Consider the following 55,318-nt stretch of genomic DNA (forward strand, 5'->3'; position numbering starts at 1 on the left):
GTTCCCATACCGAACACGGAAGTTAAGCTCTTCAGCGCCGATGGTAGTTGGGGGTTTCCCCCTGTGAGAGTAGGACGCCGCCAAGCTTCTATAAGGATCAGTTCCATGCGGAACTGGTCTTTTTTGTTTTTTAAGAAAAGGAACAAACACTCGATCTGACATGGATACATATACTAAACTACCATCTAAAACATTCTTAATTTTGTATACAATTGAAAGCGCTAGGGCATACTGAAGCTATAAGTGGAGGTGTCACAATGAGCAAAAAAGAGCGGGAAGCGATTTGTTTGATTTGTGAAGAGAAAAAAACAAAGGGAATTTATTTATATCATCAGTTTTTGTGCCGAGAATGTGAGCGAAAGTTAATTTCTACATCGACCTCGGATCCTAGCTATGCCGATTATGTTAGAAAGCTTAAAAATCTTCATACGCCGCCTTTGTATTCATAGACCATTAGATGGTCTTTTTTTATGGGCCATGAAGGATTGGGCCTGTTTTTTGGAACTTAGTTTGGACATCATCCGTAATTAATAATAAGATAAACAGAGAGCCTGATTATTCATAGGAGTCGATGAACATGAAATCAATTTTTTATACATTTATATGGGCCATCCTCTCTACTTTTTTTTCGCTTGTGATTTTAACCGTCAGTATTGGGGTTTTCCATCATCATGCTGGATTATCGATACTGTATGCGATGATGGGGTGGGGCGTGATGTTTGCAGGGAGCAGATGGGTTGCTTTCCAGTTGTTTTTAAAGAAACACGGACTGTCTCGTAGTGATTATGTATATATCAAACAACATTTAAAAGAAGCAGGACAAAAGCTCGTACGTTTAAAGAAGGCTTTATTTGCTGTGAAGAACGTACAGACGATCAAACATAATTATGAAATTCTTCGACTTGCACGACGAATCTATACGATTACAAAAAAAGAGCCGACCCGATTTTATGATGCACAGCGTTTTTATTTCGAAAGCTTGGATTCTGTCGTTGAACTAACTGAAAAATATGCACTATTATATAATCAGCCTGATCGCAGTCATGAGCTGGAAATGACACTGAGCCAAACTCGAGTGACGCTGACAGAGTTGCAAAAGCAATTGACGAATGATTTGCAGCAAGTATTAGGAAGAGACATAGAAGCCCTTCATATTGAGCTTGAAGTGGCAGATAAAATGATAAAGAAATAATGAAAGGAGTCAAACGTAATGAAATCAGAAGATCACATCCCAACACCATCTGCTTCCACTACAGATCTTCAGTTTCAGGTGTTTGATACCTTATCTGATGAGGAGAAACAAGAAGCCTTGCAGCGCGCTGTGCAGATCCCTGACAATCCGCAAAAGCTGCTTTTCTATGGTACACGTGTTCAGGAACGATTGATGGAGCAATCACAACAAATGATGAAATACGTTGAGAAAAAAGATATCGATCAAATAGGAGACGTGCTTGAGGCTTTTTTGCAGCAGCTGCATATAGTAGAACCTGAGGATTTACTGCCAAAGAAGCAGGGCTTTTTTTTGAAGTTGTTTCAGCGGGAGAAGCGTTCTACTCAGGAAATCATATCGCGTTTTCAACATGCAAAATCACAGATCGAGAGATTATCAGCAAGGCTTCGTTACGCAAAAGGCGGATTAATCTCGGACCATATGTTATTAGAGCGTTTATTTGAAGAAAATCAAACTTATTTCCAAGAGATGACGCTGCAGGTTGCAGCAGTTGAAGCGAAGATGACAACTTTAGAGAAGCAGATCATATCAGAAACGGAGCAGACTGGTAATCGGACTATAGAGGAGCAATTGATGAGTCAGGAAGTCAATGCAGAAGATTATATGGAGAGGCTGAAGGAACGGAAACATGATTTGCTGCTAAGCCGGCAAATTGCGTTGCAATGTAATGCCCAAATTCGAATGATCCAGCATACAAATCATACATTGGCTAATCACATTCAATCCACTGTTTCTGCATCTATTCCTCTATGGATCAACCAAATGTCGATTGCGTTAACGCATATTCAGCAGCGTGCCAATTCAGCTCTTGAGAATCGAATTCAAAAAACATATGAAAAGGTATCAAAGCAGCAGGGGGAGCTTCTTGAAGAGGCAGCTTTTGCACCTATAGATACGTTGAAAAAGGTTCAACGCCAATTAGCCGAAACCTTACAGGAAACGTTACAGGTGAAAGAGCATGGAAGCCAAGAGCGAGTTCGATTGAAAAACAGCATGTATGAGGCAGAACAGCAGCTGACGAATCATCAACCAATAAAGGAATGAGAATCCATCTTTCGGTTCCTTTGTATGAACGTTATAATAGACATAAGATATCGTTAAAGTGAAAAGGGTCGATTTGTTTGAAAACACCTTTATATACAGCATTAGCACAACATGCGGAAAAGAAGCCTTATTCTTTTCACGTTCCAGGACATCACAATGGAGATGTCTTTTTTGATGAGGCACGGTCTTATTATGAGTCCATTCTTCAGCTGGATGTAACGGAGCTTGAAGGATTAGATGATCTCCATCATCCAACTGGTGTGATTCAAGAGGCTGAACATTTATTGGCAAAGCTATATGGATCAGATCAAAGCTTTTTCCTTGTGAATGGGACAACTGTCGGAAATTTAGCGATGGTGATGGCAGCCTGTCGTGCGGGAGATGAGATTTTCGTCCAGCGAAATTGTCATAAGTCTGTTTACCATGCGATTGAGCTTGCAGAAGCAACGCCTATTATGGTAGAAGCTGAGGTAGACCCCCACCTGCATGTTCCAACACATGTGACGGATGAAACAGTAAAGAAAGCCATAGCAAAACATCCTAATTGCCGGGTGATCGTTTTGACTTATCCGAACTACTATGGGCATGCAGCTGATTTATCAAAACTGATTCACATGTGCCACGAAGCGGGTATGATCGTTTTGGTCGATGAGGCACATGGTGCACATTTTGTATTAGGAGGCGCTTTTCCTCCATCTGCTCTTTCCTATGGAGCTGACGTGGTGGTACAATCAGCACATAAAACCCTTCCGGCCATGACGATGGGATCCTACCTTCATCTTCAGGGGGGGCGAATGGATGCCAAACGCTTGAAAACATTCCTCACGATGCTTCAAAGCAGTTCTCCATCCTATCCAATTATGGCCTCATTAGATGTGGCAAGAGCTTATGTCGAGGAGATCAAGGAAAAAGGGATCTTGGATGGAATCATGAAAGGGCTGGCAGAGCTGAAAAATGAGTTCAATCGTATACCTCAGCTTGAAGTGGTCGAGTCTGAATTGCTTTCTAACGATCCATTAAAATGTGTTATTCGATCAACAAAAGGGCTGACTGGTTATGAACTAAAACGAGTGCTTGAATCAGTGGAAGTTCACCCAGAGCTTGCGGACGAACATCAGGTTTTACTTGTCTTTGGTTTAGAACAGAAGAAGGATATACCTTTTAAACGAATAGAGCAGGCCCTTAATCAAAGTGATTCATTGCTCAAAGGAAAAGATCATATCCAACATGAGGCGCTGGCTATTGAGAACGATGAGCATAGACAGGATATAGAAGCCGTTTCATTTGAACATGCAGTAGGCCGGGTTAGTGCAGAATCGGTTATTCCATATCCACCGGGTATTCCTTTGATCGTTAAGGGAGAGCGTATTGAAATTGAGCAAATTGCGGCTTTAAGCCGTTTGCTTGGACATCAGGTTCATGTTCAAGCCAGTCAGGTGATACATCAGAGAAAATTATATGTTGATATAGAAGAGGAGACACTATGAGCGGTATGTTTATTACGTTTGAAGGGCCGGAGGGTGCCGGAAAAACGACAGTGATTCAGAAAGTGTATGAAGAAATGGAACGCCAAGGTTATGCAGTGATGGCCACTCGTGAGCCTGGCGGCATTGACATTGCAGAGCAGATTCGTGAAGTCATTTTAAATGAAAAAAACACAAAAATGGACGCAAAAACAGAAGCTTTGCTGTATGCAGCTGCAAGAAGACAGCATTTGGCTGAAAAGGTAGAACCGGCATTACAGCGCGGGCAGACAGTTTTATGTGATCGTTTTGTCGATAGCTCCCTTGCTTATCAAGGCTATGCGAGAGGGCTTGGGATTGAAGAAGTAAAGTCAATTAACGACTTTGCTATTAATGGCACGATGCCGCAAATGACCATTTATTTTTCTATTACACCTGAGGAAGGGCTAAAGCGAATTGATGCCAACCAGGGAAGAGAAAAGAATCGATTAGACATGGAGACGCTGAATTTCCACCAGCTGGTCAGAGAAGGCTATGAACTGCTTATTGCACAATCACCAGAACGATTCCGTGTAGTGGATGCGTCTCAGCCGATGCAGGCTGTCTATGAAGAAGTCCTTCAATTGATTCAGGACACATTAAAGCAAAATCAAATATGACCTAATTCCCAATCGTTGTTATAATATAGAGGAAGACATCGGCATGTCATCTGTGCCTAAAATAAAGGAGGCCAATCAAATGAAATTAATTGTTGCCGTTGTACAGGACCAAGATAGCAGCAAGTTGTTGAAAATATTGACTGAACATCATTTCGGCGTGACAAAATTAGCTTCAACTGGTGGGTTTTTAAAGTCTGGGAATACGACTTTTATTATTGGTTGTGATGATGTCCGGGTGGATAAGGCATTACAGCTTATAAAAGAAAATTGCCGTAAACGTGATCAAATGATCGCGCCCGTATCCCCAATGGGTGGAAATGCAGATTCATACGTACCATACCCTGTTGAGGTTGAAGTTGGCGGAGCTACTGTCTTTATTCTGCCAGTTGAACAATTTCATCAATTTTAAGGATGGGTTGCTGTGAAAATTAATCAAGATATGCGGCTGCGTTTAGAAAAGCGTGAACTTCAAGCGATGAAAGGAAGCCAGACATCTGCCTCCTTTAAAGCTTCGATGGAGACGCAAAGCGGCAAACTGCGCTTAGAACAGCTGACGGTCATGCTGAGTGATATCGAAGTGTTCGGTAAAAAGCTCGCAAAGTCACGAAACCTAAAGGACTTGGCTAAGTTTAAAGGACTGGTGAAGCGCTTTGTGAAAGAGACAGTCGATAATGGTTTAAATATAGAAACATCAAGGAGCTTTGACATTTATGGCAACACACGTACACTCGCTTTAGTCAAAGCGCTGGATGAAAAGCTGATTGAATTAACAGAGGATATGATGAATCAAGAGAAACCATCTATTGATTTGCTTGAACGTATTGGAGAAATAAAAGGTTTATTGATTAACCTTTACACATAGAGAGTGATAACATGGCAATTAGCTGGGATGACATGAATGATTTGCAGCCGCGCGTCATGCGGCTGATTTTTAATAGTATTGATAAAGACCGACTTGCGCATGCCTACTTATTTGAAGGAAAAAAAGGGACAGGAAAACTGGATGCAGCGATGCTTTTGGCTAAGAGCTTCTTTTGTTTGGAATCAGGAGTGAAACCATGTGAATCCTGTCAAAACTGCAAAAGGATTGCATCAGGAAACCATCCCGATTTACATCTTGTACAGCCTGATGGCCAATCAATTAAGAAGGCGCAAGTGCAGGCACTGCAGGAGGAATTTACAAAAGCAGGTGTAGAATCTCACCGGAAAATGTATATTATTCTTCATGCGGACAAAATGACGGTCAATGCCGCGAACAGTTTATTGAAGTTCCTAGAGGAGCCTAATCGGGAAACGATGGCGGTTTTAATCACTGAGCAATCGCATAAAATGCTGGATACGATTATTTCAAGATGCCAGATGCTCAGCTTTCAGCCGCTGCAGCCACAATCCTTGGAGCAGCAGCTTTTACAAGAAGGCGTATCTCAGCATCTCGCAAGGCTTTTGTCGAATTTAACCAATAATTTAGCAGAAGCACTCGAATTAAGTCGAAATGATCAGTTTGCAGAGTCTAGAGCGAAAGTGATAAAATTGTATGAAGTCTTACACCAGCGAAAAGAACATGCATTTTTTTATATACAGGATCAATGGATGCCTTTTTTCAAAGAGAAAGACCTTCAAGAAACAGGTCTGGATATGCTTTTATTTATATATCGTGATGTATTGTCGATTCAAATAGGAAATGAAGATAAAGTCATTTATCAAGACTTATTCCAGACAATGAAGCAGCATGCGCTGCATTCCACACAGCAGATGGTGACCAGCCAGATCCTTGCTGTACTAGAAGCGAAAAAGAGACTTCAATCCAACGTGAATGCCCAAGGGCTGATGGAGCAATTGGTGTTGATGTTGCAGGAGGGATAAGCTTGTACAACGTAATTGGTGTTCGCTTTAAAAAAGCGGGCAAAATCTATTATTTCGATCCTAATGGATTTCATATAGAAAATGATAGTTGTGTCATTGTAGAAACGGTCAGAGGGGTTGAGTACGGGCAAGTGGTCATCGCCAACAAAAAAGTAGATGAACACGATGTGGTTCTCCCTCTGCGTAAAGTCATTCGTGTAGCAGACGAACGAGACCGGCTCATCGTTGAGGAAAACAAAGAAGCAGCGATGACAGCCTTTGATACATGTCTTCAGAAGGTAAGTGAACACGGGCTAGAAATGAAACTCGTTGATGTTGAATTTACATTTGACCGAAACAAGGTCATCTTCTACTTCACAGCAGATGGCAGAGTCGATTTCCGTGAGCTGGTGAAGGATCTTGCATCAATCTTCAAAACGAGAATTGAACTTCGCCAGATTGGCGTAAGAGACGAGGCAAAAATGCTTGGCGGCATTGGTCCTTGCGGGCGTATGCTTTGCTGTTCGACATTCTTAGGAGACTTTGAACCAGTGTCTATTAAGATGGCAAAGGATCAAAATCTATCGTTAAATCCTACAAAAATTTCAGGACTTTGCGGCCGTTTGATGTGCTGCTTGAAATATGAGAATGATGAGTATGAAACAGCGAAAGAACAATTACCGGATATCGGCGAAACGATTCAGACGTCTAATGGCTCTGCAAAGGTAGTAGGGCTCAACATTTTAGAACGAATTTTGCAAGTTGAATTAACCGGGCAAGAAAAAGTGATAGAATATACATGGGAAGAATTATTACAAGAAGGCGTTGTATCTGCACAAACAACTGAGTAACGAGGTGTGCCACCTTGGATAAAAAGGAACTATTTGATACGGTGATTAATTTAGAAGAACAAATCGGTTCTCTTTATCGCCAGTTAGGTGATTTGAAAAATCATATCGGTGAAGTGATTGAAGAAAATCATCAGCTGCAGATGGAGAATCAGCACTTGCGTGAACGTCTGGATCAGTCCGATCGAGACAAATCGTCTGAGGCAGAGAATGATTCTGCCCAGAAGCCAAGTCATTCTGATATAGGAGAAGGTCATGATAACCTGGCCCGGTTATATCAGGAGGGCTTCCATATTTGTAATGTACATTATGGAAGCATTCGTAAAGAGGGAGACTGTTTGTTCTGTCTGTCATTTTTAAATAAAAAATGAGAAAAGGCTTCCGCTGAATCGGGAGCCTTTTTCACAGGAAAAGAAAGGATACATCATGGTTTCGTTAAGAGAAGATGAACGTTTAGATTACTTGCTCGCCGAAGATATGAAGATTATACAAAGTAAAACTGTGTTTGCCTTTTCGTTGGACGCAGTGTTATTAGCTAAATTTGCGTATGTACCGATCCAAAAAGGGGAGATCATAGATCTTTGTACCGGAAATGGCATCGTGCCATTGCTGCTTTCGACTCGATCTAAGGCCTCGATTACGGGTGTTGAAATTCAAGACCGGCTGTTTGATATGGCAAAAAGAAGTGTGGAGTATAATCAACTAGAGCATCAGATTGAATTGATTCATGGTGATTTGAATGATATGCCAAAACGGTATGGAAACCACAAAGTAGACGTGATTACTTGTAATCCGCCATATTTTAAAACTCCTTCTAAAGATGAAATCAATGAAAATGAGTATTTGGCGATCGCACGACATGAAATTCATTGTACATTAGAAGATGTCATTCGTGTTTCTTCCACTTTGCTGAAACAAGGAGGCAAACTGGCAATGGTTCACCGCCCTGGGCGCCTGCTTGAGATTGTTGAAATAATGAAGAAATATCGAATTGAGCCGAAACGAATTCAATTTGTTTATCCGAAACAAGGAAAAGAAGCGAACACCATTTTAGTGGAAGGGATGAAAGATGGAAAGCCGGATTTGAAAATCCTACCGCCACTTTTTGTTTATGGAGAAGACCAAGAGTATACTGAAGAAATCAGGACGATACTGTATGGAGAAGCATGATCATTATTTCTATGTATTAAAATGTGCAGATGGCAGCCTGTATGCGGGTTATACAAATGATTTACAAAAAAGACTGATGACCCACAATAGTGGAAAGGGAGCAAAGTATACAAGAGCGAGACGGCCAGTTGAGCTTTTTTATCATGAATGTTTTGCAACCAAAAGAGAAGCCATGCAGCAAGAATATCGTTTCAAAACGTGGACGAGGAAAAAGAAAGACATTTATATAGAAGAAATGCGAATGGAAAAGGAGGCGGCACATGAAAAAGACACAGAAAAGCTTTGATGGTCAATCTGGCATGGGCATTCTTTATCTCGTCCCAACCCCGATTGGAAATCTAGAAGATATGACGTTCCGAGCGATACAAACATTAAAAGATGTAGACTATATTGCCGCAGAAGATACAAGGCAAACGAAAAAGCTGTGTCATGTATACGAGATTGATACACCCTTAACGAGTTATCATGAGCATAACAAGGACAGCAGCGGCCACAAGTTAATCGAATGGCTAAAAGAAGGGAAAAATATCGCACTCGTGAGTGATGCCGGTTTACCGACGATTTCAGATCCAGGGGCTGAAGTGGTTCGAGATTTTACTAGCATCGGAGGCTATGTCATTCCGTTACCTGGCGCCAATGCTGCACTAACGGCACTCATTGCATCAGGAATCGCGCCTCAGCCATTTTTCTTTTACGGATTTCTCGACCGTCAAAAAAAAGAAAAGAAAAAGCAGCTTGAAACCTTGAAGAAACGCCAAGAAACGATCATTTTCTATGAAGCGCCCCATCGATTAAAAGAAACGCTGACTTTGATGAAGGAAGTGTGGGGGAATCGGAACATCGCAATTACGAGAGAACTGACGAAAAAATTCGAAGAGTTTATCCGTGGAGATTTAGAGTCTGTGCTGACATGGACTGCGGAGAATCAAATCCGAGGTGAGTTCTGTCTTGTGGTACAAGGGAATGATCAAGCTGAAGAAGAGCTGAATGAAGAAGCATGGTGGACGTCCTTATCTGAAAAAGAACATGTGATCCATTACATAGAGGAAGGATTAACGTCGAAGGAAGCCATTAAACGTACAGCTGTTGAACGTGGTGTGCCAAAGCGCACGATATACGATGCCTATCATATTGAACAATAAAGAAAGGTTCTTGCAAACGGTGCAAGAACCTTTTTTATATGAACCTTATTTTTGTAATTGAAGTTGGTTTTGGATTTCGTTAATGATTTGCTCTGCACCTTCACGGCTAAGAACTAATTTACCATTAGCAAGCTTAAGGTTATCGTCTGATACTTCACCTGTTACTTGGCAAGTCATATTTGGTTTATATTTTTTTAGGATAATTTTTTCATCATCAACATAAATTTCCAAAGCGTCTTTTTCAGCGATTCCTAGCGTACGGCGAAGTTCGATTGGAATCACCACGCGTCCTAATTCGTCAACTTTACGTACAATACCTGTAGATTTCATCTTCATTCTCCTCCCAAAAAGAACTTATTCTTAAAATAATATTATCTTCGTCATTATTCGACAAATTCCTTACATTCCTAGCATAACAAGGTTTCCATAAATCGTCAATCATTTTGTTTACTATTGTTTGTAAAATATGACTCTTAAAGTCAAAAGACCTTGAAACTACTGATGTATAAGGATTTTGCAGGCTTTTTCTATGAAAATTTAAGAAATGACGAGTTCAGATTAACAAGACTTTTGCCCTAATTTAGCCAATTGTAAATCTGGAAATAGATTTCATACGACAATATTCGACAAAATGTCGACGGGTTTGTCGTTTTTTTCGAAAAACTCATCTTTTTCGATCATTTCATCTCGTTCTATGTATATATGCTTGATCTTAAAGGCTAAGATGGTATCATAGAGAAAGCACAAGTGCAAAATTGAATGAATTGATCTGACACATTTTCATGTAATGATGATAACCGCTCTCGTCCATTGGGCGGGAGTTTTTGACATTTACACACACGCAGGAGGTTCCGACATGCCAGAAAAGAAAAAAACGTTTTATCTGACAACACCTATTTACTATCCGAGCGGAAAATTACATATTGGACATGCTTATACGACAGTAGCAGGAGATGCTATGGCTCGTTATAAACGTCTTCAAGGCTATGATGTGATGTATTTAACGGGTACAGATGAGCACGGACAAAAAATTCAGCAAAAAGCTGAAGAACAACATATCACACCGATCGAGTATTTAGATCCAGTCGTAGAAGACATTCAATCATTATGGAAGAAACTCGACATTTCGAATGATGACTTCATTCGTACTACGGAAAAAAGACATACGAAAATCATTGAGCAAGTCTTCCAAAAACTGCTTGATCAAGGCGATATTTATTTAGATCAATATGAGGGCTGGTACAGTATTCCTGATGAGACATTCTATACAGAAACACAGCTCGTTGATGTTGAGCGTAATGAGAAAGGGGAAGTCATTGGCGGGAAAAGCCCTGACAGCGGTCACCCTGTTGAATTAATTAAAGAGGAATCCTATTTCTTCCGCATGAGTAAGTATGCGGACCGTTTGCTCGATTATTACGAAAAAAATCCATCGTTTATTCAGCCTGAATCAAGAAAGAATGAAATGATTAATAACTTCATTAAACCAGGTTTAGAGGATTTAGCAGTATCAAGAACAACCTTTGATTGGGGAATTAAAGTTCCTAACAATCCAAAACACGTCATTTATGTATGGATTGATGCGTTATTCAACTATTTAACTGCGATTGGCTATGGAACAGATCAAGATGAAAAATATAAAAAATATTGGCCAGCCAACGTACATCTCGTAGGAAAAGAAATTGTACGCTTTCATACGATTTATTGGCCGATTATGCTGATGGCATTAGATCTGCCTCTGCCGAAACAAATTTTCGCACACGGCTGGCTGCTCATGAAAGATGGCAAAATGTCTAAATCAAAAGGGAATGTGGTAGATCCGGTCACATTAATTGATCGCTATGGCCTCGATGCCCTTCGTTATTATCTGCTTCGCGAAGTACCATTTGGTGCGGATGGTGTGTTTACACCAGAAGGATTCGTGGAACGTGTAAACTATGACCTTGCCAATGATTTAGGTAATTTGCTTAATCGTACAGTTGCGATGGTGCAAAAATATTTTGACGGCACTTTAAGCAGCTATAAGGGTCCTGTTAATGAGTTTGATGAGGAACTGAAAGCAGTAGCTGAGCAAACAGTCAAAGCCTATGAAGAGGCGATGGAAAACCTTGAATTCTCTGTGGCTCTTTCAAATGTTTGGACATTAATCAGCAGAACCAATAAATATATTGATCAAACAGCTCCATGGGTGCTGGCAAAGGATGAAACAAAACGAAAAGAACTGCATTCTGTTATGTATCATTTAGCAGAATCACTTCGAATCACAGCAGTACTCTTAACGCCATTCCTAACGAAAACACCTGAGAAAATCTTCTTCCAGCTTGGAATTGAAGAAGAGAAGCTCAAAAGTTGGGATAGTATCCTATCATTTGGTGCGATTCAACAAGCGACGGTACAAAAAGGAGAGCCTTTGTTCCCGCGTTTAGAGGTTGAAGAAGAAGTAGCCTACATTAAAGAAAAAATGCAGGGAAGTGCACCTAAGGCAGAAGAAGAGAAAGTGGAAATCGAAGAAACGGAATTACCTGAGCTGGGAGCAGAAATTGCATTTGATGATTTCTCAAAAGTCGATCTTCGAGTTGCACAGGTATTGGAAGCAGCTCCAGTTAAAAAAGCGGATCGTCTCTTAAAGCTTCAGCTTGATTTTGGATTTGAAAAAAGACAAATAGTTTCTGGGATTGCCAAGCACTATCAACCAGAGGAATTAGTAGGGAAGAAACTCGTTTGCGTAGCGAATCTTACACCAGTTAAACTCAGAGGGGAAATTTCCCAGGGAATGATTTTAACAGGAGAAACTGGCGGGAAATTGCAGGTTCTTGAAGTAGATCAATCTCTAGCAAATGGAACAAAAATTTTATAAATCAACAAAGGTGTTCCACGTGTAACATTTCGTCGAACACCTTTTGTTTTTTAGGAGAATTGTCGAAAGGAGCAATCAACCATGTTATTTGATACACATGCCCACTTAAATGCCGAACAATACAATGAAGATTTAGAGCAGGTGATCGAAAGAGCGAAAAGCGAAAAAGTTGAGAAAATCGTGGTGGTAGGGTTTGACCGCCCAACAATTACGAGAGCGATGGAGTTAATTGAAGAGTATGATTTCATATATGCAGCTATCGGCTGGCATCCAGTCGATGCTATTGATATGACAGATGAGGATTTGGCTTGGATCAAAGATTTATCTCAACACGAAAAAGTGGTAGCGATTGGAGAAATGGGTCTGGATTACTATTGGGACAAGTCGCCAAAAGATGTGCAAAAGGAAGTCTTTAGACGCCAAATTGCTCTTGCGAAGGAAGTGAATCTTCCAATCGTTATTCATAATCGTGACGCAACGGAAGATGTCGTGACGATTTTAAAGGAAGAGGGAGCAGCTGAGGTTGGAGGTATTATGCACTGCTTTACTGGCAGTCTGGAAACTGCAAAAGCGTGTATGGAGATGAACTTTTATATTTCATTCGGTGGACCCGTGACATTTAAAAATGCCAAAAAGCCAAAGGAAGTTGTAAAGGAGATACCAAGTGACCGGCTTTTGATTGAAACAGACTGCCCATACTTAACGCCCGTGCCATTTAGAGGGAAACGTAACGAGCCAAGTTATGTGAAATATATCGCAGAACAGATTGCGGAGCTGAGAGAAATCAGCTTTGAAGAGCTTGCTGAATTGACAACAAAAAATGCAAAAAAAGTTTTCCGTATAAACTGACAGTATATGATGTCAATCCTTGTTTAAGCTTGTCCAATTGTGAAACATAACGAAAAAGTTCTACACGTTTGCGCCTCCTCATAGGATAAGTTGTCGATAAGTCTTTCTTCCCTTCCTTCCATAAATCTCCCATAATAGGTTTACAATCGAGCATTTTTGTACAGTGGGTGGAAGGGTTGACAGGTTTTGAGATACTCTATATAATCTCTCCGAGGAGAAGGAGGCGTTTTTCATCGTACAAAAAATGAAAAATCTGTTTTCTGTTAAGCTAGGAAAAGGCAAGGTTTTATTACTAGTTGTTTGCTTGCTTTTAGCTGGGACTGGAACGGCTTACGGTGCGCATGAGCTCACTAAGCAGTCTATTACCATTTCAATCAATGGTAAAGAGAAGACAATTCGTACACATGAAGAGACAGTAGCTCAGCTGCTTTCAGACCTTGGAATAAGGACCAAGGCGGAGGATCATATCTCTCCAAGTCTAAATACAAAAATTCAAGACAACATGAACATTGTGTATGATGCGGCTATACCGGTTCATCTGACCCTAGACGGGAAAGAGAAAACGATATGGACTACAGATCAGACGGTTGGAGCATTATTGAAGAATGAGAAGATAGATATTGGGAAGCACGATCAAGTAACTCCAGGAAAGAATGACAAGTTAAAAAAGGATATGAATCTTGTGGTTCAGCAGGCCTTCCAGGTCAGCTTAAATGATGGAGGAAAAGATAAAAAAGTGTGGACCACTTCGACTACGGTCGCTGACTTTTTAAAGCAACAAGAGCTGAAGCTCAAGAAGCACGATAAGATCAAGCCTGCGTTACATAGTAACCTTTCTAAAAAGAGCGCAGATATTAAGATCACTCGGGTGGAAAAAGTCACCGATGTAGTGGAAGAGAAAATTGCTTTTGATACCAAACATAAAAAGGATCATTCTCTTGAAAAAGGAAAAGAGAAGGTGCTTAAAAAAGGTGAAGAAGGTAAATTGAAGAAGCACTATGCCATTGTGAAAGAAAACGGCAAAGTGGTGTCTAAAGAATTGATTAAAGAAGTGACCGAAAAAGATAGTAAGGACCGTTTAGTGGCGATTGGTACACAAGTGACCAAAAAGGAGCCTACAGCGTCCCCTGCGGTTTCACGAAGCAATGAATCGTCAGGAAAAGAATTTTATGTGGCGTCAACAGCCTATACAGCGAGCTGTGCTGGATGTACGGGCAGAACGTCTACAGGCTTTGATTTAAAAGCAAATCCGGGTGCAAAGGTCATAGCAGTTGATCCGAGTGTCATTCCGCTGGGCTCAAAAGTGTATGTGGAAGGCTATGGATATGCCGTTGCATCAGACACTGGATCTGCTATAAAAGGGAATAAAATTGATGTGTTCGTCCCAAGTAAGTCGGCAGCTTATCAATGGGGAAATAAACGAGTGAAGATTAGAGTACTCAAATAAACACATCAAATCATTTATATGAACAGAGGGCTTTGCGCACCCTCTGTTTTTTTGGTTATAATAGAAGCACTGTTTTCTAATTAATTAGACGCAAAAGCAGCATGAAAGGTTTCGTTTTTTTAACCAAAAAATGTAGATTGTTTTTGCAAGCGGAGGAATACATGAAAATCAAAGAAATCATTGTGGTGGAGGGTCGTGATGACACTGCCAGAGTGAAAATGGCGGTGGATGCAGATACGATCGAAACAAACGGATCTGCCATTGGCGATACAGTCATTCAACAAGTGCGTCTTGCTCAGGAGACGAGAGGAGTCATTATTTTAACAGATCCCGATTTTCCTGGTGAGAAGATCCGTAAAACCATCGCAGAGGCGGTTCCTGGCTGTAAGCACGCTTTTTTGCCAAAACATCTTGCGAAGGCGAAGCGGGATAAAGGAATTGGTGTCGAGCATGCTTCCTTGGACAGTATTCGGGAATGTCTTGCCCATGTCCATGAAGAAATGGAAGAATCGGAAAGTGACATTACATTAGACGATTTATTTGACGCAGGCCTTATCGGAGGCGAAGCATCGAAACGCCGCCGTGAACGACTAGGTATGCTTTTAAATATAGGATATACCAATGCGAAGCAGCTCCAAAAGCGCCTTCACATGTTCCAAATAACCAAACATGATTTTATTGCGGCCTTAAAGACCGTCATGCAGGAGGAAGCCGATGAATAAAGATATTGCGACACCCGTCAGAACGAAGGAAATACTGAAGAAGTACGGTTTCTCTTTTAAAAAGAGCTTAGGGCAGAACTTCTTAATTGATACAAATATTTTAGATCGCATTGTCGATCACGCAGAGGTTACAGATGAGACCGGCGTCATTGAAATTGGGCCTGGTATCGGCGCATTGACAGAGCAGCTCGCTAAACGTGCAAAGAAAGTCACCGCTTTTGAAATCGATCAGCGTTTATTGCCTATCTTAAACGATACGCTTTCTCCATATGATAATGTCACGATCATTCATCAAGATGTGTTAAAGGCGGATGTGAGAAAGGTCATCGAAGAAAATTTTGCTGACTGTAAGGAAGTGATGGTTGTTGCCAACCTTCCATATTACGTGACAACCCCGATCATTATGAAATTGCTAGAAGAAAACCTTCCATTGAAAGGGATTGTGGTCATGCTGCAAAAAGAAGTAGCAGATCGTATGGCAGCTGTCCCTTCATCAAAGGAATACAATTCACTTTCTATTGCAGTTCAATTTTATACGGAAGCAAAAACGGTGATGGTTGTGCCTAAAACGGTTTTTGTTCCACAGCCAAATGTCGATTCGGCTGTGATTAAGCTGACTGTTCGTGAAACGCCTGCTGTCTCAGTAGAAAATGATGCGTTTTTCTTTCAATTGATCCGAGCGAGCTTTGGCCAGCGCCGGAAAACATTGATGAATAATTTGATGAACAATCTACCTGATGGAAAAAAACATAAAGTGATCATCGAGGAAGCACTTCAAACAGCAGATATTGATGGAAAGCGGCGCGGAGAATCATTGTCCATTGAGGAATTTGCCCGTTTGTCGAATGTTTTACAAAAAGCCCTTTCGTAAGGGCTTTTTTCTTTTGTTTTTCACCACTTCAACTGTTCGGGCATAGGCTAGAAAGAACAGCACATATGAAAGACGAACATGTTTAGTGCAAGACGATACCAACAGGATATGAGCCTGATTGTGGAGTGAAAAGCATGCAATTTCAAATAGGAGATATGGTGACGAGGGCATCCTATCAAATGGATATTATGTTTCGAATCATTCGAATTGATGAGACAGATCAGCACGAAGCCACTGCCATATTGCATGGGAATGAAGTGAGGCTGATTGCTGATGCTAAGATGTCGGATCTCGTCTTGATTCAAAAAGAGGAGCAGCTGACAAGGGAAAAGGACGACGAACGGAAAATTAACGAATCGCTCGACTTACTAAGACAGGATTATCAGCTGCTGCGTGAAAAACAAGAGTATTATACATCTGGACAATATCAGCATCAGGAGCAGTATTTTCACATGCCTGGAAAGGTCCTTCATCTAGATGGAGATGCTTCATACTTAAAGAAATGCTTAGACGTATATGAACGAATAGGTGTGCCTGTGTACGGAGTGCATTGTCATGAGAAGAAAATGCCAAGCGTGATCGATTCGTTACTTGATCAATATCGGCCTGATATTTTAGTCATTACAGGGCATGATGCGTATTCCAAGCAAAAGGGCGGCGTAAATGATATCGGTGCCTATCGCCATTCTCGTCATTTTGTTGAAACGGTTCAAAAAGCAAGAAAAAAAATTCCTCATTTAGATCAACTTGTGATCTTTGCAGGCGCCTGTCAATCTCATTTCGAGTCATTGATCCAAGCAGGTGCCAATTTTGCAAGCTCACCTTCACGTGTGAACATTCATGCGCTCGATCCCGTGTATATCGTTGCGAAGATCAGCTTCACTCCATTTGTAGATCGAATCAATGTGTGGGATGTGCTTCGTAATACATTAACAAGAGAAAAAGGCCTTGGAGGCATCGAGACGAAGGGTGTTTTACGGGTAGGTATGCCATATAAAAAAGACCATGAATCGACATAACCCGACTGATTTCAGTCTGGTTTTTTTTATGTTCAAAAAGAAATTTCAATAGGATACATAATTCACCGGAATTTGAGAAAAATAGGGAGGAGAAAAGGTAGAAGTTTGTCAAAATTATTTTGTTGACAATGGCTCGTGTTGGTTGATATAATTTAATTTTTATTTGACAAAAACGGGCCGTTGTTGTATAATTATCTCAGTGAGGTGGATGCAATGGCGAAGACTTTGTCCGACATCAAAAGATCGCTTGATGGTAACTTAGGTAAACGTTTGACGTTAAAGGCTAACGGAGGCCGCCGTAAAACAATTGAGCGTTCGGGCATTTTAGCTGAAACGTACCCTTCTGTATTTGTGATTCAATTAGATCAAGATGAGAATTCGTTTGAAAGAGTTTCTTACAGTTATGCAGATATACTGACTGAGACGGTCGAATTAACGTTCGATGATGCCGCTAGCTCAGTCGCCTATTAATGGGCAGTGAACTTCTTGTTTACTGCTTTTTGTTTTGCCTTTTTTTCTGAATGGGAGTCTGTCCATTTTTTGAAAGGGGTAAAAGAAAGGATTCGATACAAAATAAGAAAGCCACAAAAGCAGTGGCACTGATTCGAATTCTCGACTAAAGGGGCTGTTTCGTTTGGGTAGACGCCGAGGCATTATGTCAGATGAGTTCAAATACGAGCTGGCGAAGGATCTTGGATTTTATGATACCGTCAAAAATGGAGGCTGGGGAGAAATTCGTGCGCGTGACGCAGGTAATATGGTCAAACGTGCCATCGAATTAGCTCAGCAGCACATGGCTCAGGATGAGAATCAACGATAGAAAAATGGTCAGGGATACCTCGGGTGTCTCTGGCTTTTTTTGCTGAAAAAGTCAGTGTGCTGGGCGTAAAAGCCAATATTCATCAGATCCATCAAATGTGATACAATATTGATACTTATGTTTAGATGGAGAAGTAGGTGAAATGTTTGCGTATTTTAGAAAAAGCACCGGCAAAAATTAATCTCTCACTTGATGTTCATGGAAAAAGACCGGATGGATATCACGAAGTGGAGATGGTGATGACAACAATAGACCTTGCAGATCGACTTGAACTGACGGAGCTGGAAAAAGATGAAATCCGTGTATCATCTCATAATCGATTTGTGCCAGATGATCAGCGTAACTTGGCTTATCAAGCGGCTAAATTACTCAAAACAAGGTTCGGTATTCAAAAAGGGGTATCGATTGTCATCACAAAAGCAATTCCTGTTGCAGCAGGTTTAGCTGGAGGCAGCAGTGATGCTGCAGCAGCGCTTCGCGGTTTAAACCGTTTGTGGAAGTTAAATCTCACGTTAGATGAATTGGCTGAGCTTGGAGCGGAGATCGGCTCAGATGTTTCTTTTTGTGTACACGGAGGCACAGCACTAGCGACAGGACGTGGAGAGAAACTGAAGCATATCGCGACACCGCCGCATTGTTGGGTGATTTTAGCGAAGCCGGTGATTGGGGTATCTACAGCTGAAGTTTATAGACAATATGACGCAAGCAAAGTAGAACACCCAAATGTACAGCGTATGATTGAAGCCATTGAAGCGAAAGACTATAAAGAGATGTGCGGCTCACTCGGTAACGTTCTGGAGTCTGTGACATTAAAGATGTATCCGGAAGTAGATATGATCAAAAGACAGATGAAGCGTTTCGGTGCTGATGCTGTATTAATGAGTGGAAGCGGCCCAACTGTATTTGGCTTGATTCAATATGAATCGAAGGTACAAAGAATATATAACGGACTGAGAGGATTTTGTGATCAAGTATACGCTGTCCGCATGATCGGCGAACAAAATGCCCTTGATTAAATCCGTATATTAAGTTATATTATTCATAAATTATTCGGGTTCTGGGGGTAAGTTCATGAAGTTTCGTCGAAGCGGCAGATTGGTGGACTTAACAAATTATTTGTTAGCCCACCCGCACGTACTAGTACCTTTAACTTTTTTTGCAGAACGTTATCAATCTGCAAAGTCCTCCATTAGTGAAGACTTAACGATTATCAAACAGACCTTCGAACAGCAGGGAATAGGCACATTGCTTACAGTACCTGGCGCTGCTGGCGGAGTGAAATATATTCCAAAAATTCACCTAAAAGAAGCAGATGACGTAGTAAACGATATCGGAGAGGCATTATCAACTCCTGAACGTGTACTTCCTGGCGGTTATTTATATTTAACCGATGTTTTAGGCAATCCATCGATTCTTGCGAAAATCGGTAAGCTGTTTGCGACCATCTTTGCGGACCGTGCGATTGATGTCGTCATGACCGTTGCGACAAAGGGTATTCCAATTGCCTATTCTGTTGCGGGTTATTTAAATGTGCCTGTTGTGATCGTTAGAAAAGATAATAAGGTAACCGAAGGATCAACAGTCAGTATTAATTATGCGTCAGGTTCGTCTAACCGAATTCAAACCATGTCCCTTGCAAAGCGCAGCTTAGATAAAGGCTCCAATGTGTTGATCATTGATGACTTTATGAAAGCGGGCGGAACCATTAACGGCATGATGAATTTGCTTGAGGAATTTAATGCAAATGTTGCAGGGATCGGTGTTCTTTTAGAAGATGAAGGCGTAGATGAACGTCTTGTCGATGAATATGTTTCATTGTTAAAGCTTTCGACCATTGATATGAAGCAAAAAATCATTGAGATCAATGAAGGCAATTTCCACGAGTTTTTTCATCCGAAAGCGTAAGCTTTGATCAAACATGTATTTGAATGGGAGAGATTGATATGACAAAAGTTGTTCAAACCAAACATGCACCAGCAGCCATTGGACCTTACTCTCAAGGAATTATTGTCAATAACATGTTTTACAGCTCAGGGCAGATTCCATTAACCCCAGCTGGAGATTTTGTCAATGGAGATATTAAAGAACAAACACATCAAGTGTTCCGTAATCTTGAGGCTGTACTTGAAGCAGCAGGTGCTTCCTTTGAAACAGTCGTGAAAGCAACTGTTTTCATCAAAGATATGGAACAATTCGCTGAAGTGAATGAAGTGTACGGTGAGTATTTCCATACACATAAGCCAGCTCGTTCATGTGTGGAAGTGGCAAGACTTCCAAAGGATGCGCTTGTAGAAATAGAAGTAGTTGCATTAGTAAAATAAACAGGCACTCTCAATGAAAGCCGTTTGGTTTCATCATATGCAGGAAAAGACATCATCATGATGTCTTTTTTTATGCTGAGAATGTAAGCGTCGTCACCGATATGACAAATAATGTATAAATATCCCGATATTTCAAAAAAAGTTTAAAAAAAGAGCAGGAGAATCACTACGATCGTTGAATACCTAAGTAATGCTTTTATATTGGGAAAAGGTGGTGAACTACTGTGGAAGTTACTGACGTAAGATTACGCCGCGTGAATACCGATGGTCGCATGAGGGCGATTGCATCCATCACGCTGGACCACGAATTTGTTGTTCATGATATTCGTGTGATTGATGGAAACAATGGGTTGTTTGTTGCAATGCCTAGCAAACGCACGCCTGATGGAGAGTTTCGCGATATTGCACATCCAATTAATTCAAGCACTCGGGGTAAAATCCAAGATGCTGTATTAAATGAATATCATCGCTTAGGCGAAGAGGAAGAAACAATTGAATATGAAGAAGCTGGAGCTTCTTAAACATACGTGAACCTAAAAAGACAGCTTTAAGAGAAAATGAATGTTTTCTTTTAAATGCTGTCTTTTTTGCGTTCTTTCTCTTGTTTCTTAAGTGTTTCATCTGTTAGAAAATTATTGTACTTCCTTATGTATCCTTGAAATCAGTCCTTATTTAGGATATATTTTTCTATGGATAATAGGGATATTGGAGGCCAATCAATGGATAAGCGGTTCGCAGTGATTTTAGCAGCGGGAAAAGGAACGAGAATGAAGTCGAAGCTATATAAAGTACTTCATCCAGTTTGCGGAAAGCCAATGGTCGAGCATGTGGCAGATGAAGCGTTAAAGCTTTCTTTAGCCAAGCTAGTGACGATTGTCGGTCATGGAGCAGAGGACGTCAAAGAGCAGCTTGGAGACAGAAGTGAGTATGCACTTCAAGAAGAACAGCTGGGAACAGCCCATGCCGTCAAACAAGCAAAGTCGTTCCTCGCGCAGGAAAAGGGAACAACCATTGTCATTTGTGGTGATACGCCATTATTGACAGCGGAAACAATGGAAGCCATGTTAAGCGAGCATCAAAAACATCAAGCGAAAGTCACTATTTTAACAGCACATGCGGATGATCCGACAGGCTATGGCCGTATTATTCGTGACGAAACAGGTGCTGTCGTGAAAATTGTGGAGCATAAAGATGCGAACGATGCAGAGCGTCAAGTGAATGAAATTAATACAGGGACTTATTGCTTTTCAAATGAAGATCTCTTCCGTGTGATCGAGCAAGTGTCGAATGAAAATGCACAGGGTGAATACTACTTGCCAGACGTCATTGAAATTTTAAAAAATGAAGGGCAAACAGTTGTAGCTTATCAAACACCGCATTTTGAAGAAACACTTGGAGTTAATGATCGTATCGCTCTATCACAAGCAGAGCAATTCATGAAGCGACGTATTAATCATCAGCATATGAAGAATGGTGTGACCTTGATTGATCCTGAGAACACGTATATTTCGCCAGATGCTGTCATCGGTGAAGATACAATCATTTATCCTGGGACGGTCATCAAAGGGAATGTAAAAATCGGTGCAGACGCCACTATTGGGCCAAACACTGAAATTGTTGACAGCATCATCGGAGATCGAACAGTCATTAAGCAATCTGTCGTCTGCGATAGTGAGGTTGGAGTTGATGTGACAATTGGACCGTTCGCTCATATTCGCCCGTTGTCGAAAATTGGCGATGAAGTGAAAATCGGGAATTTTGTCGAAATCAAGAAAACAGTTTTCGGTGACCGCAGCAAAGCATCTCATCTAAGCTACATTGGAGATGCAGAGGTCGGAACTGATGTAAACCTTGGCTGTGGTTCCATTACAGTCAACTATGATGGGAAAAACAAATTCTTAACGAAGATTGAAGACGGCGCCTTTATTGGCTGTAATTCAAATCTTGTTGCACCAGTCACTGTCGGAAAAGGGGCATATGTTGCAGCCGGTTCAACGGTTACAGAAGATGTACCGCAGGATGCATTGTCTATTGCTAGAGCAAGACAAGTCAATAAAGAAGATTATGTGAAAAATATTCATAAAAAATAATCCAAATACCCGGAGGTTTACCATGTCTAATCGTTATGCTGATGCGAATTTAAAGATATTCTCTTTGAATTCAAACCCTGAACTTGCCAAAGAAATTGCCGATCGTATCGGAGTTGATGTAGGAAAGAGCTCTGTTAAACGCTTTAGTGACGGTGAAGTCCAAATCAATATTGAAGAAAGTATCCGCGGCTGTGATTGTTATGTCATTCAATCCACAAGTGCGCCAGTCAATGAGCATATTATGGAGCTGCTCATTATGGTGGATGCACTAAAACGCGCTTCTGCGAAAACTGTCAATATTGTGATCCCTTATTACGGATACGCACGTCAAGATCGTAAGGCAAAGCCACGTGAGCCAATCACTGCGAAGCTTTTTGCAAACTTGCTTGAAACAGCAGGTGCTACACGTGTGATTGCACTTGATCTTCATGCGCCGCAAATCCAAGGTTTCTTTGATATTCCAATCGATAACTTAATGGCTGTGCCAATCTTAACAAACTATTTCGAACAGAAGAATCTGAATGATATTGTTGTCGTGTCTCCTGACCACGGTGGTGTGACACGTGCGCGTAAAATGGCAGATCGCCTGAAAGCGCCAATCGCAATTATTGACAAACGCCGTCCAAAGCCAAACGTTGCTGAAGTCATGAACATTATTGGTAACATTGAAGGCAAAACAGCCATTCTAATCGATGATATCATTGATACAGCTGGTACTATTACACTTGCTGCAAATGCACTAGTCGAAAATGGAGCAGCTGAAGTATATGCTTGCTGTACGCACCCAGTATTGTCTGGACCAGCAGTAGAACGTATCACAAACTCTAAAATTAAAGAATTAGTTGTGACAAACAGTATTCAATTAACTGATGACAAGAAAGTTGGAAAATTCATTCCGCTTTCAGTTGGGCCTTTGCTTGCAGAAGCCATCATCCGTGTACATGAAGAAGAATCTGTGAGCTACCTTTTTAGCTAATTCTTTTACTGAAAAAGGCCCTAGGCATCAGCTTAGGGTCTTTTTGCTTTCATCAATCACAGTGAAACATGTTTAAAATGATTCGGTTATGGGTAATTATGAGAGTAGTGACAAAAAAGAAATAGGATGGTGCTGAATATGGCAACTTTAAAAGCAAATAAAAGAACTGATTTCAAACGTTCCACACTGCAAAAAATCCGTCATTCAGGACACGTTCCTGGTGTCATATACGGAAAAAATACAGACAGCCTGGCTGTTTCATTAGACAGCATCGATTTATTAAAAACCTTACGTGATGAAGGGAAGAATACAATTATCACCTTAGACGTGGGTGGCGAAACGAAATCTGTGATGGTGACAGAATTACAAACAGATCCGTTGAAAAACGAGCTTGTCCATGCTGATTTCCAAGTCGTTGACTTACAGCGTGAAATTGAAGCAGATGTACCAATACAGCTGATTGGCGAGTCTAAAGGGGTAAAAGATGGCGGTGTGCTTCAGCAGCCACTATTTGAACTATCTGTTACAGCGAAACCAAAAGATATCCCGCAGAATATTGAAGCTGATATTACAAACTTAGAAGTCAATGATGTCTTAACAGTTGCTGATCTGCCTGTTCAGTCATCTTATCAAATCAATAACGATCCAGAAGAAGTCGTTGCATCCATTCTGCCGCCTCAGCAATCAGAGGTTCCGGAGCCAGATAGCGAAGAGGAGCCGCAAGAGCCTGAGGCCATTAAAGAAAAGGATGACGATGGAGAATAACTGGTCATTTTAGAGACGTAACCCTCCCGCGGTTGCGTCTTTTGTGCTAGAATGAAAAGAATTCATACGTTTTTACATGAGGCAATCTGATTGGCTCATTTTTTAGGCGTGTGCTGTGTGACAAAGGAGGTTATTGGTTTCATGATTGCATTCGTTGGATTAGGCAATCCAGGAAAAGAATATGAAAAAACAAGACATAATGTCGGGTTTATGACAATAGATGAACTATCGAAAAAATGGGACATTCCTTTAAATCAATCAAAATTTCATGGACAATTTGGAACTGGGTTTGTTTCAGGGCAAAAGGTTCTACTTGTAAAGCCGCTTACATATATGAACTTATCAGGAGAATGTGTGCGTCCGCTGATGGACTATTACGATATTCCCCTTGAACATTTGAAAGTGATTTATGATGATCTTGATTTGCCAACCGGCCGGATTCGCTTACGTACAAAAGGAAGTGCAGGCGGGCATAATGGAATCAAATCATTGATTCAGCATTTAGGTTCTCCTGAATTTGACCGATTCCGTATCGGCATTGGACGTCCTCAAAACGGCATGAAGGTCGTTGATTACGTACTAGGACGTTTCTCAGAAGAGGAACAGCCTGACATCGCATCAGCCATTCAAGCGTCTGTTGAGGCCTGTGAAGCCGCTTTAAAAAAGCCATTTTTAGAAGTGATGAATGATTTTAACAAGAAGGTATAAGAATGATAAGCAAAGCACATACTGATCATAAAATCTCAGCATGGGAGGATCACGTATGGCTTTGCATTATTACTGCCGCCACTGTGGTGTAAAGGTCGGCAGTCTAGATGAATCTGCTGTCCAAAGTGAAGCACTTGGATTTCATCACTTAACAAATGAGGAAAGAAACGATATGATTTCTTATAGGGAAAATGGTGATTTACATGTACAAACCATTTGTGAGGATTGCCAAGAGGCGCTCGAAAGAAATCCTGATTACCATCAGTATCATACTTTTATTCAATAAAAAAGCTTTGGTGTAGATATTAGACCAAAGCGTTTTTCTGTTTTAAACAAACAGGGAGGAGGAGCCAAATGAAAAACATACAATCATTTATCAAACAAAGTGATGATTTTCAATCCATTTTTAATGGGCTAAAAGAAGGGTTAAAAGAACAGCTGCTTGCCGGACTATCAGGCTCCGTCAGATCTTTATTTACAGCCGCAATATCAGACGAACTTAAGCGGCCAATGTTTATTGTGACGCACAATTTATATCAGGCGCAGAAGGTAACAGATGATCTAGCAAGTGTGATGCCGGATCGCTCGGTTCTTCTTTATCCTGTCAATGAACTCATCGCTTCAGAAATTGCAGTGGCCAGCCCTGAGCTGAGAGCACAGCGTTTAGATGTCCTGAATCGACTTGCAAATGGAGAAAACCCTATTATCGTCACTCCCGCTGCTGCGGTGCGCAGGATGCTTCCGCCAGTTGAGCTCTGGAAGGAGAGTCAGGTCCATTTAAAGATCGGTGAAGAAATTGATTTGGAGGCGTTTTCAAAACAACTCGTACAAATTGGTTATGACCGGACGTCAATGGTTGCTGCGCCCGGAGATTTTAGTGTGCGCGGAGGAATCATCGACATCTATGCGTTAACGGAAGATCATCCAATCCGTATTGAACTGTTTGATACGGAAGTAGATTCAATTCGAACGTTTCATTCAGATACACAGCGGTCATTAGAAACCCTTCAAGAAATCAAAATAGGTCCTGCAAAAGAGCTGATTGTGAGAGGGCCTGAACGAGTGAGAGCCATTGAACAGCTTGATCAAGGGCTGGCGAAGAGTTTAAAGAAATTCAACTCAGATCAGCAAAAAGAGCTGCTGCATCAAAATATTTCTGCTGACCGCGAGAGGCTGCTAGAAGGCATCGTGACACAGGAAATGACGAAATACCTGTCCTATTTCTATGAAAAGCCTGCTAGTTTGCTAGATTATACTTCGCAGGATACGATTATTATTTTAGATGAAATCAGCAGAATTCAGGAGATGGAAGAACAGCTTGAACAGGAAGAAGCCGATTGGACAATTAGTCTGCTTGAAGAAGGCAATATTCTTCATGATTTATCTCTTTCTTTCCCGTTCCAAGAACTGATCAATCAGCAATCGAGGTCCATTCTGTACTACTCCTTGTTCTTGAGACATGTCCAGCAGACAAATCCGCAAAATATCGTCAATGTATCTAGTAAGCAAATGCAGAATTTCCATGGGCAGATGAATGTGCTGGCGAGTGAAATTGAACGCTATAAAAAACAGCAATACACGGTTGTCTTCTTAGGTGCGGATGAAGAGCGGACAGAAAAGCTGTCGTCTGTTCTCCATGATTATGACATTGAAGCCGCTCTTGCTAAACCGAACGCTGAGCTTGTAAGCGGACAGGTGTATATTTTACAAGGTGAGCTGCAAACGGGCTTTGAACTGCCGTTATCGAAAATTGCTGTGATCACAGAGGGTGAACTCTTCAAGAAACGTGTGAAAAAGCAGGCACGTAAGCAAAAGTTGACCAATGCAGAGCGAATCAAGAGCTATTCAGAGCTTCAAGTCGGCGATTATGTGGTGCACATTAACCACGGGATCGGTAAATATTTAGGAATTGAAACGCTTGAAATCGGCGGCATTCATAAAGATTATTTAAATATTCATTATCAAGGAAGCGACAAGCTTTATGTACCGGTTGAACAAATTGATCAGGTGCAGAAATATGTAGGATCAGAAGGTAAAGAACCAAAGCTGTACAAACTAGGCGGCAGCGACTGGAAACGAGTGAAGAAAAAAGTTGAAACATCTGTACAGGACATCGCAGATGATCTGATTAAGCTGTATGCAGAACGTGAGGCAAGCAAAGGATATGCCTTCTCGCCTGACCATGAGATGCAGCGCCAGTTTGAATCTGCGTTCCCTTACCAGGAAACAGATGATCAAATCCGTTCAATTCACGAAATTAAACAGGATATGGAGCGGGAGCGTCCAATGGACCGTCTGCTTTGTGGAGATGTGGGTTACGGAAAAACGGAAGTGGCCATTCGAGCGGCCTTCAAAGCCATTGCTGACGGGAAACAGGTAGCTTTGCTAGTTCCGACAACCATCTTAGCGCAGCAGCATTTTGACACAATCATGGACCGATTCCAAGACTACCCTGTCAAAATCGCGCAGCTGAGCCGTTTCCGTACAAGAAAAGAAACAACCGAAACGTTAAAAGGGCTGAAAAACGGAACGATTGATATGGTCATCGGCACACACCGTCTCCTTTCAAAAGACATCGTCTACAAGGATTTAGGACTGTTGATCATTGATGAGGAACAGCGTTTTGGTGTGACACATAAAGAGAAAATTAAACAGATGAAAGCCAATATCGACGTACTGACATTAACGGCTACGCCAATTCCGCGTACGCTTCATATGTCCATGCTTGGTGTGCGGGATTTATCGGTTATTGAAACACCGCCTGAAAACCGATTCCCTGTTCAAACCTATGTGGTCGAGTACAATGGCGCTTTAGTCAGAGAAGCGATTGAGCGAGAATTAGCACGCGGCGGTCAAGTGTACTTCCTTTACAACCGTGTTGAGGATATTGAACGAAAAGCAGATGAAATTTCCATGCTGGTCCCAGACGCAAAAGTCAGCTATGCACACGGGAAAATGAGTGAGAACGAGCTGGAATCAGTGATGATCAATTTCCTTGAAGGTGAATCAGATGTATTGGTCAGTACCACCATCATTGAAACGGGAGTCGATATTCCAAATGTGAACACACTCATCGTCCACGATGCCGATAAAATGGGGCTTTCTCAGCTGTACCAGCTAAGAGGACGAGTCGGGCGTTCGAACCGTGTTGCTTATGCTTATTTCACGTATCGAAAAGATAAAGTTCTTTCTGAAGTTGCGGAGAAAAGACTTCAAGCCATTAAAGAATTCACAGAGCTCGGATCTGGGTTTAAAATTGCGATGCGTGATTTAACGATTCGAGGAGCAGGGAATTTACTTGGTGCTCAGCAGCATGGTTTCATTGATTCAGTTGGATTCGACCTCTATTCTCAAATGCTGAAAGAAGCCATTGAGGAAAGAAGAGGCGATACAACAGCTCAAGATAAATTCGAGCCAGAAATTGATCTGCAAATTGATGCTTACATCCCAGACACTTATATTTCGGATGGCAAGCAAAAGATTGAAATGTATAAACAGTTCAGAGCAATTGGCTCGATTGAAGAGCGAAAAGAGCTTCAGGATGAAATGATCGACCGATTTGGTGAATATCCGCAAGAAGTGGCTGACTTGTTTACGATTGCGACAATGAAGGTGTACGCTGTTCAGGAACGTGTCGAGCTGATCAAGATGGAGAAAGGCATTGTCAGACTCACCCTTGATGAGAAAGCAAGCAGTGAAATCGACGGTCAAAAACTATTTGAGCTCGGCAGTAAATTTGGACGTGAAATCGGGTTAGGAATGGAAGGCAGCAAGCTGATTATTTCTGTCCAAACGAAAGGCAAGAAGACCGAGGAATGGCTTGAGGTTGTTCTTAACATGCTTCGAGGCCTTCAAGATGTGAAAAAAGAAACGATTCCATCTTCATAAAATTTTGTTTGTCTCTCGTGTATATTACGTTTGATGTGACGGATACTAAACTCAGGGTCAAGTGGTGAATGTTGCATAAAGTGGACGCTTTTGTTCCATTCACCCAACACATCATCAAACGAAAGAGAGGCAGCAGTGAATGAAAGCAACTGGAATTGTACGCCGCATCGATGATCTAGGTAGAGTGGTTATTCCGAAGGAGATTCGCAGAACATTGCGCATCCGGGAAGGAGATCCGCTTGAGATTTTCGTCGACCGCGATGGAGAAGTCATTTTGAAGAAGTATTCGCCGATTAGTGAGCTAGGAGACTTTGCGAAGGAATATGCTGATGCATTATTCGACAGTTTGGGTCATTCCATCCTGATTTGTGATCGAGATACGTATATTGCTGTATCCGGCAGTTCGAAAAAAGAGTACTTAAACAAATCCATCAGTGATTTACTTGAACGAACAATGGATCAGCGTAATTCTGTGTTAGAAGAAAGCAAAAAAGAAATTCAACTTGTTGATGGTATTGATGATGATGTATCTTCTTATACCATTGCACCTATTGTTGCAAACGGAGATCCGATTGGCGCCGTCGTCTTATTTTCTAAAGAGCGTTCAATGGGGGAAGTGGAGCATAAAGCAGCAGAAACAGCAGCTGGCTTCTTAGCCCGTCAAATGGAACATTAGGTCTAATAACTCTATATCATTTTGATAAAACGAAAGAATGCCGATGAGATCATTTGATTTTGTCGGTTTTTTATATGGGATGAAACAAAACGAGAAATGCGCCGTCTACTCCTTAGAAAAGAACGTCTTTTTCACGTATGATATAATGAGTGCGTTTAACTGTAGATCTATTTTTAAAGGAGTCATCCATGAAAAATGCTGTGAATCAGCCGCACTGGCTTTTCCAGGGTGCGGTGATTTTGACCATCGCAGGCTTGTTATCAAAGGTACTAAGTGCCGTTTACCGTGTCCCGTTTCAAAACATCGTAGGGGACACAGGGTTTTATATTTATCAGCAGGTATATCCATTCCTTGGCATTGCCATCATGCTTGGCACAACAGGTTTTCCTGTCATGGTGTCCAAGCTTTTGAGTGAGCATGGGGAAGAGAATCGGCGGATCATTTCAAGGGTATCCTTGGTATATATCACATTACTGAGCCTAGTCTTATTTCTTTGTCTTTACATAGGAGCAGGCACAATTGCGAGCCTTATGGCAGACAGTCAATTAATTCTGCTCATCCAGATGAGTGCTTTTGTGTTTCTATTTTTGCCGCTCACTGTGATGCTGAGGGGAGTTTTTCAGAGTGACGGTCTGATGCTTCCAACGGCTGTTTCTCAATTGGTTGAGCAGCTCATCAGGGTAGGCGTCTTGCTTGTTTTATCCTTTTATTTCGTGAGACACGGCTATTCGCTTTATGAAACAGGGGCGGGTGCGGTGTTCTCTTCTATTGCGGGAAGTGCGGCCTCGCTCATTTTGCTTCTTTTCCTTTGGCTGACCTATCGAAAGCAGTCTGCTGCAAGTATGTCAGGCAAACAGGCGACACTTCGAAAAAAGGATGTTTTGAAGAGTTTGGTGCTGTATACATTGACGATTTGTGTCAGCGGTTTGCTCATTTTATGGATGCAAATGATTGATGCCTTTCATCTGTATGCGTTGCTGCGCAGCGAGGGTCTCAGTGAAGCGGCTGCAAAGGCGGCAAAAGGTGTGTATGACCGAGGTCAGCCGTTTTTGCAGCTAGGAACGGTGTTTGCCATCAGCATCGGAACCTCTCTTGTGCCATTTTTATCGGCAGCCATGAGGAATGGAGAGCATGAAACGATACGGCAAAAAGTTCGGTCATCGGTTAAGACCACGTCGGTATTAGGGATTGGATCAGCGGTTGGACTGATTTGTATTTTATCACCGGTAAATACAATGCTTTTTCGAAATGATTTAGGCACTGATGCCTTGCAAATATTCTGTATATCGATTGCCTTTACGTCGATTGCCATTACGCAGGCAGCTTTACTGCAAGGGCTCGGGCATACCGTGTATCCCGCTGTTGTGGTGGTCCTTAGCGTGCTGGTGAAATGGATGCTAACGATTGCACTTGTTCCGTTATTTGGCATCCACGGTGCCGCATGGTCAACTGTATGTGGTTTTCTCACAGCAGCCGTGCTCAATGCTGTTTATTTGAAGCATAAAGGATGGATTTCATGGAGAGAGCTGTTCCCAGTGAAAATTCTTTTATCAGCCGCCTTCATGGCTGTGGTCTTAATAGAATATCAGGCTCTGTTTTCATGGGTTATCCCTTTTGAAAAACGTCCGTTTTCCGTTTTAGAGAGCCTGACATCAGTTTTTATTGGTGGTTTCGCCTTTTTATATAGTATTCTTAAGCTAGAAGTATTTACGGACGAGGAATGGAGACTCATTCCATTAGGAGAAAAGATTTTATATTTTAAACAGATGAGAGGGAAACAAAATGGCAGGTAAGATTACCGTCGTCGGTCTCGGGGCAGGCGACATGGATCAGCTGACGCTCGGTGTATATAAGCAGCTGAAGCAGGCGAAAGAAGTATTTATGAGAACGCAGGATCATCCGCTTACCGCAGAGTTGATGCAGGAGGTCCCATCTCTCACCTTTTTTGATGAAATTTATGAAAAGCACGATCAGTTTGATCAGGTGTATCAGGAAATTACCGAAATATTATTTGCAGAGGCAGCGGAAAAAGACATTGTGTACGCAGTACCCGGTCATCCATTTGTAGCAGAAAAGACCGTACAGCTGCTCGTCGCCGAGCAGAAAGAGCGCGGGATTGAGGTGTCTGTCGCTGGTGGACAAAGCTTTTTAGATGCGACATTCAACTCCTTGCAGATTGACCCCATCGAGGGATTACAATTCGTTGATGCAGGAGATATGAGAGCGGACGATCTGAAATTAACCCAGCATGTCCTGATTTGTCAGGTATATGATCAGATGACAGCTTCGAATGTGAAACTCACGCTGATGGAAAAGCTCCCTGACGATTATGAAGTTTATATTGTGACTGCAGCTGGAAGCAGTCAGGAACAGATTACTGCCGTTCCTTTATTTGAACTTGATCGAGATGTGTCGATAAATAACTTAACGAGTGTTTATGTTCCTCCGATTCAAGATGAACAACTGCTTTATCAACAATTTGACACCTTCCGTGACGTTATACGTACATTAAGAGGTCCGGGCGGCTGTCCATGGGATCAAAAACAAACCAATGAGTCACTCAAACCATATTTAATTGAAGAATGCTATGAACTGCTTGAAGCGATAGATGAAGATGACCCAGATCATATAGTGGAAGAGCTCGGCGATGTGCTGCTGCAGGTGTTACTTCACGCTCAAATTGGCGAAGATGACGGTTATTTCTCAATTGACGACGTCATCCAGCATGTCACAGAAAAAATGATTCGACGGCACCCTCATGTGTTTGGAGACACGAATGTTTCTGAAGCAGCAGATGTGGTCGCGAACTGGGAAAAAATCAAGCAGCAGGAAAAGCCAGAGCGCGCCTCTTCTATTTTGCAATCGATTCCGGCGACACTTCCAGCACTAACAAAAGCATATAAACTCCAAAAGAAAGCCGCCAAGGTGGGCTTTGATTGGACAGATGTTCAAGATATTTGGAACAAATACGAAGAAGAAAAGCAGGAATTTCTCGTTGAAGTGGCAGAGAAGACGGACGAAGGTGCAACGAAGCAGATGAAAGATGAATTTGGAGATCTTTTGTTTGTTCTCGTCAACATTGGTAGGTTCTATCACCTAGAGCCTGAAACGGCACTCGCTTCTGCCAACACAAAATTCATGCGGCGCTTTCAGCATATCGAACAAAAAGCAAAGGACATGGGCTGTTCATTAGATGACTTAACGCTAGAGGAAATGGACGATCTATGGAACGATGCGAAACGCATAGAAAGAGGTGAACATATATGAGATTAGATAAATTTTTAAAAGTGTCCCGTTTAATTAAAAGAAGAACATTGGCAAAAGAAGTAGCTGATCAAGGCAGGATTTCTATTAACGGAACACAGGCGAAAGCAAGCTCTGACGTGAAAGAAGGAGATGAGCTGCAAATCCGCTTTGGTCAAAAACTAGTGACTGTTCAAGTCAACGAGTTAAAGGACACGACGAAAAAAGAAGAAGCGGCTGGCATGTATACTGTGCTAAAAGAAGAAAAAACAGCAGAATAGGGCTTGTTCTAAATGCCCCTTTTATCACATACAATGCAGTAACATGCAAGTATGAGATATGGGGGATGTATAAATGAATCAATATTATAATCAACCTCAAGGCACGAAGCTGTCATCAGAAGCGGAGCACAATGTCACAATGCGAAACAGAAAGCATTTAGATATTACCGGTGTCAAACAAGTGGAAAGCTTTGATAGTGAAGAATTTTTGCTTGAGACGGTCATGGGGATTCTCGCCATCCGCGGAGAAAATCTGCAAATGAAAAACCTAGACGTCGAAAAGGGCGTTGTGTCGATCAAAGGGCGTGTCTTTGATTTAATCTATGTTGATGAGCAGCACGGGGAGAAAGCTAAAGGATTTTTTAGCAAGCTGTTTAAATGACGCTGACAGTCCAGTTTTATACGATGCTTTCCATGGCGGCGATGGGCATCTGGCTGGGCGCATCGCTTGATACGTACAAGCTGTTTGTGAACCGGGAAAAAACAGCAAAATGGCTTTTGGCGATACATGATCTCCTTTTTTGGATGGTACAGGGTCTCTTATTCTTTTACGTCCTGCTGCTGACAAATGAGGGAGAATTCAGGCTTTATATTTTTCTAGCCGTTGCTCTTGGTTTCTCGATGTATCAGGCATTGATGAAACAGCTGTATCTTAAGATTCTCAAGTTTATCATGATGTGTGTATATCAGACCGTTCTCTTCCTGAAAAGGCTGGTCATGTCGATTGTCTTCCAGCCGATCCGCTGGATGATCACATTGGTCATAAGTGCTATACTGTTCTTGCTCCACTCGCTCTTACGTCTAGTTCGTTTTACGTTTCGGCTCGTGTGGAAGGTGCTGTCGATTGTTTGTTATCCGCTCATCTGGTTACTCAATGTGACCATTATTCATCGGATTCCCGAAAAATGGCGAACATCAATGAGATTGTTTTTCTCAAAAGGAGCAGGAATTTTACAAGGGGCCAAGAAATTATCTGGTACCATCAAAACGAAATGGAAACAATTCTGGACAAAGTAAGAGAGGAGGCCTTCAATCTTGAACAAGAGAAAAAGAAATATCGCACAAATTCAAAATGATTACCAAAAACAAATGGAACAGCAAGCACAGCGCTTAAAACGCAAACGTCGCGGACTCCTTAGAAGGCTTACCGTGTTTGGTGTGATCGTGCTCATGTTTGCTGTCTTGGTGACAAGTGCCCTCTGGTCGCAGTCGTCTTCACTAAAGGAAAAAGAAGAGAAGAAGGTTGCGCTCGAAAAAGAGTTGAAGCAATTACAAACAAAGCAGGAAGATATTTCTGATGAAATTAAGAAGCTGAAAAGCAAGGAATACGTACTCGAACTGGCACGACGGGACTATTATATGTCCAAAAAAGGCGAAAAAATCTTTGATGTGGGCAATAAGAGCGATTAGCCTTGTTGACACTTAAAATTCAGTTTATGTATAATTGAACAAATGAGATTTTTTTATAAGTCTAAGGAGGAGCACTTTTTTTATGTCGATTGAAGTTGGCAGCAAGTTACAAGGGAAAGTTACGGGCATTACAAATTTTGGAGCTTTTGTGGAGTTGCCAGGCGGTTCAACTGGTCTCGTTCATATCAGTGAGGTAGCCGATAACTATGTAAAAGATATTAATGAGCATTTAAAAGTCGGTGAACAAGTTGAAGTGAAAGTGATTAACGTTGAAAAAGACGGTAAAATCGGCTTGTCCATTAAAAAAGCAAAAGATCGTCCTCAACAACAATCAAGACCAAGCAGAAATGATTTCCGTCCGAAGGAATCGTTTGAACAAAAAATGAACAAATTCTTAAAAGATAGCGAAGATCGCTTAACATCTTTAAAACGTAACACGGAATCAAAACGTGGGGGGCGCGGAGCAAGAAGAGGTTAACTTGTTGCTGCTTTCTATATATTTTCACAACAAAGCATCTGCTGTTCAGCGGGTGCTTTTTTTCATGATCTAGACGACATTTTTCATTTAATTTAAAACTTTCTATTGACGGACAAGCGAATCCTTTGTATTATAGTTCTTGTGCTTCTTAGCGCATTTTCATTATGGCGGTGTAGCTCAGCTGGCTAGAGCGTACGGTTCATACCCGTGAGGTCGGGGGTTCGATCCCCTCCGCCGCTATCCTTTTAACTAGAACATAAAGCAAGGCCCGTTGGTCAAGCGGTTAAGACACCGCCCTTTCACGGCGGTAACACGGGTTCGAATCCCGTACGGGTCATCTTCAAAACAGCTTTCTATAGGAAAGCTGTTTTTTTGTGCCTTCGTAAAATTCTGATGAAAGACATCGACTTTCATGAAAGTATGCCTCTTTGACGAATAAAGCGTCGAACGTTTTATGGAAACGACAACTTCTTTTGACAAAATTTCTTTTTCACCTTCGCTATAATGACAAGCAACGAATATCAGGTGGGGGATGAAAAGATGGAAAAACTAGAAAGAAGAACTGATTTAACAGGAGCGGGGTTTGAAAGAATCAGTGCAGGGTTAAAAAAGATGAAAAACCTGTTTCTTCATCACACGCATTCTCTTTTTTTCTATAAAGGGTTTATTTATGTTGTTCTAGGCTTTTTATTAGGACGAGCCTTTATATTATCTGAAATTATGCCGTTTGCTCTGCCTTTCTTTGGCTCCATGCTGCTTATTAAAAGAGATAAGGCGATGCTTGCTTGTCTAGCTTTACTCGCTGGGGCGATGACGATATCACCTCAAAATGCATTGTTTGTGTTTGCGTCACTGCTTATGTTTCTCCTTATGTCAAAGGTCGTTTCTTTCATCATCAAAGATCCAGTGAAAACATTACCGGTTGTTATTGTTCTCTCGATGCTGATGACCCGAGGAGCGTTTGTTTACCTAGAGCAAGGTGCTGTGCAAAGCTATGATTACGTCATGGCGGGTGTCGAAGCAGGACTTGCCTTCATTTTGACACTGATTTTTCTTCAAAGCCTGCCGATTTTTACAGTCAGGAAAATTAAACATTCTTTAAAGGTCGAAGAAATTATTTGTTTTATGATTTTAATTGCCTCAGTTTTAACTGGCCTTGCTGGGATCTCATTTCAAGGAATGCAGGCAGAGCATATTTTGTCACGTTATGTAGTGCTGACATTTGCCTTTATTGGCGGAGCCAGTATTGGTTGTACGGTCGGTGTCGTGACAGGATTAATTCTCGGTCTCGCAAACATCGGAAACCTTTATCAGATGAGTCTTCTTGCCTTTTCAGGCTTACTAGGTGGATTGCTGAAAGAAGGGAAGAAAGCAGGGGCAGCCATCGGCTTAATTGTGGGTTCCTTACTCATTTCACTGTACGGAGAAGGATCAGCAGGTCTCATGACCACACTGTATGAATCACTTATAGCGGTTGCGCTCTTTTTGCTCACGCCGCAATCAGTCACCTCCAAGGTAGCCAAATACATTCCTGGTACGGTAGAGCATGGACAAGAGCAGCAGCAATATGCTCGGAAAGTAAGAGACGTGACAGCAAAAAAGGTAGACCAATTCTCTAATGTATTTCATGCGCTGTCTGAGAGTTTTGCGACATTTTACGAATCCATTCCTGAAGAGAAGAAGCATGAAGAGGATGTAGATCTTTTTTTAAGTACGATCACAGAACGATCCTGTCAAACGTGCTATAAGAAAAATAAATGCTGGGTGCAGAACTTTGATACAACCTATGAACTCATGAAACAAGTTATGCATGAATCTGATGAAAAAACGTATGAGCATAACCGAAAATTGAAAAAGAAATTTAGTCAGCACTGCTCAAAATCAAAACATGTCGAGGAATTGATTGAAGAGGAGATCGCTTACTATAAAGCCAACCAAACACTGAAGAAAAAAGTCCAAGACAGCAGACGTCTTGTGGCTGAACAGCTGATGGGGGTCTCGCAAGTGATGGAGGATTTTTCCCGGGAAATAAAACGAGAAAGAGAACAGCATTTTATTCAGGAAGAGCAGATGATAGAAGCGCTCCAGCACTTTGGCATTGAAATCCAGCAAGTAGAAATCTATAGCTTGGAGCAGGGAAATGTCGATATTGAAATGAGAATCCCATATTGCCAAGGGCATGGGGAATGTGAAAAAATCATTGCTCCAATGCTTTCAGATATTTTAGAAGAACAGATTTTAGTCAAAGCGGAGCAGTGTGCAGAGCATCCAACAGGCTATTGTCATGTTGTGTTTGGCTCTGCTAAATCATATCGAGTGGCTACAGGCGTGGCGCATGCAGCAAAAGGCGGAGGGCTGGTATCAGGAGACAGCTATAGCATGATGGAGCTTGGTGCGGGCAAGTATGCTGCAGCTATTAGTGATGGAATGGGCAATGGAGCACGGGCTCATTTTGAAAGCAATGAAACGATTAAGCTGTTAGAAAAAATATTGGCGTCAGGTATCAATGAAAAAGTGGCGATTAAAACGATTAATAGTATTTTATCTTTACGAACGACAGACGAGATCTATTCAACATTGGATTTATCGATCATTGATTTACAGGATGCGAGCTGTAAGTTCCTCAAGATTGGTTCAACACCCAGCTTTATTAAAAGGGGTGATCAGGTGATGAAGGTACAAGCAAGCAACTTGCCAATCGGTATAATTGATGAATTCGAAGTCGAGGTTGTGAGTGAACAGATGAAGGCAGGAGATCTGTTGATTATGATGAGTGACGGCATTTTTGAAGGGCCAAAGCATATTGAAAATCATGATCTTTGGGTGAAGCGGAAAATGAAAAGTTTTAAAACAGAAGATCCGCAAGAAATTGCTGACTTATTAATGGAGGAGGTCATTCGAACAAGAGCGGGCCAAATTGACGACGATATGACGGTTGTTGTCATCAGGCTCGACCACAACACACCAAAATGGGCTTCCATTCCGACCGGTACATTCTATCTTGAGAAACAAGAGATTTCTTAAAATATCGTATAATATGAATTTCTTCTGGCGATGATGGGGATATAAGCATTCAGTTACAATCCCAGGAGGAATGAAGATGCGAAAAGGTCACGTCAACCAAATCTTATTGATTACAGATGGCTGCTCAAATCACGGGGAAGATCCGCTTGCGATTGCCTCATTGGCAAAGGAACAAGGGATTACAGTCAATGTCATTGGCATTATGGAAGAAAACAGACACGATCATGAAGCGATGAAAGAAGTAGAGGGGATTGCTCTCGCAGGCGGAGGCATCCATCAAGTTGTCTACGTCCAGCAGTTATCTCAAACAGTACAAATGGTCACGAAAAAAGCGATGACACAAACGTTACAAGGTGTTGTGAATAAAGAATTGCAGCAAATACTCGGTAAAGACACTGAAATTGAAGAGCTTCCACCTGATAAGCGCGGGGAAGTAATGGAGGTTGTCGATGAGTTAGGAGAGACGGTTCACCTTCAAGTACTCGTGCTTGTTGATACAAGTGCAAGTATGAAACCGAAGCTGCCGACCGTCAAAGAAGCACTCATCGACCTTTCCATCAGTTTAAATTCAAGAATTGGAGAAAATCAGTTTGGGATGTGTGTATTTCCCGGGAAAAACTCAGATGCTGAAATTGTGTTGAATTGGACGCCTCGATTCGATTCATTATCATCTATTTTCCCAAAACTGACTACTGGAGGCATCACCCCAACGGGACCAGCGCTTCGGGAAGCACTTCAGCATTTCAAATCAGTTCGCTCACGCAAAGGGCTGCTTGAAGCAAAGGAAGAGCATGATGATGAATTCGGCTTCTAACATCCCGTTAGGCACGGTGATTCAAGGGAAATGGCACCACCATCATTACCGTATTGTAAAAGAGCTTGGAAAAGGGGCGAACGGTGTTGTCTATCTAGCCGAATCGCCACATGGGCAAGCGGCCCTTAAAGTGAGTGATGACAGTATGCTCATTGCATCTGAAGTCAATGTATTAAAATCCTTTTCAAAGGCTCCTGTGAAAACCATGGGGCCTTCTTTTTATGATATGGATGATGCGATTTATCCCGGTATGCCTCAAAAACGCTCTTTTTATGTGATGGAATATGTCAGAGGCCCATTACTGCTTGAATTTGTGAAACAAAAGGGTGATGAGTGGATTGTGGTTTTAATGATTCAGCTTTTATCTAGCTTGGCTCATTTACATCAGGAAGGCTGGATTTTTGGTGATTTAAAGCCGGATAATCTCATTGTTTCTGGTCCACCTGCCACGATCCGGTGCATTGATGTGGGAGGAACGACAAAAGCGGGCAGGGCAATTAAGGAGTATACCGAGTTTTTTGATCGAGGCTATTGGGGATTCGGTACACGAAAAGCTGAACCAACTTATGATTTATTTGCCCTGACCATGGTGATGGTCAACTGTGCGTATAAGAAAGAATTCAAAAAAGGAGCAGAACCAGAAAAGCAGCTTTATCGAGCCATTGAAGGACATCCTTTATTAAAGCGATATGAAAGGGTGTTAAAGGCTGCTCTACAAGGTAAATATCAATCAGCAGCAGACATGAAAAGTGCGGTGCTAAAAGAAGGACAGCTGATTGCATCAAGAAAATCGCGCCAAAAGAAGCAACAGCAAAAAAACGCGCCAAAACCCGCTGTTAATCAAAGCCAACAAGTGACTTCACGATCGCGGGTTGCAGCAGCAAAAAGAACGTCAGTACGTAAAAAATCAGGAGGACTTTTTGAAACCATTCTTATCGTTTGCAGTGTACTCGCTCTTTACTGTGCATATGTGGTTTTGTTCCTGTTGTAGAGCTGTAAAAAAGCAGGCTTCTTCTTTGCTTGGAGCTACTGAAAGTGATAGGATATGTATATCTTTAAATTACCTGCTCTTTGTGAGGAGGAAGTTGTGAATAGAATTGAATCTTTTTTGAAAAAACATGATGTTTACCTTGAAAATACGACAGTCATTGTCGGGGTTTCCGGCGGACCGGATTCCATGCTCTTACTGCATGAACTTAACAAGCGTCGCAAAAGTTCCTATCAGCTGATTGCAGCCCATGTAGATCACATGTTCAGAGGAGAAGAGTCCTTTGCTGATTTGGCATTTGTTGAGGCTTACTGTAAGGAGCACGAGATCCCTTTTGAATCGTCCCGCATACAGGTCACCCAATATGCAAAAGAAAACCGCTTAAACAAACAGGCAGCTGCAAGGGAGTGCAGATATGCTTTCTTTCGTCAATTGATGGAGCAATACAACGCTCAATTTATAGCGCTTGCACATCATGGAGACGATCAAGTAGAAACAATGCTGATGAGACTTGCGAGAGGGACTGTTGGTATTGGACTTGCGGGTATCCAAGCAAAACGTCCTTTTCAAGGTGGATGGCTGATTCGTCCGCTCATTGGATACTCTAAAGACGACGTGCTAAAAGCTTGTGAAAAAGAACATGTCCCCTATGTCATTGATCAAAGCAATCACACAGATGACTACTTGAGAAACCGGGTAAGAAGACACATTCTTCCCGTGTTAAAAGAAGAGGCACCTCATGTACATGAAAGCTTTCAGTTTGTAAGTGACATGCTGACTGAGGATGAGCAATACTTGCAGGCTTTAACAAAGGAACAAATGAACCAAGTGATAACGAGTCAATCGCCTAAACAAATTGAGATCAAAACGAAGCCTTTGCTTGACCTGCCTTTGCCTTTACAAAGAAGAGGCATTCAACTAATATTAAACTATCTTTATGAAAACACTCAATCAGCGTTTTCAAACCAGCATATTCTAGGGACTTTGGACTGGTTATCTCATACCGATCAACCGTCTGGATCATTAGATTTGCCAAAAGGTTTACAAGCTGTCAAGTCTTATGATCACTGTATGTTTACTTTTGAACGATCGCATGTATTAGACCAGTCTTATGCTCTTCATTTAAAAGTTGAGCTCGGAGAAGAGCTTTTTCTCCCAAATGGACAGTCTATCGTCGTATCAAATCATGTTCCGAAGGATGCACGGAACGGAAACCATTTTTTCTTGCTTCAAAAAGATCATGTTCGTTTCCCTTTGATCATTCGCTCACGAAAAAATGGTGATCGAATCAAACTTAAAGGGATGAATGGATCAAAAAAGGTGAAGGATATATTTATTGATAAAAAAGTGCCTCTTGCAGAAAGAGACAGCTGGCCGATCGTCACTGACTCGGATCATCAAATCATCTGGATCCCAGGTCTGAAAAAATCCGTTTTTGAAGAAATTGATATGACAAACAGCGATCTCATTGTATTACAATATAGACAGCATGAAAATTTGTAGGGGGCAAGCAAAAGCATGAAACAAGATATTGAAAAGATTTTGATCTCAGAAGAAGAGATCCAGCAAAAAGTGAAGGAACTGGGTGCAACATTAACCAGTGATTATGATGGTAAATTTCCCCTGGCTATTGGTGTTTTGAAAGGTGCTCTTCCATTCATGGCAGACCTGATCAAACACATTGATACATATTTAGAACTTGATTTTATGGATGTATCTAGCTACGGAAAGTCTACCGTATCTTCTGGAGAAGTAAAGATCATTAAGGATCTAGATACTTCTGTTGAAGGAAGAGATATTTTGATTATGGAAGATATCATCGACAGTGGGTTAACTTTGAGCTATCTGGTAGAACTTTTCCGATACCGTAAAGCAAATTCCATTAAAATTGTGACATTGCTTGATAAACCAAGCGGTCGCAAAGCAGACATCAAAGCAGATTATGTTGGATTTGAAGTGCCAGATGCATTTGTTGTCGGCTATGGATTGGATTTCGCTGAACGTTACCGAAACCTCCCGTATATTGGAGTGTTAAAACCATCTGTTTACGAAGGCTGATCAGCATACGTATACATGAGGTTATTGGTTGTGTTGGAATGATTTTCTATGATACTATTGAACATAGTTGTGCTTACTGTGGGAGGAGGTAAGGAATGAATCGGGTTTTTCGTAATACGATTTTTTATATACTTATTTTATTACTTGTGATAGGGGTCGTTAGTTGGTTAGGATCCCCAAATCAAAAGCCTGAGAACATGTCTTACAGCAAATTTTCGCAAAATCTAAGTGCGGGAAAAGTGGAGAGTATCTCCATTCAGCCTGTAAGAGGGGTTTATGAAATTCGTGGTCAATTAAATGGCGCGAAGAAAGATCAATTCTTCATTACCCATGTTCCAGATGGTCAAGGTGTTGACCAAATTTACAGTGCACTGAAGAATACAGATGTAAAAGTAGAACCAGCACCTGAAACAAATGGATGGCTGCAAGTTCTGACAACCATCATTCCGTTTATCATCATCTTTATTCTGTTCTTCTTCTTATTGAACCAAGCTCAGGGCGGCGGAAGCCGAGTCATGAACTTTGGTAAGAGTAAGGCGAAGCTTTACACAGAAGAGAAGAAACGTGTGAAATTTAAAGATGTTGCCGGTGCAGATGAAGAAAAGCAAGAGCTTGTAGAAGTGGTAGAATTCCTGAAGGATCCACGTAAATTTGCGGAACTTGGCGCAAGAATCCCTAAAGGGGTTTTACTAGTAGGACCTCCAGGTACAGGTAAAACATTGCTTGCGAGAGCTTCTGCAGGAGAAGCAGGCGTTCCGTTCTTCAGCATCAGTGGTTCTGACTTCGTCGAGATGTTCGTCGGTGTCGGTGCATCACGTGTACGTGATTTATTCGAAAATGCGAAAAAGAATGCACCTTGCTTAATCTTTATTGATGAGATTGATGCAGTGGGTCGTCAGCGTGGAGCCGGTCTTGGCGGTGGTCACGACGAGCGTGAACAAACGCTTAACCAGCTTCTTGTTGAAATGGATGGTTTTAGTGCCAACGAAGGTATTATTATCATTGCTGCGACGAACCGTGCAGATATTCTAGACCCTGCATTGCTGCGTCCAGGACGTTTTGACCGTCAAATTACGGTTGACCGCCCAGATGTTATTGGCCGTGAAGAAGTACTGAAAGTTCATGCGAAAAACAAACCGCTTGACGAGTCAGTCAACTTAAAAGCCATTGCAAGCAGAACACCAGGGTTCTCTGGAGCAGATCTTGAGAACTTACTAAACGAAGCAGCACTTGTTGCTGCCCGTCAAAACAAAAAGAAAATCGATATGCGTGATATCGACGAAGCGACTGACCGTGTCATCGCTGGGCCGGCGAAGAAAAGCCGCGTCATTTCGAAGAAAGAACGTAATATCGTGGCTTACCATGAAGCAGGTCATACCGTCATTGGTCTTATCCTAGACGAAGCGGACATGGTGCATAAAGTAACGATCGTTCCTCGTGGTCAGGCAGGCGGATATGCGGTCATGCTTCCAAGAGAAGACCGTTATTTCCAAACGAAACCAGAGCTTCTTGATAAAATTGTCGGCTTGCTCGGCGGTCGTGTTGCAGAGGAAATTACGTTTGGTGAAGTAAGTACAGGCGCTCACAACGACTTCCAGCGTGCAACAGGCATTGCAAGAAGAATGGTCACAGAGTTCGGTATGTCTGATAAACTTGGTCCTCTACAATTCGGTCAATCACAAGGAGGTCAAGTATTCCTTGGCCGTGATTTCAACAATGAGCCGAATTACAGTGAAGCGATCGCTTACGAAATTGACCAAGAAGTTCAGCGTTTCATTAAGGAGAGCTATGAACGTGCGAAACAAATTCTCACTGAGAATAAAGATAAGCTAGAAATCATCGCACAAGCCCTTCTAGAAGTTGAAACATTAGATGCTGAGCAAATTAAATCTCTTTACGAAACTGGAAAGCTTCCAGAGCGTGTATACGCAGATGACGAAGAGAAAAACGATGATGTGAAAGTAAACATCAAGAAAAAAGAAGATGAGGAGATCTAATCTCCTTCTGTGAAAGCTGCCGGGATCACCGGCAGCTTTTTTTATTTCGATTCGTGAATGGATCGGTTTCGAATTGTTTACAAATGGAACTCAATTCGTGTATGGTATGATAGAAAGTCGAAAAATGCTCTTTTTGAGAAACTATTCAAAGTGGTGATGAAGTTGTTACTCGTGATAGATGTAGGAAACACAAATACCGTTTTAGGTGTTTATCATAATGGCGATCTAAACTACCATTGGCGAATTGAAACAAGCCGTCATAAAACAGAAGACGAATTTGGTATGTCCATCAGGGCTCTATTTGATTATGTGGGGCTGATGTTTGACCAAATAGAAGGAATTATCATCTCGTCTGTTGTCCCGCCAATGATGTTTGCACTTGAAAGAATGTGCGAAAAATATTTTCACATAACACCCCAAATTGTAGGGCCTGGAATGAAGACTGGATTAAACATTATGTGTGACAATCCAAAGGAAGTCGGGGCAGATCGAATTGTCAATGCAGTAGCAGCAATTCACCTATATGGGGCGCCTCTTATTGTGGTAGACTTTGGAACAGCAACAACCTACTGTTATATCAATGAACAAAAACAATACATGGGTGGAGCGATTGCACCGGGTATTACCATCTCAACTGAGGCTTTATATACAAGAGCGGCGAAACTGCCGAGAATTGAAATTGTCCGTCCTGATCACATTGTTGGAAAAAACACCATCAGTGCGATGCAATCCGGCATCCTTTATGGATATGTTGGCCAAGTCGAGGGAATAGTGAAACGGATGAAGCAGCAAGCCAAACAAACACCGAAAGTCATTGCAACAGGCGGTTTGTCTACATTGATTGGAAATGAATCAGACTGCATTGATATTGTCGATCCGTTCCTTACATTAAAAGGGCTGCAGCTCATTTATGAACGTAATCGTGTAGGTGTATTATAGGAGGTTTAAATTAAATGGATTACTTAGTTAAAGCGTTGGCATATGACGGTAAAGTCCGCGCATATGCTGCAAACACAACAGATACAATCAACGAAGCACAAAGAAGACATCATACGTGGCCGACTGCATCAGCAGCGATTGGCAGAACGATGACAGCAACAGTCATGATGGGTGCTATGCTGAAAGGTGAGAATAAATTAACTGTCAAAATAGAAGGCGGTGGACCAATCGGCGCCATTATTGCTGATGGAAATGCAAAAGGCCAGGTACGAGGATATGTCTCAAACCCACAAGTTCACTTTGACTTAAATGAACAAGGCAAGCTGGATGTTAGACGTGCAGTCGGAACAAGTGGAACGTTAAGTGTTGTCAAAGATATCGGGCTGAAGGACCACTTTACAGGACAAACGGAAATCGTCTCAGGTGAAATTGGAGATGACTTCACTTATTATCTTGTTTCTTCTGAGCAAGTGCCTTCCTCTGTAGGCGTAGGTGTCCTTGTCAATCCAGATAATTCGATCCTCGCAGCAGGCGGTTTCATCATTCAATTGCTGCCTGGTACAGAAGATGCTGTCATTGAGAGACTAGAAAAGCGCCTGTCGACCATTGAACCAATCTCTAAACTCATTGAAAAAGGGATGACACCAGAGGAAATATTAGAAGAAGTACTCGGGGAAAAACCTCAAATTTTAGAAACTCTACCTGTCGAATTTTCTTGTAACTGCTCAAAAGAACGGTTTGCAAATGGCATTATCAGCCTAGGGAAAGCCGAAATTGATGATATGATTGAACAAGACGGACAAGCAGAAGCTCAATGCCATTTTTGTAACGAAACGTATGTATTTACAAAAGAAGAGCTAGAAGAGCTGCGTGAAGAATTAACCCGCTAAGCTCTAAGCAGCGGGTTTTCTTTTTAGAATGGAAAGGAGACGAAAGATGAGACTAAAAGCAAGAGTGGTATGGACATTTATCCTCGTGTTGCTCATGATTAATGCCGTTGTCATTGCATATGTATTAACAAAGTCACAAATGTCACAGGCTTCTTCTAACGGGAAGAGCGGTGAAGAAATTGCGTCGATTGGAAAAGAGAAGGTGACGCGTCAAGAATGGTTAAAGAAGATGGAAGACCGCTACGGTAAGGCGACACTTGAACAAATGATCAATCAGAAGGTGGTCAATCAGCTTGCTAAGCAAAATAAGCTGGAGGTGTCTTCAAAAGAGATCAATCGTGAATTGCTCATGCTCAAAGCGGTGTCTAATAATTTCTACGAAGATGGACATACAAGTGAGAAGGAATGGAAAGAACAGATTCGTTATCAAATTTTATTAGAGCAGCTTTTAACGAGAGATGCCGTTGTTTCTGAAAAAGAAGCGAAATCGTTTTATGAAAAAAACAAGGACTTATATCAATATGATGATTCATACCGCATTCGCCATATCGTTGTGAAGACAAAGAGCGAGGCTGAAAATGTATTGAAAGATTTAAAAGGTGGATCTAGCTTCGAAGCTGTGGCAGCTGAACGTTCAATCGACCGTTACACCTCACCATACGGCGGAGATCTTGGATTTGTGACAGAAGAGCAAGAAAGTATCCCAGCCCTATACATACAAGAAGCTCAAAAGCTTCAGCCAGATGAATGGACGAAAGAGCCGATTCAGACCAAAAACGGGTATGCCATTATTCAGTTAAAAGAAAAATTAAATGGCCGCTCTTTCTCCTACGAAGAAGTCAAAGATCAGATTAAAAGACAGATCGCCATGGAAGATCTAGGTGAAAAGGCGAATGTCAAAACCCTTTGGAAAGAAGCAAAAGTCACATGGTTTTACGATGGCGAGCAGGACTAAAAGCATTGACAAAATTTTTTGAAATTGATAATTTAATATTAATACAATAAAATTACTCGGAGATAGAGGTGTTAGTGATGGCTCGTATTGCAAATTCAGTTTTTGAACTAATAGGAAATACACCAGTCGTTAAATTAAACCGTTTAGTGGATGAAGACAGTGCGGATGTCTACTTGAAACTTGAATATATGAACCCAGGCAGCAGTGTCAAAGATCGTATTGCTTTAGCGATGATCGAAGATGCTGAAGCAAAAGGTACATTAAAAGCCGGCGATACGCTTATTGAACCAACAAGCGGAAACACAGGAATCGGCCTTGCAATGGTAGCGGCTGCTAAAGGAATCAACGCAATTTTGGTTATGCCAGACACAATGAGTCAGGAGCGCCGCAACCTTTTACGCGCTTATGGTGCAGAGCTTGTCTTAACACCAGGTGCAGAAGGAATGAAAGGTGCCATCAAAAAAGCGGAAGAATTAGCAGAAGAGCATGGTTACTTCATGCCTCAGCAATTTAGCAACGAAGCCAATGCGGAGATTCACCGTCGTACAACTGGGAAAGAAATTCTTGAACAGTTTGACGGCGAGCTTGATGCATTTATTGCAGGTGTTGGTACGGGCGGTACGATTACAGGTGCTGGTGAAGTCCTAAAAGAAGCCATCCCATCGATTCAGCTTTATGCGGTAGAGCCGACAGATTCCCCTGTATTGTCAGGCGGTAAGCCGGGTCCGCATAAAATTCAAGGAATTGGAGCAGGTTTTGTTCCTTCAATCTTGAACACAGAAATATATGACGGCATCATTCAAGTGAAAAACGAAGATGCATTTGAGCTTGCAAGAAAAGCAGCGAAAGAAGAAGGAATCCTTGGCGGTATTTCTTCTGGAGCAGCTATTTACGCAGCGCTTCAAACAGCGAAGAAGCTTGGTAAAGGGAAAAAGGTTCTGGCAATCATCCCAAGTAATGGTGAGCGTTACCTCAGTACACCTCTTTATCAATTCGATTAAACCAATCACCCCAGCATTTGCTGGGGTTTTTTCATGAATTCTGAAGATGGAAAGCAAATACTATTTTCTAAATAAATTGGATTGCATTACAATAAGGTTAATGAAAATGAAAAAGGATGATAACATGACACAACGCAGGCCGATGGGCATCAAAATTCCTTTTACGAAAGATGCATTTTTGAAAAGATACGAACAATTAACTGCTCGTGAAACACATCATGTGCTTCTTGAAAGTGCGCGCGGCGGTTCATATAGCATCGCTGGTATTCACCCGATCGCCAAAGCGAAGGGGAAAGATGGGATGACGACCATCCATTATCAAGATGAGGTGCTGTTCAAAGAGGGTGATCCATTCAGAGCGTTTACGGATTGGTTTCAAACCCTTCAAACCGAAACAAACGACGAATATCCCGATTTCCAAGGTGGAGCAATTGGGTTTTTAAGCTACGACTATGCTAGGTACATCGAGCATTTTAAGATGCTGGCGATTGACGATCTTAAAACACCGGACCTTTATTTCCTCGTGTTTAATGATGTTGCAGTCTTTGACCATAAGGAACACGCGCTGTGGCTGATTACTCACACAGAGGAAAGGGAATCAGTGAGTAAAGCGAACCAAAGGCTTGAAGAATGGAAGCGAAAGTGGACAAGCTCTTCAGAAGAATCAGCACAATCACCTGTCAATGAATCTTCCACAGAATTTGTACCAGCAGCACCTTTCACTGAAGAAACCTTTGGAGAAGCAGTAGAAAAAATTAAGCAATATATCGCAAACGGTGATGTGTTCCAAGTGAACTTATCCATCAGACAAGATGAACAGCTTCACACTCATCCGTATGATTTATACAAAACGTTACGTCAGATAAATCCATCTCCTTACATGTCTTACCTGCATACGCCTGACTTCCAGATTGTTTGTGGATCTCCAGAGCTGCTTATTAAGAAAAAAGGAACTCAGCTAGAAACAAGACCAATTGCCGGAACAAGATCACGAGGCAAGGACGACGCTGAGGATCAAGCGCTGGCAAAGGAACTCATTGAAAATGAAAAAGAACGCGCAGAGCATGTGATGCTCGTTGATCTTGAGCGGAATGACCTTGGACGCGTGTCCACTTATGGCTCAGTAAAAGTGAACGAATTTATGGCGATTGAGAAATATTCACACGTAATGCACATTGTATCCAATGTACAAGGGGAGCTGCGTGATGAATGTGATGCGGTAGATGTCATGAGAGCTGTATTCCCAGGCGGAACGATTACAGGTGCTCCAAAAGTGAGAACAATGGAAATCATAGAAGAACTTGAGCCGACAAGACGTGGGCTTTATACTGGATCTATAGGCTGGTTTGGATTCAATCAAGATATGCACTTTAATATCGTCATTCGTACTGCGTATTGTACAGAAGGAAAAGCCTTTATGCAGTCAGGTGCCGGGATCGTGATTGATTCTGTTCCAAAACACGAATATAAAGAATCCATTAAAAAAGCCTATGCAGTGAAAAAAGCATTACAGTTGAGCAAAGAAGAGACTATTTTGAGTTAGAGGTGAGCAGAGTATGATTTTAATGATTGATAATTATGATTCATTTACGTACAACCTGGTCCAGTATTTAGGTGAGCTTGGAGAAGAATTGATCGTGAAACGGAATGATCAAGTAACCATTCAAGAAATTGAAGAGCTCAAGCCGGATTTTCTCATGATTTCTCCAGGGCCATGCAGTCCCGATGAAGCGGGAATTAGTATGGAGGCGATCAAGCACTTTGCAGGAAGCATTCCAATCTTTGGTGTGTGTCTAGGTCACCAATCCATCGCACAAGTCTTTGGCGGGGATGTCGTTCGAGCAGAGCGCCTAATGCACGGTAAAACATCAGAGATTAAACATGACGGAAAAGGTGTCTTCACAGGACTTCAAAATCCGCTCGTCGCAACGAGATATCATTCATTAATTGTCAAAAACGAGACGCTGCCAGAGTGCTTTGACGCAACAGCCAGCACAAAGGAAGGCGAGCTCATGGCGATTCGTCATAAAGAACTGCCGATTGAAAGTGTGCAATTCCATCCTGAATCAATTATGACGTCCTTCGGAAAAGAAATGCTGAAAAATTTCATTGAAACCTATCGTAAAAAGGGGCATGAAGTAAACGCATGATCATTTATCTGAACGGTCAGTATATAGAGGAGAAAGACGCGACTCTTTCTCCTTTTGATCATGGTTTTCTATATGGCATCGGTGTATTCGAAACATTTACCAGCCTGGCAGGACAAGTCTTCCTGTTAGATTGGCATCTTGAAAGGCTCAATCAATCATTACGTGACCTTTGCATCGAATCCACAATAGAGAAACCATTTGTACTCGACATCATTCATACCTTACTGAATAAAAACCAAATAGCCGGCGGCCATGCGAGAATTCGCTTGAATGTTTCTGCGGGCAGAGGCAATGGGTTCTCTGCAGATCCTTATGAAGAGCCCGTCGTTTTTGTCATGATCTCTCCATTCCGTCCTGAATCTATTTTGGAAGAGAAAAAGGGAGTCGTTCTTCAAACGAGAAGAAACACACCAGAAGGGCCAAGACGCCTCAAGTCTCATCATTATATGAACAACCTGCTCGCGAAAAGAGAAGTAGGGAACAACCCGGCGTTAGAGGGCATCTTTTTAACAAAAGAAGATGATGTGGCAGAAGGCATTACCTCGAATGTATTTTGGCGAAAAGATGATGTGATCTATACACCGTCACTTGATACAGGCATTTTAAATGGGGTTACTCGTCGATACTGTATGGAAACGCTCCACGCTATGGGGGTCTCGCTAAAGGAAGGGCGATATCCAGTCTCGCATTTGCTCTCAGCTGATGAGGCATGGATGACCAATTCTGTTCAGGGAGTTGTACCTTTCAGGAGTATAGGAGACATCCACTTGCCCAAAAACAGCCGGATTATCTCAACAAAGTTAAGAATGCAATACACAAAAGAACGTCAAGACCATAAAGAGTAGGTGGACACAATGACACAACAATTGATAAAACAGCCTAAAATCATACAGGCCAAGCATCACACCCTTAGTTATGAAGAAAAGACATTGGTCATGGGCATTTTAAATGTCACGCCTGACTCTTTTTCAGATGGAGGAAAGTTTAATCAAGTAGATAAAGCGCTGGCTCATGCAGCGCAGCTGATAGAAGACGGGGCGCATATTATTGATATTGGCGGAGAATCGACTCGCCCGGGAGCGGCACTTGTCTCGGAAGAAGAGGAGCTTTCAAGGGTCATTCCTGTCATTGAGAAGATCACAAAAGAATTAGATGTACCTATCTCTATTGATACGTATAAAGCCCGTGTTGCAGATGAAGCGGTGAATGCTGGAGCCTCCATCATTAATGATGTATGGGGAGCGAAGGCAGATCCCCAAATGGCACATGTGGCAGCGAAGCACAATGTCCCAATTATTTTAATGCACAATCGGCCAGAACGAAACTACACACATCTGATTTCAGATATGATCGCCGATTTGAAAGAAAGTGTCCAAATTGCCCAGCAAGCGGGTGTCCGTGATGACATGATCATATTAGATCCAGGTGTAGGATTTGCAAAAAATAAAGAGGACAACCTGAAGGTCATGAATGAACTCGAACATTTTTGTCACCTTGGGTATCCACTGCTGCTAGCTACATCTCGAAAACGATTCATTGGTGCTGTCTTAGACCTGCCGCCTGAAGAACGTACTGAAGGAACAGGTGCGACGGTTTGCCTTGGGATTCAAAAGGGCAGTGCGATGGTCCGTGTACATGATGTAAAAGAAATAGCAAGAATGGCAAAAATGATGGATGCCATGCTGAATAAGGGAGGCGCTTATCATCGATAAAGTATATGTAAACGGAATGGAATTTTACGGGTACCACGGCGTATTTGCAGAAGAAAATAAACTAGGACAGCGATTCCGCGTGGACTTAACAGCTTCACTTGATTTAAGTAAAGCCGGACAAACTGATGACCTCAATGAGACCATCAACTATGCAGAGCTTTACCAAATTTGCAAAAGCATTGTAGAAGGTGAGCCGGTCAATCTCGTTGAAACACTGACAGAAAGAATTGCAAACCAAGTGTTAAAGGACTTTCCAACAGTTCAGGAATGTACAGTGAAGGTGATCAAACCAGATCCGCCAATTCCAGGACACTATCAGTCCGTTGCAATTGAAATGACGAGATCGCGCACATGAACAATACAGCATACATCGCATTAGGCTCAAACATAGGTAAAAAAGAAACCTATTTAAAAGAAGCCGTCAAAAAACTGCATGAACATCCAGAGGTTCAAGTAGAATTAATCTCATCGATATATGAAACAGCACCTGTAGGCTATGAAAACCAAGATGACTTTTTAAACATGGCCGTGAAAATTACCACTTCACTTCGTCCAGAGGAACTACTGTCTCTTACTCAGAAAATTGAGCAGGAGTTAGGTAGAACAAGAGAAGTGAGATGGGGTCCGCGAACGGCTGACCTTGACATTTTACTTTATAATCGTGAAAATATTGAAACAGAACAACTTGTAGTGCCGCATCCCAGAATGTACGAACGTTTATTCGTTCTTGTCCCGATGAGTGAGATTTGCCCAGAAATCGGCGAAGTACAAATAAATGCCGTAACAGACCAAGAAGGTGTAAGCATATGGAAAAAGACATGTGGGGTAGAAGAATTCGTGCATACCGAAAGCTAAAAGGGTATACTCAGGAAGGGTTCGCGAAAAGACTGGGCATCTCTGTCTCTGTCTTAGGAGAAATTGAGCGAGGCAATCGATTACCAACAAACCAATTGGTTGGTCAAATAGCAGATGCTTTAAATATAACGGTGGAAGAACTTTCACCAATTCTTGAAGAAGAAAGGAGGGGGAAAAATGTTTAAAATCGGAGATATCGAGATTAAAAACAAAGTAGTGCTCGCGCCAATGGCTGGTGTGTGCAACTCTGCCTTCAGACTGACGGTGAAAGAGTTTGGAGCGGGCTTAGTCTGTGCTGAAATGGTCAGTGACAAAGCGATCCTGATCAACAATGCGAGAACAATGGGTATGCTATACATTGATGAACGGGAAAAGCCTTTGAGCCTTCAGATATTTGGAGGGGAAAAAGACACACTCGTCGAAGCGGCAAAGTTTGTAGACCAGAATACCACAGCGGATATTATTGATATCAACATGGGCTGTCCCGTACCAAAGATTACGAAATGTGATGCAGGAGCGAAATGGCTCCTTGATCCAAACAAGATTTATGAAATGGTCTCTGCTGTCGTAGAAGCTGTAGACAAACCAGTTACAGTGAAAATGAGAATGGGCTGGGACGAAGACCATATCTTTGCTATCGACAATGCCCGTGCTGTTGAACGAGCAGGTGGACAAGCTGTTGCGCTTCACGGACGGACACGCGTGCAAATGTACGAAGGAACAGCGAATTGGGATATTATGAAAGAGGTTAAACAATCTGTTTCAATTCCTGTCATCGGCAATGGCGATGTCAAAACCCCTCAAGATGCGAAACGTATGCTTGATGAAACGGGTGTTGACGCTGTCATGATCGGAAGAGCCGCACTAGGAAACCCGTGGATGATTTATCGAACGGTTCATTATTTAGAAACGGGTGAACTGAAAGAAGAGCCAAACGTGCGTGAGAAAATGTCAGTGTGCAAACTTCACTTAGACAGACTCATTGACTTGAAAGGCGAGCATGTCGCTGTTAGAGAAATGAGAAAGCATGCAGCATGGTACTTAAAAGGGGTCCGCGGCAACGCTGACGTAAGAAACCAAATCAATCAAAGTGAAACGAGAGCGGAGCTTGTACAAGTTCTTGATAACTTTACGATCGAAGCCGAGGCAAAAGAGCTTCAAAGTATAAAAGTAGGATAAGACTATCTTTCTTTTTGTAGCTCACTGCTAGTTGATGTACTGGCAGTTTTTCTGCTTTTTTCTGCAAAATACATTATTGGAGTGATATAAATGAGTAATGAAGGGCTTAATAACGAAGAATTAAATGACCAGTTCCAGGTCAGACGTGACAAAATGAATAAAATGAGAGAAGAGGGTATCGATCCATTCGGTGAACGATATGACCGCTCTCATCAATCTGCGCAAATTATCGCTGAATATGACGAGTTTTCTAAAGAAGACTTAGAAGGAAAAGCGGCTCAAGTGACAATCGCTGGACGTATGATGACAAAGCGAGGTAAAGGAAAAGCTGGCTTTGCGCATATTCAAGATTTAGAAGGACAAATTCAAATCTATGTTCGTAAAGATAGTGTAGGGGAAGAAGCTTATGAATTATTCAAAAGCTCAGACCTAGGCGATATCATCGGTGTAACAGGAACTGTTTTTAAAACAAATGTAGGAGAACTTTCTATTAAAGCGACTAGCTTTGAGGTTCTGACAAAAGCACTTCGCCCGCTTCCTGATAAATATCATGGATTAAAAGATGTTGAACAGCGCTATCGTCAGCGCTACCTTGATCTCATTGTAAATCCAGAAAGTAAGCAGACGTTCATTATGCGAAGTAAAATCATTCAATCCATGAGAAGATACTTAGATTCTAAAGGATACTTAGAAGTTGAAACACCAACAATGCACAGCATTCCTGGTGGTGCATCAGCGCGTCCTTTCATTACTCATCACAATGCACTTGATATGCCGCTTTATATGCGTATTGCGATCGAGCTGCACTTAAAACGCCTAATTGTCGGTGGTCTAGAGAAAGTATACGAGATTGGCCGTGTTTTCCGTAATGAAGGTGTATCGACTCGTCATAATCCAGAATTCACGATGATCGAGCTGTATGAAGCATACGCAGACTACAAAGACATCATGAATCTGACTGAAAACTTGATTGCTCATATTGCCCAAGAGGTGCTGGGAACAACAACCATTCAATATGGAGAAGATGAAATTGATCTCAAACCTGAATGGAAGAGACTGCATATGGTTGAAGCAGTCAAAGAAGCAACAGGTGTAGACTTCTGGCAGGAGATGTCTGTAGAAGAAGCAAAACAGCATGCTGCTGATCATGGTGTTGAAATCACGAAAAATATGACAGTAGGTCATATTATCAATGAGTTCTTCGAGCAAAAAGTAGAAGAAACATTGGTTCAGCCTACATTCATTTACGGACATCCAGTGGAGATTTCTCCATTAGCTAAGAAAAATCCTGAAGATCCTCGCTTCACAGATCGTTTTGAGTTGTTTATCGTACGCCGTGAGCACGCAAATGCATTCACAGAGCTAAACGATCCAATCGATCAAAGAGAACGATTTGAAGCTCAATTAAAAGAACGTGAAGAAGGAAATGACGAAGCACATCTAATGGATGACGATTTTGTTGAAGCATTAGAATACGGCATGCCTCCAACAGGTGGTTTAGGAATCGGGATCGACCGATTAATCATGCTTTTAACAAATTCTCCATCAATCAGAGATGTACTGCTTTTCCCACAAATGAGAAACCGCTAATACATCAATCAAAGCGCCATTTTATCTATGGCGCTTTTTATTTTTCATAAAATGAAACTTTTTTTAAAAAAACTATTGCAAGGAAAGAATCCAGATGGTATATTATTATTCGTTGCCGCAAAACAGCAACGAGGTTAAAAAAAGAAATTGAAAAAAGTTCTTGACTTTAATCGACGTAAAATGTTAAGATATTAAAGTCGCTTACGAGCGATAACGAAAATGATCTTTGAAAACTAAACAAGACAAAACGTACCTGTTAATTCGAGTTTTTATAAAAAAATCCTATGATACTTCATAGGTAGTCAGTCAAACTGGCGAAAAGCAAAACTTCGGTTTTGTACTTTTT

58 protein-coding genes, 2 tRNA genes, 1 rRNA gene and 1 pseudogene are annotated in these 55,318 nt (G+C 41.7%); 61 read left to right on the plus strand and 1 reads right to left on the minus strand.

All coding sequences use genetic code 11. The features are described from left to right. The 14 genes from rrf to rsmI all read left to right on the plus strand — a co-directional run. A 5S ribosomal RNA gene (gene rrf, locus ACLGGR_RS18535) occupies positions 1–86 on the plus strand; the annotation flags it as partial. A gap of 171 nt (positions 87–257) precedes the next feature. Next, a complete protein-coding gene (locus ACLGGR_RS18540; RefSeq protein WP_024425620.1) occupies positions 258–449 on the plus strand; it encodes a sigma factor G inhibitor Gin in 192 nt (63 codons plus the stop codon). Between the two features lie 128 nt (positions 450–577). Beyond that, complete coding sequence (locus ACLGGR_RS18545) at positions 578–1,192, plus strand: 5-bromo-4-chloroindolyl phosphate hydrolysis family protein (RefSeq protein ID WP_048239524.1); 615 nt, start codon at positions 578–580, stop codon at positions 1,190–1,192. An 18-nt stretch (positions 1,193–1,210) separates the two neighbouring features. Then, on the plus strand, positions 1,211–2,275 hold the full coding sequence (locus ACLGGR_RS18550) for a toxic anion resistance protein (RefSeq protein ID WP_410973649.1): 1,065 nt from the start codon (positions 1,211–1,213) through the stop codon (positions 2,273–2,275). 77 nt (positions 2,276–2,352) lie between these two features. Continuing rightward, positions 2,353–3,762, plus strand: coding sequence for an aminotransferase class I/II-fold pyridoxal phosphate-dependent enzyme (locus tag ACLGGR_RS18555; RefSeq protein WP_410973650.1), 1,410 nt, complete (start codon positions 2,353–2,355; stop codon positions 3,760–3,762). Further along, complete coding sequence (gene tmk / locus ACLGGR_RS18560; protein ID WP_048239529.1) at positions 3,759–4,397, plus strand: dTMP kinase; 639 nt, start codon at positions 3,759–3,761, stop codon at positions 4,395–4,397. Before ACLGGR_RS18555 ends, tmk begins: the two co-directional genes overlap by 4 nt. Before the next feature lie 79 nt (positions 4,398–4,476). Next, the gene (locus tag ACLGGR_RS18565; protein ID WP_024425625.1) at positions 4,477–4,806 is read left to right on the plus strand and encodes a cyclic-di-AMP receptor; all 330 of its coding nucleotides are present in this window, start codon (positions 4,477–4,479) and stop codon (positions 4,804–4,806) included. 12 nt (positions 4,807–4,818) lie between these two features. Further along, positions 4,819–5,259 carry a YaaR family protein gene (locus ACLGGR_RS18570; protein ID WP_142946791.1) on the plus strand — a complete coding sequence of 147 codons (441 nt, stop codon included), beginning with the start codon at positions 4,819–4,821 and terminating at the stop codon, positions 5,257–5,259. A gap of 11 nt (positions 5,260–5,270) precedes the next feature. After that, the gene (gene holB / locus ACLGGR_RS18575; protein WP_024425627.1) at positions 5,271–6,260 is read left to right on the plus strand and encodes a DNA polymerase III subunit delta'; all 990 of its coding nucleotides are present in this window, start codon (positions 5,271–5,273) and stop codon (positions 6,258–6,260) included. Between the two features lie 2 nt (positions 6,261–6,262). Further along, positions 6,263–7,090 (plus strand): competence/sporulation regulator complex protein RicT, encoded by an 828-nt coding sequence (ricT, locus tag ACLGGR_RS18580; protein WP_024425628.1) that lies wholly within the window; start codon positions 6,263–6,265, stop codon positions 7,088–7,090. Between the two features lie 14 nt (positions 7,091–7,104). After that, complete coding sequence (gene yabA, locus ACLGGR_RS18585; RefSeq protein WP_024425629.1) at positions 7,105–7,458, plus strand: DNA replication initiation control protein YabA; 354 nt, start codon at positions 7,105–7,107, stop codon at positions 7,456–7,458. Positions 7,459–7,513: 55 nt separating this feature from the next. Further along, positions 7,514–8,257, plus strand: coding sequence for a tRNA1(Val) (adenine(37)-N6)-methyltransferase (locus ACLGGR_RS18590; protein ID WP_410973651.1), 744 nt, complete (start codon positions 7,514–7,516; stop codon positions 8,255–8,257). Beyond that, positions 8,244–8,543 (plus strand): GIY-YIG nuclease family protein, encoded by a 300-nt coding sequence (locus ACLGGR_RS18595; RefSeq protein ID WP_251217153.1) that lies wholly within the window; start codon positions 8,244–8,246, stop codon positions 8,541–8,543. The genes ACLGGR_RS18590 and ACLGGR_RS18595 overlap by 14 nt, the downstream gene beginning before the upstream one ends. Continuing rightward, on the plus strand, positions 8,518–9,399 hold the full coding sequence (rsmI, locus tag ACLGGR_RS18600; RefSeq protein ID WP_251217152.1) for a 16S rRNA (cytidine(1402)-2'-O)-methyltransferase: 882 nt from the start codon (positions 8,518–8,520) through the stop codon (positions 9,397–9,399). Before ACLGGR_RS18595 ends, rsmI begins: the two co-directional genes overlap by 26 nt. Before the next feature lie 45 nt (positions 9,400–9,444). On the opposite strand, the gene abrB is transcribed toward rsmI, so the two are convergent. Beyond that, entirely contained in the window at positions 9,445–9,735 is a 291-nt protein-coding gene (gene abrB / locus ACLGGR_RS18605) for a transition state genes transcriptional regulator AbrB (RefSeq protein ID WP_410973652.1), read from the minus strand. A gap of 520 nt (positions 9,736–10,255) precedes the next feature. Between abrB and metG the strand changes: the two genes are divergently transcribed. The 47 genes and pseudogenes from metG to lysS all read left to right on the plus strand — a co-directional run bounded on the left by metG (position 10,256) and on the right by lysS (position 54,972). Continuing rightward, complete coding sequence (gene metG, locus ACLGGR_RS18610; RefSeq protein WP_410973653.1) at positions 10,256–12,256, plus strand: methionine--tRNA ligase; 2,001 nt, start codon at positions 10,256–10,258, stop codon at positions 12,254–12,256. 81 nt (positions 12,257–12,337) lie between these two features. Then, positions 12,338–13,105, plus strand: a complete 768-nt coding sequence (locus ACLGGR_RS18615; RefSeq protein ID WP_048239541.1) for a TatD family hydrolase — start codon at positions 12,338–12,340, stop codon at positions 13,103–13,105. Between the two features lie 244 nt (positions 13,106–13,349). After that, positions 13,350–14,552 carry a G5 and 3D domain-containing protein gene (locus ACLGGR_RS18620; protein ID WP_251217150.1) on the plus strand — a complete coding sequence of 401 codons (1,203 nt, stop codon included), beginning with the start codon at positions 13,350–13,352 and terminating at the stop codon, positions 14,550–14,552. 161 nt (positions 14,553–14,713) lie between these two features. Beyond that, a complete protein-coding gene (gene rnmV, locus ACLGGR_RS18625; protein WP_060595350.1) occupies positions 14,714–15,274 on the plus strand; it encodes a ribonuclease M5 in 561 nt (186 codons plus the stop codon). Next, positions 15,267–16,145, plus strand: coding sequence for a 16S rRNA (adenine(1518)-N(6)/adenine(1519)-N(6))-dimethyltransferase RsmA (rsmA, locus tag ACLGGR_RS18630; RefSeq protein ID WP_142946798.1), 879 nt, complete (start codon positions 15,267–15,269; stop codon positions 16,143–16,145). The genes rnmV and rsmA overlap by 8 nt, the downstream gene beginning before the upstream one ends. Positions 16,146–16,279: 134 nt before the next feature. Beyond that, the gene (gene yabG, locus ACLGGR_RS18635; RefSeq protein WP_024427198.1) at positions 16,280–17,164 is read left to right on the plus strand and encodes a sporulation peptidase YabG; all 885 of its coding nucleotides are present in this window, start codon (positions 16,280–16,282) and stop codon (positions 17,162–17,164) included. Between the two features lie 213 nt (positions 17,165–17,377). Then, positions 17,378–17,635, plus strand: a complete 258-nt coding sequence (gene veg / locus ACLGGR_RS18640) for a biofilm formation stimulator Veg (RefSeq protein WP_024425637.1) — start codon at positions 17,378–17,380, stop codon at positions 17,633–17,635. Between the two features lie 163 nt (positions 17,636–17,798). Beyond that, on the plus strand, positions 17,799–17,984 hold the full coding sequence (locus tag ACLGGR_RS18645) for a small, acid-soluble spore protein, alpha/beta type (RefSeq protein WP_012008653.1): 186 nt from the start codon (positions 17,799–17,801) through the stop codon (positions 17,982–17,984). Positions 17,985–18,130: 146 nt separating this feature from the next. Then, positions 18,131–19,000 (plus strand): 4-(cytidine 5'-diphospho)-2-C-methyl-D-erythritol kinase, encoded by an 870-nt coding sequence (ispE, locus tag ACLGGR_RS18650; protein WP_142946813.1) that lies wholly within the window; start codon positions 18,131–18,133, stop codon positions 18,998–19,000. Positions 19,001–19,055: 55 nt separating this feature from the next. Then, entirely contained in the window at positions 19,056–19,889 is an 834-nt protein-coding gene (gene purR / locus ACLGGR_RS18655; RefSeq protein WP_024427197.1) for a pur operon repressor, read from the plus strand. 38 nt (positions 19,890–19,927) lie between these two features. Beyond that, positions 19,928–20,305: a 2-iminobutanoate/2-iminopropanoate deaminase gene (ridA, locus tag ACLGGR_RS18660; protein WP_024425639.1), complete on the plus strand. Its 378-nt coding sequence runs from the start codon at positions 19,928–19,930 to the stop codon at positions 20,303–20,305. Between the two features lie 224 nt (positions 20,306–20,529). Then, positions 20,530–20,826, plus strand: coding sequence for a septation regulator SpoVG (gene spoVG, locus ACLGGR_RS18665; RefSeq protein WP_008357439.1), 297 nt, complete (start codon positions 20,530–20,532; stop codon positions 20,824–20,826). A 198-nt stretch (positions 20,827–21,024) separates the two neighbouring features. Beyond that, positions 21,025–22,395, plus strand: a complete 1,371-nt coding sequence (gene glmU / locus ACLGGR_RS18670) for a bifunctional UDP-N-acetylglucosamine diphosphorylase/glucosamine-1-phosphate N-acetyltransferase GlmU (RefSeq protein ID WP_142946799.1) — start codon at positions 21,025–21,027, stop codon at positions 22,393–22,395. A 22-nt stretch (positions 22,396–22,417) separates the two neighbouring features. Then, positions 22,418–23,371, plus strand: coding sequence for a ribose-phosphate diphosphokinase (locus tag ACLGGR_RS18675; RefSeq protein WP_024425641.1), 954 nt, complete (start codon positions 22,418–22,420; stop codon positions 23,369–23,371). Positions 23,372–23,509: 138 nt separating this feature from the next. Then, the gene (locus ACLGGR_RS18680; RefSeq protein WP_024425642.1) at positions 23,510–24,136 is read left to right on the plus strand and encodes a 50S ribosomal protein L25/general stress protein Ctc; all 627 of its coding nucleotides are present in this window, start codon (positions 23,510–23,512) and stop codon (positions 24,134–24,136) included. Between the two features lie 141 nt (positions 24,137–24,277). Next, complete coding sequence (gene pth / locus ACLGGR_RS18685; RefSeq protein ID WP_034624433.1) at positions 24,278–24,844, plus strand: aminoacyl-tRNA hydrolase; 567 nt, start codon at positions 24,278–24,280, stop codon at positions 24,842–24,844. A gap of 55 nt (positions 24,845–24,899) precedes the next feature. Continuing rightward, positions 24,900–25,130, plus strand: coding sequence for an anti-sigma-F factor Fin (gene fin / locus ACLGGR_RS18690; RefSeq protein WP_003217967.1), 231 nt, complete (start codon positions 24,900–24,902; stop codon positions 25,128–25,130). 68 nt (positions 25,131–25,198) lie between these two features. Then, positions 25,199–28,732 (plus strand): transcription-repair coupling factor, encoded by a 3,534-nt coding sequence (mfd, locus tag ACLGGR_RS18695; protein ID WP_410973654.1) that lies wholly within the window; start codon positions 25,199–25,201, stop codon positions 28,730–28,732. A gap of 139 nt (positions 28,733–28,871) precedes the next feature. Then, positions 28,872–29,408 (plus strand): stage V sporulation protein T, encoded by a 537-nt coding sequence (gene spoVT, locus ACLGGR_RS18700; RefSeq protein WP_034284159.1) that lies wholly within the window; start codon positions 28,872–28,874, stop codon positions 29,406–29,408. Between the two features lie 188 nt (positions 29,409–29,596). Next, the gene (locus ACLGGR_RS18705) at positions 29,597–31,201 is read left to right on the plus strand and encodes a putative polysaccharide biosynthesis protein (protein WP_410973655.1); all 1,605 of its coding nucleotides are present in this window, start codon (positions 29,597–29,599) and stop codon (positions 31,199–31,201) included. After that, positions 31,191–32,675 (plus strand): bifunctional methyltransferase/pyrophosphohydrolase YabN, encoded by a 1,485-nt coding sequence (gene yabN, locus ACLGGR_RS18710; protein WP_410973656.1) that lies wholly within the window; start codon positions 31,191–31,193, stop codon positions 32,673–32,675. The genes ACLGGR_RS18705 and yabN overlap by 11 nt, the downstream gene beginning before the upstream one ends. Beyond that, entirely contained in the window at positions 32,672–32,932 is a 261-nt protein-coding gene (locus ACLGGR_RS18715; protein ID WP_008341839.1) for an RNA-binding S4 domain-containing protein, read from the plus strand. Before yabN ends, ACLGGR_RS18715 begins: the two co-directional genes overlap by 4 nt. Before the next feature lie 73 nt (positions 32,933–33,005). Further along, positions 33,006–33,314: a sporulation protein YabP gene (gene yabP / locus ACLGGR_RS18720; protein WP_048239558.1), complete on the plus strand. Its 309-nt coding sequence runs from the start codon at positions 33,006–33,008 to the stop codon at positions 33,312–33,314. Continuing rightward, on the plus strand, positions 33,311–33,949 hold the full coding sequence (gene yabQ / locus ACLGGR_RS18725; RefSeq protein ID WP_039175923.1) for a spore cortex biosynthesis protein YabQ: 639 nt from the start codon (positions 33,311–33,313) through the stop codon (positions 33,947–33,949). The genes yabP and yabQ overlap by 4 nt, the downstream gene beginning before the upstream one ends. An 18-nt stretch (positions 33,950–33,967) precedes the next feature. After that, the gene (locus ACLGGR_RS18730; RefSeq protein WP_003217952.1) at positions 33,968–34,342 is read left to right on the plus strand and encodes an FtsB family cell division protein; all 375 of its coding nucleotides are present in this window, start codon (positions 33,968–33,970) and stop codon (positions 34,340–34,342) included. A gap of 82 nt (positions 34,343–34,424) precedes the next feature. Further along, the gene (locus ACLGGR_RS18735) at positions 34,425–34,820 is read left to right on the plus strand and encodes a S1 domain-containing RNA-binding protein (protein WP_008357409.1); all 396 of its coding nucleotides are present in this window, start codon (positions 34,425–34,427) and stop codon (positions 34,818–34,820) included. Positions 34,821–34,986: 166 nt separating this feature from the next. Then, positions 34,987–35,060 (plus strand) — tRNA-Met (locus tag ACLGGR_RS18740). 25 nt (positions 35,061–35,085) lie between these two features. After that, positions 35,086–35,157 (plus strand) — tRNA-Glu (locus ACLGGR_RS18745). A 203-nt stretch (positions 35,158–35,360) separates the two neighbouring features. Beyond that, the gene (gene spoIIE / locus ACLGGR_RS18750) at positions 35,361–37,844 is read left to right on the plus strand and encodes a stage II sporulation protein E (protein ID WP_251217146.1); all 2,484 of its coding nucleotides are present in this window, start codon (positions 35,361–35,363) and stop codon (positions 37,842–37,844) included. 76 nt (positions 37,845–37,920) lie between these two features. Beyond that, positions 37,921–38,658, plus strand: a complete 738-nt coding sequence (locus ACLGGR_RS18755; protein ID WP_034325063.1) for a vWA domain-containing protein — start codon at positions 37,921–37,923, stop codon at positions 38,656–38,658. Further along, positions 38,642–39,649, plus strand: coding sequence for a protein kinase domain-containing protein (locus ACLGGR_RS18760; RefSeq protein ID WP_251217145.1), 1,008 nt, complete (start codon positions 38,642–38,644; stop codon positions 39,647–39,649). Before ACLGGR_RS18755 ends, ACLGGR_RS18760 begins: the two co-directional genes overlap by 17 nt. 96 nt (positions 39,650–39,745) lie before the next feature. Next, positions 39,746–41,168 (plus strand): annotated as a pseudogene (gene tilS, locus ACLGGR_RS18765) (tRNA lysidine(34) synthetase TilS). Beyond that, positions 41,165–41,704, plus strand: coding sequence for a hypoxanthine phosphoribosyltransferase (hpt, locus tag ACLGGR_RS18770; RefSeq protein ID WP_008357399.1), 540 nt, complete (start codon positions 41,165–41,167; stop codon positions 41,702–41,704). The pseudogene tilS and the gene hpt overlap by 4 nt, the downstream one beginning before the upstream one ends. A 95-nt stretch (positions 41,705–41,799) precedes the next feature. Then, positions 41,800–43,701, plus strand: a complete 1,902-nt coding sequence (ftsH, locus tag ACLGGR_RS18775) for an ATP-dependent zinc metalloprotease FtsH (protein ID WP_142946806.1) — start codon at positions 41,800–41,802, stop codon at positions 43,699–43,701. Between the two features lie 162 nt (positions 43,702–43,863). Continuing rightward, positions 43,864–44,640, plus strand: coding sequence for a type III pantothenate kinase (locus ACLGGR_RS18780; RefSeq protein ID WP_024427185.1), 777 nt, complete (start codon positions 43,864–43,866; stop codon positions 44,638–44,640). Positions 44,641–44,654: 14 nt separating this feature from the next. Beyond that, positions 44,655–45,530, plus strand: coding sequence for an Hsp33 family molecular chaperone HslO (gene hslO / locus ACLGGR_RS18785; protein ID WP_142946807.1), 876 nt, complete (start codon positions 44,655–44,657; stop codon positions 45,528–45,530). Between the two features lie 46 nt (positions 45,531–45,576). Continuing rightward, on the plus strand, positions 45,577–46,485 hold the full coding sequence (locus ACLGGR_RS18790; protein ID WP_041115232.1) for a peptidyl-prolyl cis-trans isomerase: 909 nt from the start codon (positions 45,577–45,579) through the stop codon (positions 46,483–46,485). 77 nt (positions 46,486–46,562) lie between these two features. Further along, positions 46,563–47,486: a cysteine synthase A gene (gene cysK / locus ACLGGR_RS18795; protein ID WP_024425655.1), complete on the plus strand. Its 924-nt coding sequence runs from the start codon at positions 46,563–46,565 to the stop codon at positions 47,484–47,486. 124 nt (positions 47,487–47,610) lie between these two features. Then, the gene (gene pabB / locus ACLGGR_RS18800; protein WP_410973657.1) at positions 47,611–49,029 is read left to right on the plus strand and encodes an aminodeoxychorismate synthase, component I; all 1,419 of its coding nucleotides are present in this window, start codon (positions 47,611–47,613) and stop codon (positions 49,027–49,029) included. A gap of 13 nt (positions 49,030–49,042) precedes the next feature. After that, positions 49,043–49,636: an aminodeoxychorismate/anthranilate synthase component II gene (gene pabA / locus ACLGGR_RS18805; RefSeq protein ID WP_024425656.1), complete on the plus strand. Its 594-nt coding sequence runs from the start codon at positions 49,043–49,045 to the stop codon at positions 49,634–49,636. Beyond that, positions 49,633–50,481, plus strand: a complete 849-nt coding sequence (gene pabC / locus ACLGGR_RS18810; RefSeq protein WP_410973658.1) for an aminodeoxychorismate lyase — start codon at positions 49,633–49,635, stop codon at positions 50,479–50,481. The genes pabA and pabC overlap by 4 nt, the downstream gene beginning before the upstream one ends. A gap of 9 nt (positions 50,482–50,490) precedes the next feature. Further along, entirely contained in the window at positions 50,491–51,348 is an 858-nt protein-coding gene (folP, locus tag ACLGGR_RS18815; RefSeq protein ID WP_142946811.1) for a dihydropteroate synthase, read from the plus strand. Beyond that, positions 51,341–51,703, plus strand: coding sequence for a dihydroneopterin aldolase (folB, locus tag ACLGGR_RS18820; protein ID WP_024425659.1), 363 nt, complete (start codon positions 51,341–51,343; stop codon positions 51,701–51,703). Before folP ends, folB begins: the two co-directional genes overlap by 8 nt. Beyond that, the gene (gene folK, locus ACLGGR_RS18825) at positions 51,700–52,203 is read left to right on the plus strand and encodes a 2-amino-4-hydroxy-6-hydroxymethyldihydropteridine diphosphokinase (protein ID WP_024425660.1); all 504 of its coding nucleotides are present in this window, start codon (positions 51,700–51,702) and stop codon (positions 52,201–52,203) included. The genes folB and folK overlap by 4 nt, the downstream gene beginning before the upstream one ends. Next, positions 52,155–52,388, plus strand: a complete 234-nt coding sequence (locus ACLGGR_RS18830; protein ID WP_024425661.1) for a helix-turn-helix domain-containing protein — start codon at positions 52,155–52,157, stop codon at positions 52,386–52,388. Before folK ends, ACLGGR_RS18830 begins: the two co-directional genes overlap by 49 nt. After that, entirely contained in the window at positions 52,381–53,382 is a 1,002-nt protein-coding gene (dusB, locus tag ACLGGR_RS18835; protein WP_142946812.1) for a tRNA dihydrouridine synthase DusB, read from the plus strand. Before ACLGGR_RS18830 ends, dusB begins: the two co-directional genes overlap by 8 nt. 90 nt (positions 53,383–53,472) lie before the next feature. Further along, positions 53,473–54,972, plus strand: coding sequence for a lysine--tRNA ligase (gene lysS, locus ACLGGR_RS18840; RefSeq protein ID WP_034284259.1), 1,500 nt, complete (start codon positions 53,473–53,475; stop codon positions 54,970–54,972). Positions 54,973–55,318 lie beyond the last annotated feature (346 nt).

This window comes from Bacillus sp. BD48 (assembly GCF_046566805.1).
GTDB lineage: Bacteria > Bacillota > Bacilli > Bacillales > Bacillaceae > Bacillus > Bacillus safensis.

Excerpts from the sequence above, each read along its gene's own strand:
- ACLGGR_RS18540 (WP_024425620.1), top strand. The coding sequence starts at position 258 with ATGAGCAAAAAAGAGCGGGAAGCGATTTGTTTGATTTGTGAAGAGAAA.
- ACLGGR_RS18545 (WP_048239524.1), top strand. The coding sequence starts at position 578 with ATGAAATCAATTTTTTATACATTTATATGGGCCATCCTCTCTACTTTT.
- ACLGGR_RS18550 (WP_410973649.1), top strand. The coding sequence starts at position 1,211 with ATGAAATCAGAAGATCACATCCCAACACCATCTGCTTCCACTACAGAT.
- tmk (WP_048239529.1), top strand. The coding sequence starts at position 3,759 with ATGAGCGGTATGTTTATTACGTTTGAAGGGCCGGAGGGTGCCGGAAAA.
- ACLGGR_RS18565 (WP_024425625.1), top strand. The coding sequence starts at position 4,477 with ATGAAATTAATTGTTGCCGTTGTACAGGACCAAGATAGCAGCAAGTTG.
- holB (WP_024425627.1), top strand. The coding sequence starts at position 5,271 with ATGGCAATTAGCTGGGATGACATGAATGATTTGCAGCCGCGCGTCATG.
- ACLGGR_RS18590 (WP_410973651.1), top strand. The coding sequence starts at position 7,514 with ATGGTTTCGTTAAGAGAAGATGAACGTTTAGATTACTTGCTCGCCGAA.
- ACLGGR_RS18595 (WP_251217153.1), top strand. The coding sequence starts at position 8,244 with ATGGAGAAGCATGATCATTATTTCTATGTATTAAAATGTGCAGATGGC.
- rsmI (WP_251217152.1), top strand. The coding sequence starts at position 8,518 with ATGAAAAAGACACAGAAAAGCTTTGATGGTCAATCTGGCATGGGCATT.
- abrB (WP_410973652.1), bottom strand. The coding sequence starts at position 9,735 with ATGAAGATGAAATCTACAGGTATTGTACGTAAAGTTGACGAATTAGGA.
- metG (WP_410973653.1), top strand. The coding sequence starts at position 10,256 with ATGCCAGAAAAGAAAAAAACGTTTTATCTGACAACACCTATTTACTAT.
- ACLGGR_RS18615 (WP_048239541.1), top strand. The coding sequence starts at position 12,338 with ATGTTATTTGATACACATGCCCACTTAAATGCCGAACAATACAATGAA.
- ACLGGR_RS18620 (WP_251217150.1), top strand. The coding sequence starts at position 13,350 with ATGAAAAATCTGTTTTCTGTTAAGCTAGGAAAAGGCAAGGTTTTATTA.
- rnmV (WP_060595350.1), top strand. The coding sequence starts at position 14,714 with ATGAAAATCAAAGAAATCATTGTGGTGGAGGGTCGTGATGACACTGCC.
- rsmA (WP_142946798.1), top strand. The coding sequence starts at position 15,267 with ATGAATAAAGATATTGCGACACCCGTCAGAACGAAGGAAATACTGAAG.
- yabG (WP_024427198.1), top strand. The coding sequence starts at position 16,280 with ATGCAATTTCAAATAGGAGATATGGTGACGAGGGCATCCTATCAAATG.
- veg (WP_024425637.1), top strand. The coding sequence starts at position 17,378 with ATGGCGAAGACTTTGTCCGACATCAAAAGATCGCTTGATGGTAACTTA.
- purR (WP_024427197.1), top strand. The coding sequence starts at position 19,056 with ATGAAGTTTCGTCGAAGCGGCAGATTGGTGGACTTAACAAATTATTTG.
- ridA (WP_024425639.1), top strand. The coding sequence starts at position 19,928 with ATGACAAAAGTTGTTCAAACCAAACATGCACCAGCAGCCATTGGACCT.
- glmU (WP_142946799.1), top strand. The coding sequence starts at position 21,025 with ATGGATAAGCGGTTCGCAGTGATTTTAGCAGCGGGAAAAGGAACGAGA.
- ACLGGR_RS18675 (WP_024425641.1), top strand. The coding sequence starts at position 22,418 with ATGTCTAATCGTTATGCTGATGCGAATTTAAAGATATTCTCTTTGAAT.
- ACLGGR_RS18680 (WP_024425642.1), top strand. The coding sequence starts at position 23,510 with ATGGCAACTTTAAAAGCAAATAAAAGAACTGATTTCAAACGTTCCACA.
- pth (WP_034624433.1), top strand. The coding sequence starts at position 24,278 with ATGATTGCATTCGTTGGATTAGGCAATCCAGGAAAAGAATATGAAAAA.
- fin (WP_003217967.1), top strand. The coding sequence starts at position 24,900 with ATGGCTTTGCATTATTACTGCCGCCACTGTGGTGTAAAGGTCGGCAGT.
- mfd (WP_410973654.1), top strand. The coding sequence starts at position 25,199 with ATGAAAAACATACAATCATTTATCAAACAAAGTGATGATTTTCAATCC.
- spoVT (WP_034284159.1), top strand. The coding sequence starts at position 28,872 with ATGAAAGCAACTGGAATTGTACGCCGCATCGATGATCTAGGTAGAGTG.
- ACLGGR_RS18705 (WP_410973655.1), top strand. The coding sequence starts at position 29,597 with ATGAAAAATGCTGTGAATCAGCCGCACTGGCTTTTCCAGGGTGCGGTG.
- yabN (WP_410973656.1), top strand. The coding sequence starts at position 31,191 with ATGGCAGGTAAGATTACCGTCGTCGGTCTCGGGGCAGGCGACATGGAT.
- ACLGGR_RS18715 (WP_008341839.1), top strand. The coding sequence starts at position 32,672 with ATGAGATTAGATAAATTTTTAAAAGTGTCCCGTTTAATTAAAAGAAGA.
- yabP (WP_048239558.1), top strand. The coding sequence starts at position 33,006 with ATGAATCAATATTATAATCAACCTCAAGGCACGAAGCTGTCATCAGAA.
- yabQ (WP_039175923.1), top strand. The coding sequence starts at position 33,311 with ATGACGCTGACAGTCCAGTTTTATACGATGCTTTCCATGGCGGCGATG.
- ACLGGR_RS18735 (WP_008357409.1), top strand. The coding sequence starts at position 34,425 with ATGTCGATTGAAGTTGGCAGCAAGTTACAAGGGAAAGTTACGGGCATT.
- spoIIE (WP_251217146.1), top strand. The coding sequence starts at position 35,361 with ATGGAAAAACTAGAAAGAAGAACTGATTTAACAGGAGCGGGGTTTGAA.
- ACLGGR_RS18755 (WP_034325063.1), top strand. The coding sequence starts at position 37,921 with ATGCGAAAAGGTCACGTCAACCAAATCTTATTGATTACAGATGGCTGC.
- ACLGGR_RS18760 (WP_251217145.1), top strand. The coding sequence starts at position 38,642 with ATGAATTCGGCTTCTAACATCCCGTTAGGCACGGTGATTCAAGGGAAA.
- hpt (WP_008357399.1), top strand. The coding sequence starts at position 41,165 with ATGAAACAAGATATTGAAAAGATTTTGATCTCAGAAGAAGAGATCCAG.
- ftsH (WP_142946806.1), top strand. The coding sequence starts at position 41,800 with ATGAATCGGGTTTTTCGTAATACGATTTTTTATATACTTATTTTATTA.
- hslO (WP_142946807.1), top strand. The coding sequence starts at position 44,655 with ATGGATTACTTAGTTAAAGCGTTGGCATATGACGGTAAAGTCCGCGCA.
- ACLGGR_RS18790 (WP_041115232.1), top strand. The coding sequence starts at position 45,577 with ATGAGACTAAAAGCAAGAGTGGTATGGACATTTATCCTCGTGTTGCTC.
- cysK (WP_024425655.1), top strand. The coding sequence starts at position 46,563 with ATGGCTCGTATTGCAAATTCAGTTTTTGAACTAATAGGAAATACACCA.
- pabB (WP_410973657.1), top strand. The coding sequence starts at position 47,611 with ATGACACAACGCAGGCCGATGGGCATCAAAATTCCTTTTACGAAAGAT.
- pabA (WP_024425656.1), top strand. The coding sequence starts at position 49,043 with ATGATTTTAATGATTGATAATTATGATTCATTTACGTACAACCTGGTC.
- pabC (WP_410973658.1), top strand. The coding sequence starts at position 49,633 with ATGATCATTTATCTGAACGGTCAGTATATAGAGGAGAAAGACGCGACT.
- folP (WP_142946811.1), top strand. The coding sequence starts at position 50,491 with ATGACACAACAATTGATAAAACAGCCTAAAATCATACAGGCCAAGCAT.
- folK (WP_024425660.1), top strand. The coding sequence starts at position 51,700 with ATGAACAATACAGCATACATCGCATTAGGCTCAAACATAGGTAAAAAA.
- ACLGGR_RS18830 (WP_024425661.1), top strand. The coding sequence starts at position 52,155 with ATGGAAAAAGACATGTGGGGTAGAAGAATTCGTGCATACCGAAAGCTA.
- dusB (WP_142946812.1), top strand. The coding sequence starts at position 52,381 with ATGTTTAAAATCGGAGATATCGAGATTAAAAACAAAGTAGTGCTCGCG.
- lysS (WP_034284259.1), top strand. The coding sequence starts at position 53,473 with ATGAGTAATGAAGGGCTTAATAACGAAGAATTAAATGACCAGTTCCAG.